This window comes from Rhodococcus sp. 06-470-2, assembly GCF_002258235.1.
Lineage (GTDB): Bacteria > Actinomycetota > Actinomycetes > Mycobacteriales > Mycobacteriaceae > Rhodococcoides.
This window is the reverse complement of sequence record NZ_NOYB01000022.1, coordinates 56,988-102,929: the sequence shown is the minus strand read 5'-3', so window position 1 is coordinate 102,929 and position 45,942 is coordinate 56,988. Positions and strand designations below refer to the sequence as shown.

The 45,942-nt window shown below is 64.7% G+C and carries 39 protein-coding genes and 3 pseudogenes (1 of these 42 cut by a window edge); 16 read left to right on the top strand and 26 right to left on the bottom strand.

Annotation, left to right across the window (positions count from 1 at the left end; genetic code table 11):
• Positions 1-98 precede the first annotated feature (98 nt).
• Positions 99-302, top strand: a pseudogene (locus tag CH276_RS12610) (IS3 family transposase); the annotation flags it as partial.
• A 211-nt stretch (positions 303-513) separates the two neighbouring features.
• On the opposite strand, the gene CH276_RS12605 reads toward CH276_RS12610, so the two are convergent.
• Entirely contained in the window at positions 514-1,689 is a 1,176-nt protein-coding gene (locus tag CH276_RS12605; protein ID WP_094629852.1) for a tyrosine-type recombinase/integrase, read from the bottom strand.
• Between the two features lie 1,495 nt (positions 1,690-3,184).
• On the opposite strand from CH276_RS12605, the gene CH276_RS12600 reads away from it, so the two are divergent.
• The 3 genes from CH276_RS12600 (at position 3,185) to CH276_RS28480 (ending at position 6,586) form a co-directional block, all read left to right on the top strand.
• Positions 3,185-3,988, top strand: coding sequence for a ParA family protein (locus CH276_RS12600; RefSeq protein WP_032407517.1), 804 nt, complete (start codon positions 3,185-3,187; stop codon positions 3,986-3,988).
• Between the two features lie 722 nt (positions 3,989-4,710).
• Positions 4,711-6,390, top strand: coding sequence for a Mu transposase C-terminal domain-containing protein (locus tag CH276_RS12590; protein ID WP_094629857.1), 1,680 nt, complete (start codon positions 4,711-4,713; stop codon positions 6,388-6,390).
• A 4-nt stretch (positions 6,391-6,394) separates the two neighbouring features.
• Entirely contained in the window at positions 6,395-6,586 is a 192-nt protein-coding gene (locus tag CH276_RS28480) for a hypothetical protein (RefSeq protein ID WP_032407491.1), read from the top strand.
• Here CH276_RS28480 and CH276_RS28475 read toward each other — a convergent pair.
• A pseudogene (locus CH276_RS28475) lies at positions 6,556-6,696 on the bottom strand (hypothetical protein); the annotation flags it as partial. The gene CH276_RS28480 and the pseudogene CH276_RS28475 sit on opposite strands and share 31 nt — an antisense overlap.
• Positions 6,697-7,205: 509 nt before the next feature.
• On the opposite strand from CH276_RS28475, the gene CH276_RS12580 reads away from it, so the two are divergent.
• Positions 7,206-8,372, top strand: coding sequence for a site-specific integrase (locus CH276_RS12580; RefSeq protein WP_008720452.1), 1,167 nt, complete (start codon positions 7,206-7,208; stop codon positions 8,370-8,372).
• 158 nt (positions 8,373-8,530) lie between these two features.
• Here the strand turns inward: CH276_RS12580 and CH276_RS28980 are convergent, their stop codons facing one another.
• Positions 8,531-8,908: a hypothetical protein gene (locus CH276_RS28980; RefSeq protein ID WP_230593320.1), complete on the bottom strand. Its 378-nt coding sequence runs from the start codon at positions 8,906-8,908 to the stop codon at positions 8,531-8,533.
• A 12-nt stretch (positions 8,909-8,920) separates the two neighbouring features.
• Here CH276_RS28980 and CH276_RS28975 point away from each other — a divergent pair, with 12 nt between their 5' ends.
• A complete protein-coding gene (locus CH276_RS28975) occupies positions 8,921-9,445 on the top strand; it encodes a hypothetical protein (protein WP_230593321.1) in 525 nt (174 codons plus the stop codon).
• A 276-nt stretch (positions 9,446-9,721) separates the two neighbouring features.
• A pseudogene (locus CH276_RS12565) lies at positions 9,722-10,070 on the top strand (divalent metal cation transporter).
• A 428-nt stretch (positions 10,071-10,498) separates the two neighbouring features.
• Here CH276_RS12565 and CH276_RS12560 read toward each other — a convergent pair.
• The 9 genes from CH276_RS12560 to CH276_RS12520 all read right to left on the bottom strand — a co-directional run bounded on the left by CH276_RS12560 (position 10,499) and on the right by CH276_RS12520 (position 21,330).
• Positions 10,499-11,545: an ABC transporter ATP-binding protein gene (locus CH276_RS12560; RefSeq protein ID WP_008720455.1), complete on the bottom strand. Its 1,047-nt coding sequence runs from the start codon at positions 11,543-11,545 to the stop codon at positions 10,499-10,501.
• On the bottom strand, positions 11,542-13,056 hold the full coding sequence (locus CH276_RS12555; RefSeq protein WP_080733225.1) for an ABC transporter permease: 1,515 nt from the start codon (positions 13,054-13,056) through the stop codon (positions 11,542-11,544). The genes CH276_RS12560 and CH276_RS12555 overlap by 4 nt, the downstream gene beginning before the upstream one ends.
• A 71-nt stretch (positions 13,057-13,127) precedes the next feature.
• Positions 13,128-14,156, bottom strand: coding sequence for an iron ABC transporter substrate-binding protein (locus CH276_RS12550; protein ID WP_008720459.1), 1,029 nt, complete (start codon positions 14,154-14,156; stop codon positions 13,128-13,130).
• Complete coding sequence (locus CH276_RS12545) at positions 14,153-16,762, bottom strand: AMP-binding protein (protein ID WP_237606109.1); 2,610 nt, start codon at positions 16,760-16,762, stop codon at positions 14,153-14,155. Before CH276_RS12545 ends, CH276_RS12550 begins: the two co-directional genes overlap by 4 nt.
• Positions 16,763-17,101: 339 nt before the next feature.
• Positions 17,102-17,704 carry a cadmium resistance transporter gene (locus CH276_RS12540; RefSeq protein ID WP_008720461.1) on the bottom strand — a complete coding sequence of 201 codons (603 nt, stop codon included), beginning with the start codon at positions 17,702-17,704 and terminating at the stop codon, positions 17,102-17,104.
• A gap of 94 nt (positions 17,705-17,798) precedes the next feature.
• Positions 17,799-18,344, bottom strand: a complete 546-nt coding sequence (locus CH276_RS12535) for a signal peptidase II (protein ID WP_008720462.1) — start codon at positions 18,342-18,344, stop codon at positions 17,799-17,801.
• On the bottom strand, positions 18,341-20,296 hold the full coding sequence (locus tag CH276_RS12530; protein ID WP_008720463.1) for a heavy metal translocating P-type ATPase: 1,956 nt from the start codon (positions 20,294-20,296) through the stop codon (positions 18,341-18,343). Before CH276_RS12530 ends, CH276_RS12535 begins: the two co-directional genes overlap by 4 nt.
• Positions 20,293-20,673, bottom strand: coding sequence for an ArsR/SmtB family transcription factor (locus tag CH276_RS12525; RefSeq protein WP_008720464.1), 381 nt, complete (start codon positions 20,671-20,673; stop codon positions 20,293-20,295). Before CH276_RS12525 ends, CH276_RS12530 begins: the two co-directional genes overlap by 4 nt.
• 297 nt (positions 20,674-20,970) lie before the next feature.
• Positions 20,971-21,330, bottom strand: a complete 360-nt coding sequence (locus CH276_RS12520) for a MerR family transcriptional regulator (protein WP_008720465.1) — start codon at positions 21,328-21,330, stop codon at positions 20,971-20,973.
• Positions 21,331-21,758: 428 nt separating this feature from the next.
• Between CH276_RS12520 and CH276_RS12515 the strand changes: the two genes are divergently transcribed.
• Together CH276_RS12515 and CH276_RS12510 are read left to right on the top strand one after the other, a co-directional pair.
• Positions 21,759-22,136 carry a BlaI/MecI/CopY family transcriptional regulator gene (locus CH276_RS12515; RefSeq protein WP_008720466.1) on the top strand — a complete coding sequence of 126 codons (378 nt, stop codon included), beginning with the start codon at positions 21,759-21,761 and terminating at the stop codon, positions 22,134-22,136.
• Positions 22,133-23,089: a M56 family metallopeptidase gene (locus CH276_RS12510; RefSeq protein ID WP_008720467.1), complete on the top strand. Its 957-nt coding sequence runs from the start codon at positions 22,133-22,135 to the stop codon at positions 23,087-23,089. The genes CH276_RS12515 and CH276_RS12510 overlap by 4 nt, the downstream gene beginning before the upstream one ends.
• Before the next feature lie 494 nt (positions 23,090-23,583).
• Here CH276_RS12510 and CH276_RS12500 read toward each other — a convergent pair whose 3' ends face one another.
• The 3 genes from CH276_RS12500 to CH276_RS12485 all read right to left on the bottom strand — a co-directional run bounded on the left by CH276_RS12500 (position 23,584) and on the right by CH276_RS12485 (position 26,748).
• Positions 23,584-23,880 (bottom strand): hypothetical protein, encoded by a 297-nt coding sequence (locus tag CH276_RS12500; protein WP_008720468.1) that lies wholly within the window; start codon positions 23,878-23,880, stop codon positions 23,584-23,586.
• Between the two features lie 978 nt (positions 23,881-24,858).
• On the bottom strand, positions 24,859-25,584 hold the full coding sequence (locus tag CH276_RS12490) for a YoaK family protein (protein ID WP_008720488.1): 726 nt from the start codon (positions 25,582-25,584) through the stop codon (positions 24,859-24,861).
• Positions 25,585-26,436: 852 nt separating this feature from the next.
• Entirely contained in the window at positions 26,437-26,748 is a 312-nt protein-coding gene (locus CH276_RS12485) for a DUF4229 domain-containing protein (protein WP_008720486.1), read from the bottom strand.
• Positions 26,749-26,828: 80 nt separating this feature from the next.
• Between CH276_RS12485 and CH276_RS12480 the strand changes: the two genes are divergently transcribed.
• From CH276_RS12480 to CH276_RS12470, 3 genes are all read left to right on the top strand, one after another.
• Entirely contained in the window at positions 26,829-27,620 is a 792-nt protein-coding gene (locus tag CH276_RS12480; RefSeq protein ID WP_032373348.1) for a DUF3105 domain-containing protein, read from the top strand.
• Entirely contained in the window at positions 27,617-28,375 is a 759-nt protein-coding gene (locus CH276_RS12475; protein WP_008720482.1) for a DUF305 domain-containing protein, read from the top strand. Before CH276_RS12480 ends, CH276_RS12475 begins: the two co-directional genes overlap by 4 nt.
• 239 nt (positions 28,376-28,614) lie before the next feature.
• Positions 28,615-29,736: a M23 family metallopeptidase gene (locus CH276_RS12470; RefSeq protein WP_230558228.1), complete on the top strand. Its 1,122-nt coding sequence runs from the start codon at positions 28,615-28,617 to the stop codon at positions 29,734-29,736.
• Positions 29,737-29,820: 84 nt separating this feature from the next.
• Here the strand turns inward: CH276_RS12470 and CH276_RS12465 are convergent, their stop codons facing one another.
• The 7 genes from CH276_RS12465 to CH276_RS12435 form a co-directional block, all read right to left on the bottom strand.
• Positions 29,821-30,777: a cytochrome c oxidase assembly protein gene (locus CH276_RS12465; protein ID WP_008720478.1), complete on the bottom strand. Its 957-nt coding sequence runs from the start codon at positions 30,775-30,777 to the stop codon at positions 29,821-29,823.
• Positions 30,778-30,787: 10 nt separating this feature from the next.
• Positions 30,788-31,381 (bottom strand): copper resistance CopC family protein, encoded by a 594-nt coding sequence (locus CH276_RS12460; RefSeq protein ID WP_008720475.1) that lies wholly within the window; start codon positions 31,379-31,381, stop codon positions 30,788-30,790.
• Between the two features lie 91 nt (positions 31,382-31,472).
• Positions 31,473-33,245 carry an aa3-type cytochrome oxidase subunit I gene (gene ctaD / locus CH276_RS12455; RefSeq protein WP_072692203.1) on the bottom strand — a complete coding sequence of 591 codons (1,773 nt, stop codon included), beginning with the start codon at positions 33,243-33,245 and terminating at the stop codon, positions 31,473-31,475.
• A gap of 85 nt (positions 33,246-33,330) precedes the next feature.
• Positions 33,331-34,287 (bottom strand): M56 family metallopeptidase, encoded by a 957-nt coding sequence (locus tag CH276_RS12450; RefSeq protein WP_008720986.1) that lies wholly within the window; start codon positions 34,285-34,287, stop codon positions 33,331-33,333.
• The gene (locus CH276_RS12445) at positions 34,284-34,637 is read right to left on the bottom strand and encodes a BlaI/MecI/CopY family transcriptional regulator (RefSeq protein ID WP_027494220.1); all 354 of its coding nucleotides are present in this window, start codon (positions 34,635-34,637) and stop codon (positions 34,284-34,286) included. The genes CH276_RS12450 and CH276_RS12445 overlap by 4 nt, the downstream gene beginning before the upstream one ends.
• A 25-nt stretch (positions 34,638-34,662) precedes the next feature.
• The gene (locus CH276_RS12440) at positions 34,663-35,457 is read right to left on the bottom strand and encodes a M23 family metallopeptidase (RefSeq protein ID WP_080733228.1); all 795 of its coding nucleotides are present in this window, start codon (positions 35,455-35,457) and stop codon (positions 34,663-34,665) included.
• A 536-nt stretch (positions 35,458-35,993) separates the two neighbouring features.
• Positions 35,994-38,033 (bottom strand): cytochrome c oxidase assembly protein, encoded by a 2,040-nt coding sequence (locus CH276_RS12435; RefSeq protein WP_094629851.1) that lies wholly within the window; start codon positions 38,031-38,033, stop codon positions 35,994-35,996.
• Positions 38,034-38,271: 238 nt separating this feature from the next.
• Here CH276_RS12435 and CH276_RS12430 point away from each other — a divergent pair, with 238 nt between their 5' ends.
• Positions 38,272-39,195, top strand: a complete 924-nt coding sequence (locus CH276_RS12430) for a cation diffusion facilitator family transporter (RefSeq protein WP_032370892.1) — start codon at positions 38,272-38,274, stop codon at positions 39,193-39,195.
• Between the two features lie 182 nt (positions 39,196-39,377).
• Here the strand turns inward: CH276_RS12430 and CH276_RS12425 are convergent, their stop codons facing one another.
• On the bottom strand, positions 39,378-39,791 hold the full coding sequence (locus tag CH276_RS12425) for a Rieske (2Fe-2S) protein (RefSeq protein WP_057479439.1): 414 nt from the start codon (positions 39,789-39,791) through the stop codon (positions 39,378-39,380).
• A gap of 205 nt (positions 39,792-39,996) precedes the next feature.
• Positions 39,997-40,512: a signal peptidase II gene (lspA, locus tag CH276_RS12420; protein WP_052054828.1), complete on the bottom strand. Its 516-nt coding sequence runs from the start codon at positions 40,510-40,512 to the stop codon at positions 39,997-39,999.
• Between the two features lie 319 nt (positions 40,513-40,831).
• Here lspA and lnt point away from each other — a divergent pair, with 319 nt between their 5' ends.
• Genes lnt through ccsB form a run of 3 tightly spaced genes read left to right on the top strand, consistent with a single transcriptional unit; the run spans position 40,832 to position 44,931 of the window.
• Positions 40,832-42,304: an apolipoprotein N-acyltransferase gene (gene lnt, locus CH276_RS12415; protein ID WP_254924067.1), complete on the top strand. Its 1,473-nt coding sequence runs from the start codon at positions 40,832-40,834 to the stop codon at positions 42,302-42,304.
• Between the two features lie 34 nt (positions 42,305-42,338).
• Positions 42,339-43,964 (top strand): cytochrome c biogenesis protein ResB, encoded by a 1,626-nt coding sequence (resB, locus tag CH276_RS12410; RefSeq protein WP_254924066.1) that lies wholly within the window; start codon positions 42,339-42,341, stop codon positions 43,962-43,964.
• A 4-nt stretch (positions 43,965-43,968) separates the two neighbouring features.
• Complete coding sequence (ccsB, locus tag CH276_RS12405) at positions 43,969-44,931, top strand: c-type cytochrome biogenesis protein CcsB (protein ID WP_094629849.1); 963 nt, start codon at positions 43,969-43,971, stop codon at positions 44,929-44,931.
• A gap of 9 nt (positions 44,932-44,940) precedes the next feature.
• Here the strand turns inward: ccsB and CH276_RS12400 are convergent, their stop codons facing one another.
• Complete coding sequence (locus CH276_RS12400) at positions 44,941-45,282, bottom strand: DUF3703 domain-containing protein (RefSeq protein ID WP_254924065.1); 342 nt, start codon at positions 45,280-45,282, stop codon at positions 44,941-44,943.
• A 6-nt stretch (positions 45,283-45,288) separates the two neighbouring features.
• On the bottom strand, positions 45,289-45,942 hold the final stretch of the coding sequence (locus CH276_RS12395) for a heavy metal translocating P-type ATPase (protein ID WP_094629847.1). Its footprint extends 1,551 nt past the window's final position; 654 of the gene's 2,205 nt are visible here — the last part of the coding sequence; its start codon lies off the right edge, out of view; the stop codon is at positions 45,289-45,291.

Genomic DNA, 45,942 nt, shown 5'->3' with positions numbered 1-45,942 from the left:
CGAAGGGTGGCCCTTGTCGTGGGCGAGTTACGACAGGACTCGCCGAGCACCTACATATGAGGTTGTACGGGGACCATCACGTGAGGGTGTACACCGATAACAATGCTGCGATGGAGTCATTCTTCGCGCTTCTGCAGAAGAACGTGCTCGATCGACAACGTTGGTCCACGCGAGAGCAGTTACGGCTGGCGATCGTCACCTGGATCGAACGGACCTACCATCGCAAGCGTCGCCAACGCCGGCTCGGCAAACTCACCCCAACCGAGTTTGAGACAATCAATCAGTCCGCACACGCGGCCTGATTCACTCAACCCAACGAGTCAACCGAACTCGGGGCAGTCCCTTCCTCATCATCCGGGACATCGTCTCGCATGCAGCTGGATCGTCAGCTCCGAAACTACATCCTCTGCGTCGGTAGATGCGCGAAACGCAGTCAGCGGACAGTGCGGAGGTTTTTGCTGCTGAAGGCGTTCAAGAATGCAAGCTGCAGTGAGCGATCAAAACCAGCGGTGACTACAGGCCGATGTCAGAGACGGCATTCCCTAGGAGGGGTGCGTGTTCGCGGCGGTACACCTCGACCGAGTCGAGACTGGCGTGGCCGGTCTGTCGGGCGATAGCCGATCCGTCTGCGCCGTTGCGGTTGCCTTGGGTGACGAAACCGGCGCGGAGCGAGTGGCCTCCGAGCTTAGCGAGAGCCGTGGAGTCATATCCGGCATGCTCGGCGCGGCGGCGGATGGTTTGGTGGATTGCCGCCCCGGATAGCGCGGTGGAACCGAGATTGCCGTTCTTGGCGACTGCACGAAGCAGGGGCACCCGTGCGGCGGTGCGGGGCACCCCCCCACGGCACACGTGACCGTCGAATGGATCCCGCTTCCGGAGAAGCCGGATCACTGAAGGCCGGCCGCCGGCATCGAAGGCGGCGATCACCTGCGCCCACCGGACGTACGCGCAGGGCGGGCAGGTCTGGTGGGACTCCGTGTAGGGCAGGGCTTTCACCGCTCCCCTGCCCTCCTGATCGGTCTTCGATTTCCGCAGCCGGATGTGGAGTCCGTCGTGCCGGTGCACGGTGACGTCTCCGCAAAGCAGCTCGGAGAGTTCGCTGCGGCGGTAGGCACCGGCGAACCCGAGTAGCAAAATCGCCGAATCGCGGCGTTCCAAGACCTCATCGGCCCAGCCTCGGCACCGGTTCCGCGCCGTCTCGACGAGGAGTTTGATGTCGTCGACCAATAGAGGGTCTCGCGGGGTGCGTGGTCGGTCCCCTGCGGCCGCGTATTCCCGCCGGATCCCCGACAGGGTTGCAGTGACAAGTTCGTGCGCGGAGGGCGATAGATGTCCGGTAATGCGGTGTTGGTGGTTGATCGCCGCGATCCAGGTACCGAACGTGGCGACGGCATAGGCCCGCTCCCCTGCTTCGTTGCGGGTATCGGCGGCGTCGACCAGGTACGCGGCGACAGTGACCGGGTGCGCCGGTAGCGTCACGTGACCATTCGTCTCGCACCAGCTTGTGAAGCGTCTCCACGCGGCCGCGTAGGTTTTGCGCGTTCCCTCGGAGCGGGAGGACTGTACGGCGCTCGCGATCCGCTTCGCGACGGCGGGCGGGATCTCCGGCTCGACAGCCATCGGCCTTCCCGTGCCCGAAATGCCTGCGGAAGGGTTCACCGCATGTGGTTGGCCCGGTCGGAAGTCCATATGCGCAGCCTAACCCAGGTCGCCAACGTCCCTGCGGAGCGAAACTGTGCTGAGCTGCTGTTTTTTGTCGAGACGACGCGGAAAATGCAATTTACGTGGGTCAGATCCATTGAACTATGGGTGACAACGAAGGCGGGATGAATGTCCCTGCTAATCAACTTGAAAGAGCCGCCGTAATAGACCCCAGTTTGATCCGGCCCGGGGCTGCACCAGGCGATCTTGGCGGTCGTTGCTCCCCCCGGTAGTTACAACGATCGTCCGTTTCGCGTCTGCTTTTTGGGGCTTCGAACTGTGGGATTCCCTCGTGGCCGTGGGGCCCGCCGTTACTGCGGTATTCCACCGAATCATTGGTTGAGTTCGGGCGCAGTCGTGGTTCCGACCGTTCCTGCGACTTAGACAGGGAACAGCCTCGCGGTGCGGCGCTGTGTTTTGGGTGTCGGTAAGACGCACGTTGCCCACCTTGAGAATGGTGGCGGCGGCGCTTGTGGACGCAGCCAACCGTCAAGTCCCCATCCTCGACACTGAACTCGCCGCAGGCTGAGTCGGTTGCAGCCGACGAGTCGCGCGACACCCCATAGGTCACCATCTTGTGAGACGACCGTCCAACCTGTTGTGATGGATGCCAACGCTAGTGATGATAGCTATCTATGCTAGCAACGCTAGAGGTTCTGACGCCGGGCATGATTTCGCCTGGGTTGAACAAAGCGCCCAGTCCGTACGTGATCACAGCTCGCGATTGTTCGGTTTGCGATGTTGCTGCCTGGCGCAGTCCGTCGCAGTTTTATCGCCTCTCAGTTCAATCCGCCGAACCGTGGGTCCGGCGGATTGAACTGACGCATTGTGGAGCAAGGTGTTGCAAGGCTCTGCAACGCCAGCCCTGTACAGACACTCTTGGGCTTCGGCATACGCGAGTGCTAGGCCATCTAGCATTGCTATTTATCCTGCTGAGGGCCGTTGCACGCGAGATTCGCCTGCGCGCAGACGGGCAGTTAACCGGGTTCGCTCCGTTCGCGTTCTGTTGAGCAGTAATTGAAGAGGTATGGGTGCAATGATAGCTAGCGTAGCTAGCAAAGAATGCAAAGCGAGCGGAGCGTCGGAACGTAGGCTAACGTAGCTGGCATAGCTAGCAAAACAACGCTAGATAGGCGTGATGCACTAGATGCGATTGCTACACACGCGGTGCTAGCGAGGCAAGTGAGAGTTGCTTGTCTAGCACGGTAATCTTGCGTAACTAAATGCGCTTGGCTAGATACGCAAGGCGCTGCAGCGCGGCGTGCAAGCAGTGCGAGACGGGCGAAGCGAGCTACGCAAGCGAGCAAAGCACTCGTCGCAAGGTTCGCTCCGCGTGTTAACGCAGCACACGAAGCAATTGGCTATAGCGTAGCGAGCCAGAAGGCTTGCAGGGCATACGTCCAGGGTGCGAGCCAACGCAGTTTTCCTCGGAGAAAAGTTCGTTGGCCTTGATCCTCAAACAGAGAAAGGAACGCGAATCCCAATGTCGACGTCGTCGAAGCAACCCAGGAAGTTCGCGATATGCAACCAGAAGGGTGGGGTTGGGAAGACAGCGACAACACTCGGATTGGCGAGTGCATTGGCAGACAAGGGCAAACACGTCCTCGTCATCGATATGGATCCTCAGGCCAACGCGACGACCGGTCTGGGAGTCGACGTTGATGACGACATGCGAACTACCTTCGACCTGATGTCGGTCACTGGCGAGGGTGCAGCAGCGGATGCGGTAGTAGCAACCGAATGGGATCGGGTCGACCTGATCGCGGCGACTCAGAGCCTCGCCAATCTTGAGGCTGACGGTGCAAACGACTTGATCTTTCGGTTGGATATCGCGCTTGAGGGTGTCGATCTGTCGCCTTACAGTGCAGTTTTCATCGACTGCCCGCCGTCGCTTGGAAAGTTACTTTTCGCGGTCCTCTGCGCCTGCGACTCAGTCATCGCGGTCACCGAACCCACCATCGACAGCGTGCGAGCGATTACCAAGGTTGAGGAAACCATCACCAACGTCAAGCGGCGTGCGAACCCTCGTCTCGAGCTCGAGAAGATCGTCTTGTCTAAGAAACGAAGGACCTCGGAGCATCAGTATCGCGAGGACGAGTTGCGTGCTGCATACGGCGAATTGGTTGCAAGAGCGGGGATCCCGGAGCTGGCGGCGCGCCAAGACGCTCATAGCAGCCACACTCCCATCCATTCTTACAAGGGAGGCCGGGCGATAGACCTGCAAGTCGCCTACGACGCCCTGCTGAAAGAACTGTCTATCGACCTCCTAGGAGAGCCTGCCGCATGAACGCACAACGCGAACCCGCCATCCGCCGCCATCCGGCTGCAGACCTCCCTTCGCGACCGACCGCTTCACCCCGGCGCGTTGGGCTCGAAGCACAGCAAGAATCAACCGGGTCGCCGAGCGTCGACGTTCCGACCAGTGCTGGCGGTATCAGGCCGACAAACGAGCCCACTCTTCCGGCAACGAACGAACCGTTGGCTCAGCACAATGCGCGGCCGGCGGCAGGACCAGGCGGAGAAAAATTTACTGAGCAGCACAATGTGCGGATACGGAGTTCTACCAAGCTTCGTTTGAACAGAGCCGTCGACAGGCTGCGGTACGAGACAGGGGACCGATCAATCAGTATTGCTTCCTTGACCGACGCAGCGCTCTGTGAGTACCTCGACAAGCGGGGCATCTAGACCGTTGAATGAGGATCCCCGCTTGCTGTGCTAGCTAGCGTTGCTAGCACAGCCCTTTTTGTGACCCATAAGTATTCAGTCACGTACATGTGCGCGATGGCAGACCTAAGGCGGGACCGAGATTTCAGGCACCCCCACCGAGGCTCGGCGTCCTTTTTGACGATCGTCTATCGAGACACCCCGCGGCCGAATCGTGTCAGTTTCAGAAGACGGCGGCACTTTTTGCTGGCGATTTGTGGGTGAGTGCAGTGGTCTTCTGACATTCTGATGTCAGAAGTGCGCTGCACGATCGCGTTCGGCTCTCGGTGACAGGGGAGGCTTGTGGTGGACCCGGGCAAGCTCGACGTCGTGGAGACCGGTGTGCTGACGGCGTCGGGGGAGCGGTGGGCGCAGGCAGAGACCCGATTCGCTGTCTTGGCTCCCTTGCTGGAGATGCATCCGGTGCGTTTGGCAGCGGTCGATGATGCGGCCGAACGACTGGGGTTGTCGCGGCGTCGGGTCTATGCGTTGCTTGGCAAACTCAGGGACGGGACAGGTACGGTCACCGATCTTCTGACGAAGGTCTCGCCGGGTGGGCGTGGCCGCAGCCGAGTAGCGGCTGAGGTCGAAGAGGTGATCGGCGATCATCTCACCCGATATTTTCTTCACCGCCAGAAGCTGAGTGTCGCTGCGCTGCATCGACGTATCGCGTTGGCGTGTCACCGCGCGGGTCTGCCAGTGCCGGCCAGAAACACCGTCACCGCACGAATCGCCGCGCTCCATCCGGCATCGGTGGCCAGGTCACGCGGAGGACCCGATGCCGCCCGCCCACGTCAGTCCGCCGGCGACAGTCCACCGACAGTTGCGGGGATTCTCGATCAGGTCCAGATCGACCACACCGTCGTCGATCTGATGGTCGTCGACGAGTACGAGCGTCAACCGATCGGCCGCCCCTACCTGACGATCGCCATCGATGTCCTCAGCCGTTCCGTACTCGGGTTCGTCGTCACTTTGGAGCCGCCGTCGTCGATATCGGTCGGGTTGTGCCTGGGCCGCGTGTGCTGCGAGAAGCAGACATGGCTGGAGGCATGCGAGCTCGCGGAGCAGGTGCAGTGGCCGATGGCAGGGAAGCCGAAACAGTTGTATCTCGACAACGCCTCAGAGTTCAAAAGCGAAGCGCTGCGCCGCGGATGCGCCCAGCACGCCATCACACTCGAATACCGTCCTCCGGGCCGACCGCACTACGGCGGGATCGTCGAACGCATCATCGGAACGGCGATGACAGCGGTGCACGAGCTGCCTGGGACCACCTTCTCGAGCCCCGCGGACCGAGGAAGGTACGACTCGGACAAGCATGCGGCGTTGACATTGCGTGAGTTGGAGCGCTGGCTGGTCCTGGCCATAGCCTCGTATCACGGGAGTGTTCACACAGGGATCGGGAACACTCCGGCCGCCGTGTGGGCCGGCGCGGTTGCCGCAGCTGGTCATGCCCCTCGTGTTGTGCTCCGCGAAACCGCGTTCCTGGTGGACTTTCTTCCCGTCATCCGGCGACGTCTGACGCGCACGGGCTTCGTCCTCGATCACGTGCACTACTTCTCGAACGCGCTCAAACCGTGGGTTGCGCGGCGAGAGGACTTGGGACGGTTCGTGATACGACGTGACCCACGCGATTTGAGCAGAATCTGGGTCCTCGAACCAGACGGTGCCGGCTATGTCGAGGTGCCGTACCGGACGATGTCACATCCCGCGGTGACATTGTGGGAGCACAGAGTTGCTATCACTCGTCTCCGCGAACAAGGTCGGTCGAACGTCGATGAGAGCGCACTGTTTTCGATGATCGAGCAGATGCGCGAGGTCACCGACCGCTCGCAGAAAGCCACCCGCAAAGCCCGGCGCAACCGTGCCCGCCGCACGCATCTCACCGGCGCCGCGTCTGCACCGATCCCGGCGATCCACCCGCCGGTGGAGCCTCGAGCGGACGGCGGCACCGCAACGCCTGTCTTCAGCGACATCGAGGAATGGTGAGGCGATGACCGCATCGACAGGAAGCAGCGACGAACCCACCGAGTCGTCCAGCGAGGATTTGGGGCACCTTCGGGAGTCGGTTCGTCCGCTCGCCGCACTCGACGACGCGGACCGGATCCGGTTGATCCTGATGGTGTACAGCAGGCCGGTCACGGCCGCGATCAGCAGAAACGGTCCGACCAGGATGCCGGCATAAAAGTGCAACCGCAGCACGAACGGCCTGATCTGTGGCCACAACGGGATCTTCGTCACCGAAGGCGGGGTGTCACCGGGCGCAGGCGGTCGATCGATTTCACTGGTGGACATCTGCGTGTTTCGGTTCCTTCTCCTCGGGCTGCACTGGGCGCTCAGCCGGTCCTACTCGTGCAGTAGTCGGGCCAGCGGTCCCGGAAGTTCCCGATAATTCCGAGCCGCGTACTCGAGAACTATTCGGGTGTCACGCCCCGACTAGGTCCTCGTAGGGCTGCGACCCCGCCACGAGCTGCCGGTGTAGGTGTCAAAGTGAAGGAGATTCGACGGGTTTCCCGTCCAAAGAGCTACTGCTCAGTGGAACGACCTGATCTCGTGGCCGGACAAGTCCTCGACGGCTACGCTTGCGACCCGTCCCAGGGATACTCAACTGTCGAGCAATTCGAACAGACCGGTGCGGCCGTGTACGGAGCAAACTTCTGCTCCTCAACCGACGCTCAGAGCACCGAGAAGTGGTACTGCAGGCCGTCGTACGCCCATTTTCCCGCACCATCCCCGGCGAAACACCAGGTGAGCGTGTTTTGAAATCAAAAAGCCTGTCGGAGGTGCGCACTACAGTTCTTGCCATGGCAGAACGGCAGCTCGGTGAGGTCCTGGACGCAGATTCAGTTGCCCTGGTGAGTGGTGCGGTGGTGTTTCCGGACCTGTCGGCCGAGGTGGCTGCGCGTATCGAACGGTCGATGGCGTCGGCGCGGTCTGCCGCAACCCGCCGCGCCTACGATTCGGCGTGGCGGCGATTCGAGACCTGGTGCACTGCCGCCGGGCACATCTCGTTGCCGGCGCACCCTGCGACCGTGGCTGCGTATCTCGTTGACGCGGCGGACTCGCTGACCGTCGACGGAGTCCGGGCGTATGCACCGTCGACCTTCGGCAAATGGGTCGCTGCGATCACCGACCGTCACCGCGGGCTCGGCCACGACACCCCGTGTGGCCACGAGATGGTGCGCGCCACCCTCGCCGGTATCCGCCGAGACTACGCCGCCGCGGGGGAGCGCCCCCGCAATCCCCGCGCCCCACTCCTGACGTCCGATATCACTGCCATCGTTGACGTAGCACGTGCCGGTGTCACCGGCTGGGCCAGTGAAGTGCTCGAACGCCGCGACACCGCACTACTGCTGATGGGGTACTCCGGGGCATTTCGGCGCAGCGAACTCGTGGACCTCGAATGTCGTGATGTGCGCCGCGATCGCCTCGACGGTGCGCATGTCCGCCTGCGGCACTCGAAGACCGACCAGGACGGAACCGGAACGGTGAAGGCGCTGCCGTTCACCGACCGGCACGAATCATGCCCGGTCTGCGCGTGGGTTCGCTGGCTGCAGATCGTTGCTGCATTCGATACCGGTGGCAGAACCGCGATCATTCGTTTGCTTTCCCGCGCAGCGAAGTTCGACTCCCATCTCTGCCACAGCACCCTGCCCACCGCTGACACGCGGTCGGCGCTGTTCCGGTCGATCCGCAAGAACGGCAACCTATCCCAGACCGCACTGTCGGGTGCGGCAGTGCACGCCGCGATCCGCCGCCGCGCCGGCCGCGCCGGCTACGACGCAGACCTTCTCGCCCAGCTGGGCGGACATTCACTGCGTGCCGGATTCGTCACTCAAGCGTTCCGTAACGGTGCCGACGCACACGCGATCATGCGACAGACCGGACACAGAAGCCCGGGAATGGTCGAAATCTATGCCCGCGAGAACGCGCCTCTGGTCGGCAACGCCGTGAACGATCTCGGCTTGTGACCCTCATGCACGGCACCGACACCTCGACGAGCGGCGACAACACCGACCTTGTCCGAACAACTCCAGTATCGAACGACACTGTCCCGGAACGGGGTCGACACACGTGGTCGCTGTTCGCGGACTGGTGCACCGCTCATGATCAGTCGGCGTTGCCGGTCTCACCGGAGTTGTTCGTTCGGTTCCTCCGAGCCAACCCTGCCGCGCCGGCAACGCAACGTCGTCGCATCGCCGTCATCGACGCTGTTCATCGAGACCGCGCCCTGCCCCCGCCGGGTCGCGGTCAGAGCGTGCGAGCGGCTCTGGACGCGCTGCGTGCAGCGCGTTTGCGCGACACCGCAACTCGGATCGGCGGCATCGTCACGCGCCTCCCCGGAACAGGGTGGCCGGCGGCGTTGTTCGCTCGCCGAGATGCACTGGTCCTCACTCTTGCCGCGGCCGGGCTGCCATACACCGAGATCGCGGCACTGCGAATAAGAGATGTCGCCGTCGAACCCGAATTCGATGCCCTCACAATCGAAACGGGCACCGGTGTACATGCCGTCACTTCGTTGGAGCTCGTGAGGGCGGGCGCATCACCGAGAAAGGTGTACAGGCGCTGGTACGAGGTCCTGGCCCACGGCGAGCGGCACCCCAGCACACGCATGCTCGCCGACGCCATCGAGCACGTCGACGGAACCGAACTCGCCGACTCCGTTACTCATCTCGACCCAGGCAGCGAACGGCCGTTGTTGACCACGATCGACCGGTGGGGCCATACCCCGCTGGTCGCAACCCCTCTCACCTCCCGGGGAATAGCCGATATCGTTCGAGCACACCTCGGGGGACGCGCTCCCACGCACATACCGCCCCCCGTCCGAGAGACGAACCCAAAGCGTGTCTTTACGCTCGAGCCTGCATCGGCGGTCTCGCTCGACCCTGGTTACTACGAACGCGGCACACTCGCACGAAGGCACTCCCACGCGCTCCTCGACGACGTCGATTCGGTTCTTGCCGATGTCGAAAACCGCGCAGACCGACTGCTCAGGGAACTTCTCGAGTTCTTAGATGCGGAAATGCCGGAGTGCGAGCAATAGTCTTCAGCGCGCGACGATCCCAGGTGTCACCCCGCAGGAGCGACCCCTGTTGTGAGTGAGTCAGCGAACATTGCACCGAACGACGACCGGGTCTGTGTCGAAAGTTCGCACGCGGGCTTCACGGTCTCTTGGTACGGGGTGGTCGTGTCGCTGGACCTCGTCTCGCGGTGCGCTTCCGATCCACTGCATCGATGTCTGCGTTGATGGTTCGGCGACGTTTCCTGAGGGTCAGTGCCGACAGCGGCAAGCGCGGTGAGAAGTACCAACACGAAGGGGATGTCGAGACTGGTCAGTGCGTCGATGGTCACGATCGCTCCTGCAGCGACACACACGAAAAGCAGGCGTGCACCGTCCACGCAAGCGCATCCCGATCGTGTGCGGCGGCTGGTTCCGGCACTGGCGATCCTCGCCGCTGGGGTTGACCCCAGTCGCGCTCTCGTCGTCTCGCAGGTCGTGTTGTCCTTCGGTATTCCGATCGCGCTGATTCCGTTGGTGCGGTTCACCTCTGACCGCATGTTGATGGGCAGCGATGTCAAATTACCGGATCACTCGATATGCAGCCCGGTTCATCGCGGGAATCGTCGTCGCACTCAGCATTGCACTGATCCATCTAACCGTCGTCTGATTGTGCGCGGGTGAACGTCTCCTGCTTGCCTCTGTGTTCCAGGACCGATTACCGCTCGCGATGGTGGTGGTGTGCGTGGGAAATCGGAATCAGTGGGTTCTTCCGCCGCTCAGGGGGAGTCCGTCCTCGAAAGAAAGAAGACTTAGTGCGGGCCACCAGATTTGCAAGCAACGCAATCGATGCCCCCAGTTTGGATGACGACGAAGCCGCCCACCACCTTCAAGACATCAACCCGCGTGCGGATCGTAGACGGCGGTGACAGTCGATGCCGGCCGGCCCGTTCCATGCTTGGGGTCGAGACGTGATTGCCTCCGGGGCGTTGCCTCAGTCTGGATGGTGCAAGTCTGCCCACTAACTACGCACATTGTTCGGCATCGATCGCATGATCGAGCAGGACGCGAGAGGCTGCCTCACACTGAGTAGCTCTCTCACAGGTCGTACACTACGGCGTCGCCGATGACGCGGATGGCGACCCTGTCGCCGGGCGTCAGAGCCGTGGCGCCGAAGCGGCGCACGGTGACCCGCTGGGCCATAGCGGTGTCCGCGGTGTCGAGGCGGATCCCGAGCAGCATCTCCGACCCGAAGTACTCCACGTCGACGACGGCCCCCGATGCACCCGCGCCGTCGGTGGTCACCTCGATTTGCTCCGGCCGCAACATGATTCGGGCTGCACCTTCGATGGCGTTCGGGGAAGGGGCGACGGCGACGTCGCCGAGGGCGCAGCGGGCACGGCCGTTCTCGATGTGGGCCGTCAAGATCACGGCGTCACCGATGAATTCCGCGGTGGTGACGTCCACAGGGCGGGAATAGATTTCACGAGGTGTACCGATCTGTGCGAGCCTGCCCGAGCTCATCACCGCAACCCGGTCGGCGAACGACAGGGCCTCGGGTTGATCGTGGGTGACGAGGATGGTGGTGATCCCAGCCTTGGCGAGGACGTCGGCGACGATCCGTCGAGTGTTCGCCCGCAAGCCGGCATCGAGTGCCGAGAACGGTTCGTCGAGCAGCATCAATTCAGGTTCACGCGCCAGCGCCCGCGCGAGCGCGACCCGTTGCTGCTGGCCGCCGGAGAGCTGGTCGGGTCGACGTGAGGCGTAGGACGAATCCAGCGACACCATCTCGAGCAGTTCGGTGATCTTCGAGACGGTGCGGGCACGGCGTGGCAGGCCGAACCCGATGTTCGCGCCGACCGTGGCGTGTGGGAACAGTGCCCCGTCCTGGGCGACGTACCCCACCGACCTTCGGTGCGCAGGCGTCCAGCCGGATCCCGCGACGACCTTCCCGGTCAGTGCGACAGTGCCTGCGTCGGGTTTGTCGAAACCCGCGATCAGACGCAGCAGCGTCGTCTTACCGCAACCGGACGGTCCGACGATGGCTGTGGTCGACCCGGCATCGACAGCGAACTCAACACGACGTAGCACCGTCACAGGACCGAACGACTTGTCCAGCCCATCCACCTCCACCGCGTATGTCATAGTCCTGCCGCCTTTTTCGACTGGGAGAAGAGAACGTAGGTCATGGGCAGAGACAGCACGATCATGATCAACGCGTACGGAGCAGCCCCCGAGTAGTCGATCTCGCTGCTCAGCGACCAGAACTGCATCGACAGAGTGCGGGTTCCGGTCGGTGCCAGCAGCAATGTCGCGGTCAACTCGTTCACGATCCCCAAGAACACCAACGCACCGCCCGCTGCGGTGGCCGGCGCAGCCAATCTGAGAGTCACCCGAAAGAAACTCGACAGCGGTGACAGACCCAGCGACCGAGCCGCCTCGTCCAACCCGACGGGCGCCTGCGCGAGCCCCGCCCGCAGGTTGACCAATGCGCGTGGCAGGAAGAGCAATGCGTAGGCCGCGATCACGACGACAACTGTTTGATACAGCGGATTTGCGTACCGAATGGCGACGGTGACGAACGCCAACGCAACCACGATGCCGGGCAACGAACTCGAGATGTAGGTACCGCCCTCGAGGACACGGCTGAACCGTCCGCGGTGGCGAATCGAGATCCACGCGACCGGGAACGCGAGTGCACACGTCATGACCGCACCGGCAATTCCGAACCCGAGCGTCTGCAGCAGCGCGGACGAGATTTCGTCCCACTCCCACACCGCGCTGCCGCCGACGACAAGCCACCGCAGAACACTGGCGATCGGGACTCCGAGAGACAGTGCGATCAACATCCCCAGGAAGACGAGCGCGATCGGCGAATACTGCCAACCGAGTTCTGCAGGCACGGCCGGGCGGGCTGCACCCGAGCCGATGCGGGCATACCTGGCACTGCCACGCACAACCGCTTCGATCACCAACAATGTGAGGCACAGCAATACCAGCACCCCGGCGAGCATGGTCGCCGCCGCTCCGTTGAACGTCGATTGATACTGCTCGAAAATCGCTGTAGTGAATGTGTCGAAGCGGATGAAGACGAAGGCACCGTATTCGGCGAGTAGGTGCAACGCGACCAGAAGCGCGCCGCCGGCGATTGCCAGCCGCAGCTGCGGCACCACGACGCGAAAGAACACTGCCCACGGTCCGATTCCGAGTCCTCGCGCCGATTCCTCGACCGCGGGGTCGAGCCTGCGTAGCGTCGCGGCCACGGGAATGTAGACGAGAGGAAAATACGAGAGCGTTGCGATCAGAACGCCGCCGCGCAGCCCGCCGAGGGAAGGGATCGCCGTCACCCACGAGTAGCCGTTCACGAACGCCGGGACAGCCAGCGGCGCGGCAAGCAATACCGCCCACACCTTCGCTCCGAATACTCGTGTGCGCTCGACCAACCAAGCAGCCGCGACGCCGATTGCGACACAGATGGGCACCGTGATCACTACCAACATCACGGTGTTGGCCAACAATTCGCGGACCCGCGATCGGAACAGCAGCGCCGACGCGGTGGCCCAGCCGGTGTCCACGCTCTCCACGATCACGTACCCGAGCGGGATGAGCGAGATCGCCACGACAATCACTGCGGTGACAGCCAGAGGCAAGGGCATACGCGACCGGCCTGCTGGGCACCGCAGCGTGTGGGCCGGCCCCCGTTGTTCTCGACCGTTCGTCGTTGGAATCAGAGCAAACCGGCTTCGGTCATGAGCTCGGTGACCTTCGGGCTGTTGAGCTTCGCCGGGTCCACCTGCGGGGCCTGCAGTTCGGTCAAGGGGACCAGATCCGCGTTGGCCGCCACTTCGCTGCCCACCGAGTACTCGAACGACATCCCGTCCCGCAGAACTTCCTGACCCTTCGGTCCGGTGACGAACGCCAGGAACTGCTGCGCTGCATCCTGTTTCGCGCTGGACTGCAGGACGCCGCCGCCGGAGACGCTGACAAATGCGCCGGGGTCTTCGTTCTTGAAGTAGTGCAGGGCGACGTTACTGCTGTTCTCTCCGGTCTTGGCCTGATCGCCGAACCAGTAGTAGTGGTAGATCACGCCGCCCGGGATTTCTCCGGCGTTGACGGCTTTCATCACCGTGCCGTTACCGTTGTAGGCGCGGACGTTGTTCTTCATCCCCTCCAACCAGGTGCGTGTAGCGTCCTCGCCTTTCAACTCGAGCAGCGCACTGACGATGGCTTGGAAATCGGCTCCCGACGGCGATGCTGCCCAGCGGTCCTTCCAGGCGGGGTCCTGCAGGTCCAGGAGTGAGGCCGGGAGCTGATCGGGGGTCAGCATGTCCGTGTTGTAGGCGAACACGGTCGAGCGGGCGGCGATACCCGTCCACTTGCCGTTCGACGGGCGGTATTGGCTCGGAACCTGGGCCAGCACGGCCTGGTCGACGTCGGTGAACAGACCCGCGTTCTCGACGAGCGTCATCGCCGGAGAGTTCTCCGTGAGGAACACATCCGCTGGCGATCGGTCACCCTCCGCTACGAGTTGGTTGCCGAGTTCGGTATCGCTCCCTTGGCGCAGGTCGACCTCGATGCCGGTCTCCGAGGTGAACGCGTCGGCCCATTCTTTCGTCAGCGACTCGTGTTGGGCGTTGTAGACGGTGATCCGGTTGTCCCCGCCCGGGTCGGACTCAGCGCTCGAACACCCCGACACCGTCAACAGTGCCGCGGTCGCCAGTGCGAGGCCCGCCATCAGTTCGATCCGCTTGCTCATCGTCCGTCCTTCGCATTTACCGGACCACCTCCGGTCGTCCCCGCCGCCATGGTACTTAGAGGATTGGCAAACCTAATGCCCGGCCCTGTCCCGCTCCACGGTAGACGGGCGAGCACGAAGGTCGCGGCCTGCCAGTAGACAACCCCCACGACGATCGACAGGGCGAATGCTGTCCAGGGATGGTCGTCGCGCAGCGGTAGATAGACCTGAAAATGGGTCAGGTAGATGTAGAGTGACGCGCTTGCCAACACCCCCGCAACCCGGCCCACAACTGCGGGACATGGGACGGATGTGAGCCACACCAGCAGGCAAAGTCCGACAATCACGATGACTTCTCGCTGGATGTCGCCGAAGAAGAACCCGGGAATCGATAGCACGATTGCCGCGGTGACCCCCACTCGATGCCACACGGTCTGCGCCCGGGCGGCGGCCCAGCCGAGGGCGAACAACCAGAAGACAACCGCCGCGGTCAGAATGCGATTGCGGCTGTCGTCGATCTCGATCAATCCGTAACGGGTAACCAGGCCCAATGCCACCAACCCCATAGGAAACCAGAACGGGTGACTGCGTTCGAGACGTGCGACCGCCGGAACATAGAGCACAGCGGCGGCTACGAGGACGATGTACACAATCGCCTCGACGAACCAGTATCGCCATTCGACAGACCAACCGTCCGGGCCGAAGATTCCGTTGAGCAGCAATGCACTGGTGATGCGGTAGTCCCCGGTCAGAGCGATGATGGCCCCGATCCACACCATGCTGGGGATGGCGATCCGAGCGACGCTGCGCACAGCATTGCGTGCGCGGGCGGTGCGATCGACCGCGCCGAGGTGGAAGCGGGCGAAGTTGTAGCCGGCGATTCCGAGAAGCACGTGCGCCCCGCCGAGCACCGAAAACAGGTGTATGTGCGAGCCGGTGATCAGCACGATCGCAAGGGCGCGCAGCACAACGTTGGTCTCCACCCGTCGCCAGCCGCGGCGCAGGTGCGGTGCCTGAACGAAGTCCACGACTCGGGTGTTGTGCCAGTCCGCCGGGAGGTGACCGAGCAGCTCCTCCAGCCGAATGGACATCCGCACATACGACAAAGAGTCACCGCCCAAGCTCACGAACGTGCTGTCGTCGTCGACCCTTGCGTGATGCAGGACCTCGGCATACATCGCTTTGACATCGGTGGTCTCGGGCTTTGTCGTCGTCGAGGTGGGCTGAACAGGGCCGGGCTTGCCTGCGAATTCCGCGACCGCTCGCGCATCGGGTTTGCCGGTGGAGGTGCGCGGCAGCTCATCGACGACACACACCCGAACTGCTGTTGCGGGAAGGCCGCTGAACTGTGCTGTCAAGCGTCGCACGTCGGCGACGTCAGCGTTCTCCGCGACGACGACGAGTTCGTCCGTGCCGTCGGTGCAGCACACGGTCAATCCCAGGTGTGCGAGCGCGGACTCGACGCGGTGCAGATCGATACGTAGACCGAACACTTTCGCGAAACGGCTGCGTCGGCCGACCACTTCGTACAGTCCATCGGCCGTTCGCCGGGCCAGGTCGCCTGTTCGCAGCTCGCCGGCGAGCGTGTCACCCAGGCGCAAGTCGCCGGGGTCGTGTGCGTAGCCGAGCATGACGTTCGGCCCCGAATAGACGAGCTCACCCGTCCCGTCCGGGGCATCCGCGACCGGATCGAGCCGAAAGGACCCGTCGGGAATCGGCCGTCCGATGGAATGCGGATGAGCGGCGGCAAGATCCGGTGGCAGATACGCCATTCGGGCGGTCGCCTCCGTTTGCCCGTACATGACGAACAAGTCCCATCCCTGGCGTCGGCCCAGCTCGGCATACGTGCGGACGCGATCGGGCGACAGCTTTCCGCCGGCCTGCGTGACGTACCGCAGGTCGTGAAGATTCAGCTGTTCGAACCCGATACGGTCGAGCAGATCGAAGGTGTACGGCACACCCGCGAAGGTGGAGGCGCGGTGGGTGCGCGCAAGGTCCCACAGTCGAGTATCTGTGACCGAAGAGTTGGTCAGAATCAAGGCGGCACCGCGCAGGAGGTGGCTGTGGACGACCGAAAGCCCATAGCAGTAGTGCATGGGTAGCGTGGTCACGGCACGGTCGGTGGGGCGGATGCCCAGGTATTCGGCAATCGACTCGGCGTTGGCCTGCACGTTGTCGTGCGAGAGACGGACGAGTTTGGGTGATCCGGTCGAACCCGAGGTGCTCAGCAGCAACGCGAGATCAGGGTGCAGCTCATGTCTGGATTGTCGATCGAGTTCTTCGACGACTGTGTTGCCGTCGAGGGTGCGCACCACCACATCGGGCCGATATGTGTCGATGAGCCCGTCGAGATGGTCGGGATTGTCGTCCGAGGCCAGCAGTACGGGGTGTCCTGCACGCAGCGCCGCGAGGTAGGTGACGACGACCTCGACCTTGTTGGTGCCGGCGATCAGTACCAGACGACGGCCACGTCCAAGTCTGGCCGCCTGCCGGTCGATGCGCTCGTCCAGGTCGCGGTAGGTGATCGTCTCGTTCACCGATATCAGACCCGGTGCGTCACCGAATCTGCCCAAATCGTGCGCTAAGCGCACACTGGGGCGTTTCGGGCGGTTGAAGTCTCTGGGCACCGAGCGAGTCTATAAGGGCTGCCGAACCTAACCTTCCGGCGACGAATACGACTCCGCGCCCGCGCGGACGAGCGTGGCTCGTCTGTCCACACACCGCTCGGACACAGATGATCGGGGTCAGCGACGCCTACTCGGCGGTCGATTCGGCAAGTCCGGTCCGATTGTCGCACCGTGGTCGATCTGATGATCGCCGACGGATCGACCGAGTATCGATGCGCCGCCCTTTGCTCACCCTCACGCTTCGATCGATGGCATGGAGGTGACGCCACCGGGCGGTGGCGGGAACCGATCTGAGTCGGGCCGTAGCGGTTCCGCAGGCTGCGCGCGAGCGGGTGTCGGTCATGACGCGGCGGCGATCAGCCGGGCGAGAACTCCGGATTCGAGGAGGATGAAGAGACCCAAGCCGATGAACACCGCTGGGACGAGCCAGTGCTCGACCCGTTCGAGAGTGTCGACGACCTTCCTGCGAGTGCCCAGCAGCCTGCCGGCGTAGCACCAGATCCCGACGCAGATCAGGAACACGGCGATGGTGACTGCGGTCTGTGGTGGACCGAGCGTCCGAAAGACCGGGGTGTAGACGGCGATGTTGTCGGCACCGTTGGCGATGGTGATGGCAGCAACGCCTGCCATTCCGGTGGCAGCGACCGGGGGTTCGTCCTCGTCGTCGCTGCGCAGCCAGCGGATCAGCGTCCAGAGCCCCAGCGACAGGGGCAGCACACCGAGTAGCCCGACCCATTCTTGCGGCACGATCACCAGTCCCAGAGCGGCGACGACGCTGGTCGCGACGAGGGTGATCAGGCCGAGGTACTGGCCGGTGACGATCTGCCACGCCCGCGGCCTACCCTGGCTGGCGGAGGCGACGAACAGCACCGTCAGCACGACGATGTCGTCGATGTTGGTGCCGGCGAACATCGCCACTGCCGCGGCGATGGTGGTGATCACTGCCGCACCGGGCGTCGGTGAGGATGTAACCGGACGCCCCCGGTGCCGCACGCGACCGTCATGGAGGTCGATCGGATTCGAGGTCGGGGAGCAGTCATACGGATCGTTGCTCCGTGCCCGTGGGATCGACGCGGGTTCGGCCCTCCCGGAGCGACGCGAGGACGACCAGGACTACGCCGCATGTGAGGTAGGTGTCGGCGAGGTTGAAGGTGGGCCACCATCCGGTGTGGAAGTAGTCCGTCACGCGGCCGTCGGCAGCGCGGTCGATGACGTTGGCGGCCGCTCCGGCGACGACCGCCGACAGCCCCACCGTCCCGGTCAGTGAGCCGACGGGGACGGTGCGCCACGCGTACACGGCGATGGCGAGAGTGATGATGGCGGTGACCGCGATGATGACCCCTGGCGGCAGCCCGTTCCCGACGCTGAAGGCGACACCGCTGTTGTAGGCAAGCCTGAGTTGCAGCAACCCCAGTTCGATGACGCGGCCGTCGGAGAGTGCGCGGCGGGCGACGGGGTCGGCCGCGAGTGCCGCCGCGACGAGGACGGCGACGACGATCGCCAGGGTCCACCGGGATCGAGTCGCCGAGCGTCCCCCGGTCGAGACACCCGGCATCGGGCCCGAAGTGGGGTCTGGGCTCATGTCCAGGCCTCGGCTGCTGCCGGGGCAGGTGCGGGCACCGCTGCGGCGGACAGGGGGTGGGTGCGGCCGGCGCGGACTCCGTTGGCGATGACCACGATCTCGGCGAGTTCGTGCACCAGCACCACCGCGGCCAGGCCGAGGATTCCGAACAGGGCGAGCGGCATCAGCACGGTGATGATCGCCAGCGACAGCCCGACGTTCTGCAGCATGATGCGTCGGGATCGGCGCGCGTGGGCCAGGGCGTGCGGCAGGTGCCGCAGGTCCTCACCCATCAGGGCGACGTCGGCGGTCTCGATGGCCACGTCGGTGCCCATGGCGCCCATGGCGATACCGAGGTCGGCGGTGGCCAGTGCGGGGGCGTCGTTGACGCCGTCGCCGACCATCGCGGTCGACCGGCGGCCCTTCAGGTCGCCGATGATGCGTGCTTTGTCCTCCGGTCGCAGATCCGCGTGGACCTCCTCGATGCCGACGTCGGCGGCCAGTGCGCGGGCGGTGCGTTCGTTGTCCCCGGTGAGCATCGCGACGTGGTACCCGTCGCGGCGGAGACCGGCGACGACTTCCGCGGCTTCGGGTCGCAGTTCGTCGCGGACCGCTATCGCGCCGAGGGTGCGGCCGTCCTGTTCGACGAGGACGGCGGTGGCTCCGGCGTGCTGCATCCGTTCCACGTCCGCGGCCAGCGGGCCGGGGTCGATCCACCCTGGTCGGCCGAGGCGGACGTCGTCGCCGCAGAGGCGGCCGGTGAGGCCGGCTCCGGTGACTGCGACGACGTCGTCGGCGGGTGTGTGGTCGTCGACGGCGGCGAGGATCGCCGCGGCCAGGGGGTGCTCGCTGCGCACTTCCAGCGCTGCGGCCACGGCGAGGACCTGTTCGCGGGTCGCACCGTCCGCGGTGGCGACGTCGATGACGACCGGCTTGTTGCGGGTCAGGGTGCCGGTCTTGTCGAGCGCGATCACGCGGATGCGGCCCAGCGCCTCAAGAGCTGAGCCTCCCTTGACCAGGACGCCGAGTTTGCTGGCGGCGCCGATCGCCGCGACGACGGTGACCGGGACGGCGATGGCCAGTGCGCACGGTGAGGCGGCGACGAGGACGACCAGTGCGCGTTCGATCCATACCCGTGGTTCGCCGAGCAGGCTGCCCACGGCGGCGATGAGGGCGGCGGCGACCATGATTGCCGGCACCAGGGGCCTGGCGATCGTGTCGGCCAACCGCTGAGCCTCACCCTTGCGGGACTGCTCGGCCTCGACGATCCGGACGATCTTGGCCAGCGAGTTGTCCTCGGCACGTGCGGAGACCTCCACCTCGAGAACGCCGGTTCCGTTGATCGCCCCGGCATACACGTCGTCGCCGGGCCCGGCCTCGACGGGCACCGATTCGCCGGTGATCGCCGAGGTGTCGAGCGCGGTGGTGCCGCGGCGGATGGTGCCGTCGGTGGCGATGCGCTCGCCGGGCTTGACGATCATCATCTCCCCGAGCATCAACTCGGTCGGCGACACCGCCTGCTCGAGGCCGTCTCGTCGGACTGTGGCGGTGTCGGGAACCAGGGACAACAGTGCCCGTAGACCTCGCCGTGTGCGGGCGACCGCGTACTCCTCGAGGCCCTCGCTGATCGCGAACAAGAACGCGAGCATCGCGGCCTCGCCGACCTCACCAAGGATCACGGCACCGACCGCCGCGATGGTCATCAGGGTGCCGACACCGATCTTGCCGCGCGCGAGCCGCCGAAGGGTCGACGGGACGAAGGTGTAGCCGGCGACGATCAACGCGAGTGATTCGAGCACCAGGGTCAGCCGATCAGGGCCGCCGATCCAGTCAATGATCAGCCCTGCCGCCAGCAGTGCACCGGCCACCGCGGCAGCTCGGATCTCGGTGATCTGCCACAGCTTGTCGGGTTCGTGCTCCTCGTCGCCGTCCAGGCGGGGTTCGTCGTGGCCGCAGCCGCATGCGTCGCTCATCCGGTCACCGCCGACCCGGCGGGCGCGGTGCCGTAAACCGGGCAGAGTGCCACCGCGTTCCCCGTGACGGCGAGGAGGGTCTCGGCCGAAGCGAGCAGGTCCAACAGTTCCGGCCGGACGAGGGAGTAGAACACCTGCCGGCCCTGGGGGCGACCGACGACCAATCCGCAGTCCCGCAGGCACGCCATGTGCGCCGATACCGTCGACTGTGCCAGCCCCAGCTCGCTCACCAGGTCCGCTACACGCACCTCCCTGCTGGCGAGACGGCGAACGATAGCCAACCGTGTCGCATCGGAAAGGCTGTGGAACAACGACACTGCCGCATCGAAAGTCGACGTGGAACCGCCGGGCAGGCGGCCATCCTTATTGATCGTCATGCAACGATGATAGCATCTAAGCCCGGTATGATCGCTATGCGTGAATGCTCGGCCCCGGTCTCGTCGGCACGAGTCCGATCCTCGTCGTGCCGTACTGAGACAGGACGACGGCACGACGAAGAACACCTCCGTGGTGTGGGACCCGGTCACCGGACCTGCGGACGCACGCGACAAACCGCAGTTGCTCCGTACGGCGCGGTCGAGATCGCCGACTTCCCGATCGCGGTGGCACCTGCTACGAAGGCGCTTTCGATTCCCTACTCGCCGAATCCGTCCGAGACGGCGAGGAGGCCGAGGTCAACCAGCTGCATTGCGGGTCGAACGGCGCGCCGACGCGTCGGGAGTGTCGTCGAGACGATCGAACGCACCGGTCATTGCGGCATGCAGCTCGGTGAGCTGCGCGATCGACTCCTCCTCCCGGGTGATGTGCTCGCGCAGTGTTGGCCGCAGCCCGGTCTTCACAGCGGCGCAGGAGTCGTTCTCCCATGCGCGCAGCATCGTCTTGATCTGTGGCAGCGTCAGTTTCGAGCTTTTCGCGGCGGTGATGAACGCCAACCGTTGCTGTGCTCGTTTGTCGTAGACGCGGTACCCGTTCGGGGCTCGGTCCGCCGGCAGCAGCCCCTCGCTTTCGTGGAAGCGCAGCGTCGTCGCCGGCACCCCGTCGCCGAGGAGAGTTACGAGATCAGATCAGCAGGGCTTCGGCAAGCCTGGTCTTCGTCCGTACGCAATCGTCAAAGACTGCGCTCGCCCTGTCGATTCGTTCTGTACGACGCCGCGCGAGAGGCTCGCCCGGCAAGCTTCCCCCGACTTTCGGGAAGTCGGGGGAAGTATCCTATCGCAGGTCGTCAGCCGGTCAGCAACACATCATTGCGGCGCACATGTCCCCACACATGCCGGTGGCCATCATGATCTGGCAATCCCACCACGTCTGCAGGTTGGTCATCAGTTCGGTCATCGGAATCTCCCTCAATTCTGGTCCCGAGGAGACGGGACATCACGACCATATACTGAGTACGTACATAGATAGTAGATGTCGTGTTACCGACGACCCTAGGATCAGGAGACGACAGGGCAGGAGGCGATAGGTGCGGGTGAACGGATTCGGTGAACTCGAGGCGGTAGTGATGGATCGCCTGTGGGCCCGCGGTGCGCGAAGCACCGTGCGGGAGTTGTTCGACGAATTGGCCGAGCAGCGGGTGATTGCCTACACCACGGTGATGTCGACGATGGACAACCTGCACCGTAAGGGCTGGTTGGAGCGCACCCGTAGGGGCAAGGCGTTCGACTACTGGCCGACGTTGTCTCGCGAGGAGCACAGTGCCCGGCTGATGCGTCACGCGTTCGCTGCGGGCGGCAAGTCGGACCTGGTGCTCACCCATTTCGTCGAGCAGATGAGCGACGAAGAGTCGGAGCGTGTGCGAAGAGCGTTGCGCAGACTGACCGACCCCGGCCAGTCGCGATGACTCTGACTCTGTGCCTGCTGCTCTACGGGCTCGTGGTCTCGGTAGCCGGTCCGCCTGTGCTCGCGCGACTGACCCGCCGGGGCATCGCTCCGCAGCTCGGGATAGCTGCCTGGAGTGCAGCAATGGCGGTGGTGATCCTGACCTGGACCGGCGCGGCGATCATGCTCGTCACCGAAGCGGTGCATTGGAACAGAGACGCTCACTGGGTGTCAGCGTGCGTCGTCGAGGTGCTCCGGTCGATCGACGGCCGTGCCGCAGCACTGCTTCAGGGAACACTGATAGCAGTCTCCGCGGTCGCTGCGGCGGCGCTTCCGTTGGTGGTGTGGAGGGCTGGGCGGGGCATGCTGCGGATGCGAACGCACACGCTTCGCCACGCCCGGACGGCGAGGGTGATCGGCCAACGCCTGCCCGGTACCGACGCGGTGGTCGTCGACACCGCGGATCGGCTCGCCTACTGCGTTGCTGGCCGTCCGAAGACCATCGTGATCACTACTGGTGCCCTGGATGCACTCGTCCCGGATCAGTTAGGCGCCGTCTTGGCGCACGAACGTGCTCACCTAATCGGTCGCCATCACCTGCTGCTCGCCTCTGTTCGCGGACTCGCCGCGGCAGCTCCATGGATGCGGTTGTTCCGCGACGGGGCGACCGAGATCGCCCTGCTGCTCGAGATGTGCGCGGACGACAGCGCTGCCCGCTCCCATGGTCGGCGGGCGCTACTCGGTGGTCTGCTCGCCCTCACTGGTTCGTCCGTCGCTCCCGCGGGTGCCCTCGGCGCGAGCGGAGGCGACGTGCTCGCTCGTGCTCATCGCCTCACCGTCGCTGTGTCCACCCCCGTGCACGCGCGGGCCCGCACCCAACTGTCCTTGATCGTCCTCTCGATCACCGCGAGTCCGATCGTGTTCGGTGCCCTCGCCGCTGCGGGTGTGATCATGTGTGGTCCGATGGGCTCTTGAGTGGTCCTGCCAAGAGCGGGTCGATCGGTCAGTGGTGACGGCAGTCGCCGCGCCGAGCCAATTTCAATCGTGCGCCCTCGTCCGTCGAGCGACGGGTAGAACTGTCCCTCGGGTGCGGGGGCGTCGTTATGCAAGGCGATCAGGTTGCCGTCGGTGTCGACGGTTGCGAACTGCGTCGATCCCTGGTCCGTCGAGACGGGACGGCCCGCATCTGCGGGATGAAGAACGCCCGCACGGGACATCTCGTCGGATCGACGACCGCCGGATTCAGCGACGTCCGCGACTCCGCACTCAAAAAGGGATGCGGGCCCCCGAGCACGGCTGTATCACCTTCATTGTTCGGTGTCACCGAAGGCATTAACAGCACGCCGAACACCGTCAGTGCTTTCAGCAAACCGGCCGCCGGAGCTGTGCCCCGTCGACCATGCCGATCAGCTGACTGTATGTCACCGACGATACCAATGAGTACCCCCTGGGGTATCCCGATTCGGGTGTCAGCCGAGGATGGCTTCCCGGAGCTGAGCCATGCTCGGCGCACCCGCCGGCCCGTCACCTGTCATGTACACACGGCAGGCCAGACCGACTGCGGCGGATGTGTCGCCCATGACGTCGACGCCGTCGACGAGAACGGTCGGAGAGCCACGAAAACGCACCTGTTCGGCCATGTCCACCGTGTCCACGCGTTGATAGACGAGCACGGCGTCCGAGTGTTCCGCGGCGAGGAGCTGCAACCGTTCAGCAGTGACCGTCCAGTTCGGGCAACCGTCGAAATACTGCAGGGTGATCTCCATCCACCCACGGTATATCCGTGCTGAAGTTGGCAGCGCACAGGTCGTAGAATTCGATTACGCGGAAGGAGACGGAGTGCCGAACTTCTCCCGTCACTCTCGACGGAAAGGGCTTGCTCATGAATCTGTCCAGTGAGAGTGACGGCACCTCGGCCTGTTCCTGCTGTGGTCGCGATTTCCCGACCGTGAAGTTGCACTCCCTGGCAGGGGGAGCTGCCTATATCTGCCGACGTTGCGGACTGTGGGTTGCGATCCGTCGACGCTAGAGAGAACAGCGTGGGTGTACCGCTCTTCAGTAGGCTGCCTGCACCGATACGTCGTCTCGGCCATGGCGTACCGCCGTACGCAACCGGCGCGCGTCGCCCGTGCGGCTCGATCCGGCCCGTACCAAAGCCCGGGTCGGCGGCGTCCACCGCCGCGACCTTTCGCGGCCATGTCGCGCAGATTCTGCGATTGGTTCCCGTCGACCACGTGAAGAGGCTGTTGCTGCGCCTCGTCCAGCGTCACTCGTACACAGATCGGGTTGTCGGACATGTGCAATGCGTTCACCGACTCGTCGATCGACCCACCGAGCGCGATGGCCAACGCGTAGCGATGCGGGCGAACCACCCGCGGTTGTCCACAGCGGGAGACCCAGAATCTGCCGTATCCGTCGTCGGCAATGGCTCCGATCCGGATCGCACACGGGGACCGATGCGGCCGTGCACGACGTAGCTGCGAAACCGAGCTCGCTCGTCGGCGTCGCCGACTATTGACGGTTTCGGCACCGACCTCCCAACCCACCTAGCAACTACCGGCATCGCTGACGCCTTGGCGAAGAGATCAGGGCCAAGCGAGAGATGGTGTGTATCGAACATCCTCTCCACACGCTCAAACCGATTGATTCACGTTGCGACAGTGTTTCTGTTGGTCGAGTCCGCCGGTGGAGCAGAACGATCTCGGGAGCGCGGACCCGTAGGTTTTCGCTGGCCGGGAATAGACCTATCCCCATAGGGATCGTCGCTCGGTGTGAGTGAAGGTGAAGATGCTTGCAAGCAGGCTGATGGCTGCGGTAACCAGGAGTACTTGAGGTCCGGTGATCGCGGCACCGATCAGAGCCCCGGCTGCGCCTCCGGCTGCGAAGGACCCGAGAAGCATTGCATAGCAAAGCCAGTCGAGGTAAGTACCGCCGCCCAGTAGGTGTCTTTCGATCCCTTGGCCCAGTTTGACGACGGTGCCGGTGACGTAGCTCAGGGGGATGTAGGTTTCTTCTCGTTTCGTGAATGCTGTGTTGAGCGCGCCGAGAGCGAACGCAACCAACAGAATGGGATAGAAATTTACGTCGTCGGACGCCCAGCCGGATATCCCGATATCGATGAGCCCTGCCGCGGCGAGGGCGATGGTCGTGACAACTGTTGCTCCGTGTGGGTGATTGGACCAGTATCGGCGGCGGCAGATCGACGCGATCACCACTCCCGCCAGAAAGGCACCCATCAAAGCCAGCGCCGCCCACGGCGATGCGCCGGGTGCAACGGGCTTACCTTCCGGACTGCCGAAATGCCCGATGACGGCGCGTTCGGTGTTGCCGGTCATGAACGTCACGAAATACCCCGCCGAATGCAGAAATGCGACAGCACCCACCATTCCGGCCAGCGCGGACAGTATCCACGACAGTCGCGCCTCCGCGCCGACGGCTGTTTCGCGGCTGAGTGCCACAGAAGATGTCATGCAACCAAGTCTCCCGGCCGTGTACGGAGCCGCAAGTCGATGAGGTGCAGCTCACTCGGCGGTTCTTCGGTGTTCGTATTCCCTTCGGAAGCAATCGAACTCCCACCTGCACCTCGTCTGCCGACCTCGGTGACAAGCCCACCCAGCGGTGTAATTTGCGTGCTCAAGTAGCACGTACTCGCGGCCCATCCGCGCGTGGTCAGTTCCATCCCTGTGGATCGGTGGGCGGCACAGTGTCCGGATATCAGCCGATGAGTCGGAAGGCTTCCGTCCCGCCGAGATGTGGGAACGCTGGCGTACTGTCCTGCGGTTCTATCGCTACCCCTCGACGCTACTACTCACCGAGCACGTACCGGGGGAGACTTTTCCCGGTATGTGCAGGTGGCCGGTGCGTCCAGGCCCCGTCGCCGTTCCGATCGACCGGTGGGGTCGTGCCGTTTCCCGCCGACCCGATGCCCCAGGTAGCGGTCGGGGCGGTCATCGCTGCTCACCGCTCCGGGCGACTGCCCCGGCGCGATCCACGCCCGCCCCTGTCGTGGCGACGCGGTCGTGGCGAGCGGGAAACTGACGTCACCGGCACACCACCGCACCCGGTGTCAGCTGCACCAGGCTCGGACTACTAGCTAATCGGTGTCGATGCCCGCCGCCGTGCCCACGCCGCTCTGGCCGATGTGCCTGACCTCGTCGATGATCTCGAGTATCGGATCGAGACTCTGATGCACCGCACCCTGGAACTACTAGACATCGAGCCGGACGCCGAAGCGTCCGTCGAATGGGTCGGCGAACAGTGACCGACACGGACGATCCGCCAACGCCAACGCCAACGCCAACGCCGAAGTCCGTGCGCCGACGTCACGGTTTGTCGGTGCCGGGTCGTCCCGCCGCGGGGCCTCGCTTCTTGATCGAGCGCGTGCGATCGACTGCTTCGATGTCCGCATTGATGGTTCGGCGGAGCTTCCTCAGGGTCAGTGCCGACAGCGGCAGGCTTGCTGCAAGTGCGCCAAGCAGTACCAACACGAAGGAAATGTCAAGGCTCGTCAGTGCGTCGACGGCCAAAAGCACTCCTGCGGCGACACACACGAAGAGCAGGCGTGCACCGTTGTAGGCCAGCACATGAAGGGCAAGCTGCCCGCGAGCAGTTGAGGGTGCGCGGAACACCGGCATCGGCCGTCCTGTCGTGCGTAGGGGCTTCCTGGGACCTTGATTCAAATACTATGGTGCATAGTATTTGATGGAGGAGCAATATGAACAGCAGCAGAAACCCCGCCCGAGGCCGACGGAGCTCGACTCGGCGATCACGCCCAGCCGGAGTGCCCGGGGGCGTGCGCGCTCCCTGGGCGGTGATAGGCGCGGGTGTCGTCATCGTCGTGCTCGTCGGTGCGATCGGATACAACCTGGCCCCCCGCGTCCTCGAACGCAATCAGGCCGAGCGGTTCGCGCCGACCGCCGACGACCCGGACCCCTCCCGCGGCATCGACGGCGTCGTCGAGGTCGAGTATCCGGCCGCGCGGCACGTCGAACCAGCTCAGAGAGTTGCCTACGATCAGAGTCCGCCGTTCGGCGGCCCTCACGACCAGACCTGGGCGACGTGTACCGGAGTGGTGTACCCCGTCCCGCTACGCAGCGAGAACGCGGTTCATTCGCTCGAACACGGGGCGGTGTGGGTGACGTACGACCCGAACCGGGTCTCCTCCGACGAGGTCGGTTCACTCGCCGGGCGGGTCGAGGGCGAGCCCTACACGATGATGTCGCCCTACCCGGGCCTGACGGCACCGATCACGCTGCAGTCGTGGGGCCATCGACTCGAGCTCGACAATGCCTCCGACCGGCGCATCACTCAGTTCGTCGCTGCTCTGCGACAGAACCCCTCGACCCACCCCGAGAGCGGAGCCAGTTGCTCGACCATTCCCGGCGCGTTCGATCCCGACAACCCGCCGCCGTTCGACGCCAGCGAGCCAGGACCGGACGCGGTGCCCCTCGAGGAAGACCCGGCCCTCGACAGTGCGCCAGCGCCGATGGGGGAGGGGAGTCGATGACCGTGCACGGCCAGGCCGACGATGCCCAGATCGACGATGCACAGAACGACAGTGCACAGAATGACGCCGCGGAAACGGGACCCAGATCCAGGCCCAGGGCACTGCTCATCGGCTTGGCGGTGACAGCTCTCGTCCTGTCCGGCGTCCTCATCGGCGTACTGCTCACACCGGACAGCGCACGAGTGGCCGTACCGGCATCGAATTCGGTGGATGTGGGTTTCGCGCAGGACATGTCGGTCCATCACAACCAGGCGATCGAGATGTCGGCGATGGCGTTGGGACGCTCGACGGATCCGGTCATCCGGACCCTCGCCTTCGACGTGTTGACCTCGCAGCAGAGCCAAGTCGGCACGATGCAAGGCTGGTTGACACTGTGGGACAGGCCATATCTGCCCGACGGCCCGACGATGACGTGGATGACCGGGGCCAGCTCGACAGGGGGTCACCCGATGGACATGAGCGCGTCCGCGAACGACAGCGGACAGGACGCGACGTCGATGCCCGGCATGGCCAGTACCGCCGAGCTGACGGCACTTCGCCGGATGAACGCCGAAGAATTCGACGGCCGGTATCTACAACTGCTCCGCCGCCACCATCGTGGGGGAATCCCGATGGCAGAGCAGGGAGCAGCGAACGCGACAGTTCCCGCTGTCGCCGCGCTCGCGGGCTCGATCGCCTCCGCGCAAACCGCCGAGGTCGGTCAGATCGATGTCCTGCTGAGCGCACACGGGGTCTCACCGTTGCCGGAGAGCTGACGCCGATATCTAAATACTATGTTGCATAGTAATAACGATTGGGATGACCCCCATGACCGGCATCGGCACGCATGAAAAGGCGTCGAATCGTCGAGTTACTGTGCAAAGCACTCACTTTCGACGCCGAATCGATAGGCGAAACAGCGACGAATGCAGTCGAGAGTGTGACAGAAGGGGCTTGTGGTGTCGATGGGATCACGCAACACTGACCCACGGCCGACACGGCATCCACTGCGATCGTGACCGGCATTCAACGAGAAGGGTGGGGTGACCACGTGAACAACGCGGGAAAGACGACGCCGAGCGGCGGGCGACGTCGCGCATGCCGAGGTGCGCGGACATACGTGATCGTCGGTGCCGCACTCGGTGCGGTGTTCCTGCACGCCCCGGTAGCCGAAGCGAATCCGGGTCAACCGGCCGTGGAGTCCGGGGACGAGGTCGAAGGTCAGCAGACCGCCGACGCCGTCAGCCGGTTGATCCGCCTGGCCGATCGGGCCGCGACAATCGGTACCGATCCGATCGCGGTGGCAGACCTCGCAGCCTTCGCATCCTCGACGTGGGCCGCCGCCCAGGCCGGCGGCGTCATCGCGGACACCGCCGGCCCGGTGTCCGCGTCGGCAGGATGCATCGTCGACGCCATCGCCCGTGGAGTCTCGAATGCCCCGGCGCAGTCCCTGTCCTGCCTGGCCCCGTTGGCGACTCTCGACCCACTCCTGGCCCTTCGTATCGCCGCATCGCTCCAGGTCGACGCCCTCGACCCCGCAGTCCCGCATGACGGCGACCGAGGTGGGGAACAGGATCCGGTGACGGGCAACACCGGCCGCGATTCGCCCGTGCCCGGCACCACCGACACCCCTCCCGCATCCGAGACGACCGCACCCGAAGATTCTGTTCCTGATGCAGCACAGCAGCGCGGTTCCACGTCCGGTGGCTCGGCCACCTCCCGAGGTACTGCGTCTGCTGTCGCACCCAGCAGCGGACTGGTCACCTCGAATTTCGGCACCCGAAGCGGGACACAACACGGCGGTGTCGACATCGCCGACTCACTGGGCTCACCGATCGTCGCCGCGGCCGATGGAACGGTCATCAGCGCCGGGCCCGCACAGGGCTTCGGGCTGTGGGTTCGGATCAGACACGACGATGGATCGATCACCACCTACGGGCACAACAACGGAAATTCGGTCACGGTGGGTCAGCGCGTCCGTAAGGGCGATCGGATTGCAGAGGTCGGGAACCGCGGTAACTCGACGGGTCCGCATCTGCATTTCGAGGCGACTTCTCCCGCGGGACAGAAGGTCGATCCGCAAGCCTGGCTCGGTGAGCGTGGAGCCAGAATCGGGGTGGGCACACGTGCGCGATGAATGCGCCCGATCAGGCCCTTGCCAGTAAGCGCGATCAGGCGATGAGCTCGCGGCAGTCCCCGAGCGCGGGACGGCCGCGACAGCTCAGGTCCGTTGACTGGTCTCGCTACCGATCTTTTTCAGAAAGTCGTTGTAGGCGTTGAGTTCGCTGTACCCGTCTTCTTCGGCGTGCCGGTCCGCGGCAGCCGATTCCTCCTTTTCGTCCCGGTTCCACCGAATGCAGAAGATGAGCACCACCAGCAGGGCCACCGGCTCACCGTAGGACCACGCAAGCGCCCCGGCGAGCTTCTGATCGGATACCGGATCGACACCCCACTGCGGGGGAGGGGAGGCGAACGTGGCGAGCATGGGGGTGCTCGACATCATCAGGATGACACCGAAGAACACATGCAACGGCATCTCGACGAACAGGTCGAACAACCGGCCCAGATTGCTCTGCCGAACGGGGAGGGGGCCGACGGCGAGCACAGGGATGATGAACAGCAGCCCGCTGGCGAAGAAGAAGATCTCCATCGATACGTGCCCGATGACTGTGATGGCGAGAACATCGAAGATCGACGACAGATACAGCCCGTAATAGCTGAAGAGGAACAACGGGATCGTCAGACCTGGATGTAGTGCGATGCGCCCGGCGCGGCTACGCAACCCCGTCAGCGCCGCGATCAGTACCCACCGCCCGGCTCCGTGATGAGCGGTGGCACGCAACAGAAGTCGTCCGGGCGAACCCACCACCAACAACGGTGGGATGGTCATCGACAACGTCAGATGCTGGAACATGAAGACGCTGAACAGGCTGTATCCGTAGCGTTCGACCTGCAGTCCGGTCACCAGGACCAGCGCCGCGCAGCCGAGCAGAAAACTCGCACTCCGCCACCGTGACCATGCGATACCCCGGCCGCGGATCCGGTAGAGCCCCCAGCAGTACAGTCCGGCCATGACGATGCCGGCGATCGGCAGGATCGGGAGCGGCGGAAGATCGAAGCTCAGCAACGCTGCCAGGGTCGGCGGGCCTTCCGGGGGAGTTACGGCGGCGATGTTCATCGGGCCCCTGTCATTGCTTGTCCTTGCCTCGGATCACCAACGTCAGGGCGATGGCAGCGAGACCGAGGACAGTCAGGCCCACGATGGAGAGCAGCATCATGGTGTTCTGTTTCGGTGGCCGGTCCTCGCTGGCGGACGGGTTGTTCGGATCGTAGGCCTGCGTCGGCGTGGTCGAGGGAGCCGGCGAGGTCGCACCGCCCTGCGATTGCTGTGCAGCAGCGTCCGGGCGGGTGGCGGTCTCCGCGACGTCGACCGAAAAGCCGTACGACCCGGTGATCGGGTGCCCGTCCGCGGAGGTGACGCGGTAGCCGACGGTGTACTGCCCGTTGGGTAGGCCGTCCTCGAGCAGGACCGATACGTCGGGGCCCTCGACCGTGGCCGTACCCTGCGTCCACTGAGTATCGCCAGGACCTACCACGCTGATGGTCGCGAACGATTCGTTGATGTCCTGATTGAACTTGAGGCCGACGCCGATCGGTGCGAACTCGAGCGTCACATCGGCCGGGGGGTCGGAGCTGACGAGTTCACTGTGCGCCGATGCCGGGGCCGCGGAGAACAGTGCTGTGCCGCACATGAGCACGGCGACCAGCATCCATCGTTTCACGTTCGGTTCTCCTCTGGTCGTACTGATTCTCCTTACTACTATGCGCACTAGTAGTAAGGGGGTGTGAGCCTACGGGGGTCGGTCGACCGTGTTACTTGTCGACGTCCGGCCGTTTCGATACGTCCGGTCCGGCAATCGCTTCGGTGATCACTTCCGAGGGCGCGATCGAATCCGAGTGCGGGCCACCGACGTGCTGCTCGGCGCGGATGCGTTCGACCATGTGCGGATAGTGCAGCTCGAACGCCGGCCGCTCGGAGCGGATCCGGGGCATCTCGATGAAATTGTGCCGCGGGGGTGGGCAACTGGTCGCCCACTCGAGGGAGTTACCGAAGCCCCAGGGGTCGTCGACGGTGACCACTTCGCCGTAGCGGTAGCTCTTGAACACGTTCCAGATGAACGGCAGCGTCGAGGCCCCGAGGACGAACGATCCCACGGTCGAGATCTGGTTGAGGGTGGTGAATCCGTCGGACGGGAGGTAGTCGGCGTAGCGGCGCGGCATTCCTTGGGCGCCGAGCCAGTGCTGGACGAGGAAGGTGGCGTGGAAGCCGAGGAACGTCAGCCAGAAGTGCCACTTGCCCAGTCGTTCGTCGAGCATGCGGCCGGTCATCTTGGGGAACCAGAAGTAGATGCCGGCGTAGGTCGCGAACACGACCGTTCCGAACACGACGTAGTGGAAGTGCGCGACGACGAAGTAGGTGTCGGTGACGTTGAAGTCGATGGGCGGGCTCGCCAGGAGCACTCCGGACAGTCCACCGAAGACGAACGTGATCAGGAATCCGATGGAGAAGAGCATGGGGGATTCGAGGGTGACCTGGCCGCGCCACATGGTGCCGATCCAGTTGAAGATCTTCACCCCGGTCGGCACGGCGATGAGGAAGGTCATGAACGAGAAGAACGGCAGCAGCACGGCACCGGTGGCGTACATGTGGTGCGCCCACACCGCGATGGACAGGGCGGCGATGCCGACGGTGGCGTAGATCAACCCCTTGTACCCGAAGATGGGTTTGCGGGAGAAGACCGGGAAGATCTCCGAGACGATTCCGAAGAACGGTAGCGCGATGATGTAGACCTCGGGGTGTCCGAAGAACCAGAACAGGTGCTGCCAGAGCAACGCTCCGCCGTTGGCGGGATCGAAGATGTGGGTGCCGAGTTTACGGTCGGCGAGCAGGCCCATCAGTGCTGCGGTCAGCAGTGGGAACGCCAGCAGGATCAAGATCGAGGTCACCAGGATGTTCCAGGTGAAGATCGGTAGCCGGAACATCGTCATTCCCGGTGCGCGCAGGCACACCACGGTGGTGACCATGTTGACCCCGCCCAGGATGGTGCCCAGGCCGGCGACGAGCAGGCCCACGATCCACAGGTCGGATCCGATACCGGGGGAGTAGACGGCGCTGCTCAACGGGGTGTACGCGGTCCAGCCGAAGTCTGCGGCACCGCCGGGGCTGATGAAACCTGCGGTGGTGACCAGTGCGCCGAACAGGTACAGCCAGTAGGAGAAGGCATTGAGCCGGGGGAAGGCGACATCGGGTGCGCCGATCTGCAGCGGCAGGATGTAGTTGCCGAAGCCGAAGACGATCGGGGTGGCGTAGAGCAGCAGCATGATCGTGCCGTGCATGGTGAAGAGCTGGTTGTACTGCTCGTTGGAGAGGAACTGCATTCCCGGGACCGCGAGCTCGGAGCGCATGATCAACGCCATCAGGCCACCGACGAGAAAGAACCCGAACGAGGTCACCAAGTACATCAGTCCGATGACCTTCGGATCGGTGGTGGTGACCATCGTGTGCAGGAACGACCCCTTGCGGGCCCCGCGGGGTGGATAGGGGCGAACCGCCGGCGCAGCCGGAGGAGATGTCAACGCCGTCATGGAACCACCTTCGTGTCGCACGCGAATTACAGGACGCGTCCGCCAGCGTAACCCAAATACTATGCAGCATAGTATTTGGGGTTGTTCAGATCAGCAGGACCGCGCACGCTGCGGCGGAGACCGCGCTGAGCGAGACGACGGCCAACACGGCCGGCACGACGAGGGGCAGCACGGCGGCGGCAGCATAAGCGCCCGCTCGGGTTCGGCTCGGTGTTTGCGCGCTCGTGTCGAGGTGATGCAACCGCTCGGTGGTCGAGTCCCCGATCAGGCCCAGTGCCCACAGTGGCCGCGCAGAATGCGCCTGCGAGACCGTCGACAATGCCGAACGTACAGTGTCGGCGCTGGTGACTGCGGCCGCGGACCGGTCGGCTGCGACCTCGACCAGGACCCGTACCGCCGCGGGTGCCGCGGCGAAGAGGGGAACGCGAGGAAGCGCTTTGGCCAGGATCTCGCAGATGTTGACGATGCGGTGATGGCGCCCGCGCAGGTGGGCACGTTCGTGTGCGATCACTGCTCGCTGTTGTTCGGGATCGAGATGGGCGAGCAGGCCTTCGGTGGCCACGACGTAGCCGGGGCGACCGTCGATGCTGTAGGCCAGCGGGAGTGGGTGGTCGAGCCACATGATCGGTTCGGGTCCGGGGTCCGTGCGCGCCACGACGGCGATGACATCGCGGTGATAGTCGCGGACTTTGGACCGCGCTCGAAGCTGACGGCGAGTCGAGCGCAGGACGCGCGCCGATGCCGACGCCGCGAGGACGACCGATGCCCCGGCGACCGCTTCCCCGATCCACGGCTGGGCCGCGTGTTGCAGCGAGCCCAGGCAGCGGACGGCGAGTTCGACCATGCCCTCGGCCGGCGCATGGCCGGGCCAGAGCAACACCGCCACCGCGGATCCCACGAGAAACAGCACCCCGGCGATGCTGCCGATCCAAGCGGTCAAGGCGAGAGAGGGGCCGACGGTGCGGGTGAGTGAGGTCAGCAGCGGCGGCATGGCAACGGCCACCAGGGTCGCGGCGAGGAGTAATGCCAGTGCGACGATCACCGGTTCGCGTCCGGCAGGTTCCCCCGCAGGGCGTCCAGTTCGTCGTCGGTGACGGTTTTCGCGAAATGCATCAGCACGGCGGCCGAGTCGGTGCTGGTGTCGAGGATTTCGCGCAGCGCTTGCGAGGTGGCCTCGGCCCGAGATTGCACGGGCGAGTAGAGATAGGCGCGTGACTGCTTGGTCCGCTCGACCCACCCCTTCTCGTGGAGATGGGTCACGACGGTCAGGATCGTGGTGTAGGCGGGGTTTCTGTCGGCCATGCGTTCACGCAGGTCGTGGACCGACTGCGGTCGATCACATTGCCAGAGCACGTTCATCACCTCCGCTTCGAGATCACCGAGCCTTTTCATCGCCAGTTCTTCTTTCCTCGTCGTGTCAGGTGATATCGACTCCGCGTGCCGACAGCCACGCCGTCGGGTCGGACTTGGCACCGTCGGGTTGCCACACTTCGTAATGCAGGTGGGGTCCGGTGGATTGGCCTCGGTTGCCTACCGTAGCAATGAGCTCGCCGGCTTTCACGCGTTGACCGGCGGTGACGAGCGCCTGGTCTATGTGGCCGTACACCCCGATCGTGCCGTCGTCCTGACGAATACGCACCCACAGGCCGAACCCTTGCGCCGGCCCTGCTTCGATGACCTCACCGTCGGTCACCGATACGATCGGCGTCCCGATCGTATTGGCGATGTCGAGTCCGTAATGCGTTGTCCCCCAACGCGGCCCAGAACTGGAGGTCAATGTGCCCGACACCGGCACCACCGAGAGCGGGCGCCGCGCCTCGGCATCGCGTGCGGCGCGCTCCGCCGCCCGAACTCCCCCCTCGGCGAGTTGCTCGGTCATGCGCTGCGCGAGCCGGCCGACATCGAGATCGGGCATTTGCAACACCTGCGGGGGTGAGGCGACGACCGGGCTCGGCGGCAGGACGCCGGCGGGAGGGCTATCGATACTCGCAGCGCTGAGCGCCACACTGTCCTGCGACCCGGTGTTCGGAGACGTCGCTGCCGCGGACAGAAAGGCACCGACCGCGACCGACGCAGCGATGGCGCGGCCACCCGGCTTCGGCACCCGGCGGCGATGAAGTCCGCGGCGAGCACGTCGCGACACGGCCTGCACTACATCGCGGCCACCGTCGCCGTGTGTCGTCTCGTCCGGACCGGCCACGTGCACCCACATCGACGCGGCAGTGTCCGCGGCCGCGGTGTCCCAGGCGGCGCTGACCGCGTGAGCGGGTACATCCGGTGCGGGCGTCTGCGCCGAAGGCGTGTGCTCGTCCTGCGACCGATTGTCGGAGTACACGGTCTCGGCGGGCGACTCGGTCACGAAACGCGAGGGTGCGAACCCGGCGTGTCGATGACGGGGGTGATCGATGAGCGCCGTCGGCCTGTTGCCGACGGGCATCGAGACCGCGACGCCGGGTGCCGGCGCTGCGTAGTCGTCGTCGATCGGATCGGGTGTGCGGTGTCGGGCCAAGATCACAATCCTTGGTGGCTACGAGGCCGTGGCCTCGCTCGAGATAACGAAATGGTGACGGTCAGGCCACAGGTTACTACTATCGAGCATAGTTTTTCCATCCCACTCGACCCGGATTCGTCCGTACCGCTGGTCACGGTCCTCGGAGGACATCCCGCCGGGCTACGACATCCCGCCGGGCTACGACATCCCGCCGGGCTACGACATCCGCACCGGAACAGGGCTGGGCGTTTCGGGTATCAGGGGTGATCGCGCCGAGAGGACAGGCCACCGAGCATGGTGTTGTACGCCTCGAGTTCGGTATCACCTTGATCGTCGATTCGGCGGTCTCGTTGCCGTGCCGCGCTCTCGTCGGCCGCCGACCACCGGACCGCGGCGAGAACCGCGGCAGCGAGCAACGGCAACTCGCCGATGCCCCACGCAAGAGTGCCGCCGCGCCGCTGGTCGGCCAGCAGGTCTGCGTTCCAGTCCAGACGCAGTCCGCTGTAGAAGCTCGCTCCGAGCGCGGTCTCGAGATCGATCGTCACGACGAGGAAGAATGCGAACCCGGCCAATGCGGTGATACTCGCGAGCAACTTCGTCAGTCCCGCGATCGGTCTCGGTACCGGGTCTTCGCCGACCGTGCCCCAGAACATCACCATCCCGACGGTCAGGAACCAGCCCTTCATCACCATGTGTGCCACATGCGAGTCGGCGACGGTGTCGAACAGTCCGCCGGGGTAGAGCAGGTAGAAGCTGCTCAGGAACACCGTGGTGCTGACCCACGGGTGGATCGCGATCCGGGCTGCTCGGCTGTGCCATGCAGCCCGGAGCCATTCGCGCGAGCCCGGTGCGTCGGCTGCCGGCGCGGTCGGCAGGACCGAGGCGAACAAGGTGGCCGGTCGGCCGAGGACCAACAGCAACGGCACGGCGATGGCGACCGCGGTCAGTCCCGCCATGTGCACGCTGAACATCGCCGGGCTGTAGAGCCCGACCCCGGACGAGGTCGCCACGAGCAGCACCGCAGTGCCCATCAACCAGCTCGCTGTCCACCGCCTCTGCCATGGCAGGCCTGCCCGCCGGCGGCGCCGCACGGCCACCAGGTACAGGACGGCCGCGATCACCGCAGCGGAGCCGAACACCAGGTCGAAACGCCACTCGAACGCCAACCGCGCAGCGGTGGGCGGGCCGTCCAACACGTAGCCCAAGGCTTCTTCGTGCGCCTGAGGTAGCGAGGCGTCCTGCGGCGGGGGCGGGGGAGTGCGACCGAGTGCAACCGCCAGGCCCACTGTGGTGACGAGAACGAGGGTCTCGATCATCGACAACGTGATCAGGGATCTGCGGTTCTCGGGATCGTGGGCCAGAGCGCCGACCGTTCGTCGTCGCTGTATCCACCCGAGGGTCCCCACGATCGCCAGGGCTGCGATCTTCGCCAGTATCAGAGCGCCGTACGTCGAATCCCACAGCGACGTCACGGGTACTCGCACGGCAGCGTTGACCACTCCGGAGACCGCCATGATCACGAACGCAACCAGAGCGAGCGTCGAGTAGCGGCGGGTCGCGACGGCAAGGTGTCCACCCCCGCGCAGCGCATGAGCGAGAAGTGCGAGGAGTCCGCCAACCCACAGAGCGGCGGCGAGGATGTGCAGGATCAACGAGTTCGTCGCGATGTCGTGATTGCCGCCGGTCGAGGAGTGGCCGGTGACCGCGCGCGGGATCAACGCGAGCATCGACAGGGCGAACAAGGCGGGGGTCCACCGATGCCGCAACACTGCCGCGCATGCTGCGGCGGTGATCGCCGCGACCGCAGAGGTGATGGCCCATGCAGTGGAGGCCTCGACATCGCCGATCGCACCGAGGAACTGCACGGGTTGCGCCGCAACGGATCCGACAGGTTGACCCGACGCGTCCGAGAGTGTCAGCGGCACCAACGCCGCCGCGCACACCGCCCACACTGCGGAGGCCTTCGCCGCGGTGCGGACGGCGATGTACCCGTCGATGGCGAGCACACCCGACATTTGGGGAGGAACGAGGAACGCTGCGAGAAGCAACGACCCCACCGCCACGACCGCGGCTACCTCTCCGAGCGCGGTCAGCGCCGGAATACCGTAGGTCGTGATCGGTCCCGGATCGGGAAGCCCGAGCAGAATCAGCGCCTGCGACGTCGACAACGCCGCGAGCGCAGCGGCCACCACTGCCGCGATCGCGGCCCACAGCAGCATCACCTGCGAACCGGAGCGTCGATTCACCGGACCGCGGGTCGAGAGTGCGGCTTCGGTGGCCATGTCGTCGGTGGCCATGACGCGGCACCCCTTACGTGGATGATGTGTGGCGGGAAAACTGTCGGCCGGCAATATCGGCACGGCTGCGCGACCAAGTCGCGCAACCGAGATCGAACTACTACGAATCATAGTTCTGCGCCGACGCAGTGCGGCCGCGCGGGCAGCAGCTTCCAGCGAACACGACACTTGCATATATGCGCATATCGCAATATGTTGTGTTCCTGCTATCGAACCACGCCGAGAAGGGGTACCCACGATGGGACACGGACATGGCCACGGGATAGAGCCGGGATCGCCGGCGAGCGCATCCGGTAAGCACCTCGGGCGACTGTGGATCGCTGTCGGTCTCGGGGCGGTTACGTTGGTGACGCAGGTGGTAGTGGGTCTGTCCACCTCGTCGCTGGCGTTGTTGTCCGATTCCGCACACGTGTTCACCGACGTGTTCGGGGTCTTGATGGCGATCGTGGCGATCACACTCGCACAGCGGCAGTCTCGCAAGACCGGCCGCACGTTCGGACTGTATCGAGCCGAAGTGTTCGCGGCTCTGTTCAATGCAGTGCTGCTCTTCGGTGTCGCTGGGTGGATTCTCTACGAAGCCGCGCAACGCATCACGAACCCACCGGAGGTGCCCGGGATTCCGGTCATGTTGGTGGCACTGCTCGGTCTGGCCATGAACCTCATCGCGTTCCTCCTTCTGCGTAGTGGTGCGAAAGAGAGCCTCAATGTTCGGGGTGCGTATCTGGAGGTGATGGCGGACATGCTCGGCTCGATCGGAGTGCTCGTCAGCGGACTGGTCACCGTCGTGTTCGGGTGGCGGTACGCCGACCCGGTCATCGCGGTCGCCATCGGGTTGTTCGTTTTGCCGCGTGCATTCACTCTGGGGCGTCATGCCGTACGAATTCTGCTGCAACACGCTCCGTCGGGCATCGATGTCGCCGCCGTGGAAAAGGCCCTGACCGGTGTCGACGATGTCGAAGAGGTACACGATCTGCACATCTGGACACTGACGTCGGGGATGGAGGTCGCTTCGGCGCATCTGACGGTCGCCCCGGAGGCCGAGACACCCCGGGTGCTCGCTGCAGCGCAGCAGGTTCTCCGCGACGAGTTCGGTCTCGAACACGCCACTGTGCAGGTCGAACCCCAGGAAGGCGAAGGCCGTTGCCGAGAGGTCAATTGGTAGGCAGGTCTCGACCCGGTGCGAGATCGGCACGCCGTGCTGTCGTCGACACGGCAGCGATGTACCGGAACCGGCACCAGTCGGGTGGGGGCACAGAGTGGGTCCTCGATTGCCGCACATCGGCCCGGTCGACACCGTTCACCCCGAACCCGTCCACCTCGCATGTTCGGCCGCCCGGTGATGGATCAGTCGACTGTGAGGGTATCTACGGTTCTGGTCACGGCGCGGTTCGGCAGTGGCTCGGTAGCGGGGCTGCGCACGACCACCCCGTCGGTGATCGAGAAGGCACTGTTGTGGCAGGGGCACTCGATCGTGCCGTTGCGGACTCGGTTCACTGTGCACCCTTGGTGAGAACAGATAGCCGAGAAGGCCCGGAAGGTACCGGGTTCCGGTTGGGTGACGACGACCTGCCGGTCGGCGAGCACGATTCCACCGCCGACAGGAACATCGTTCACCGACAAGGTGATGGGACCGTCGGAAGCGGTGTCCTCACCGGACGGGGCTTCGCCGACGCTGCATCCGGCGGCAGCCAGGCACGCTGTAGCGCAGCTCGTAGCGAGAAAAATACGGCGCGGTAGCGCCGGGATGTTGTCGCTCATGCAGCAGGTTCCCCTCGGTGCGCCTCGGTGCGCCTCGGTGAGCGAGAGGCGACGATCGCTTGTCGGTGGTTGTGGTCGAATATGTTTCGAGCCGTTCCGGTGTCGATCACTCTCACTGTTCGAGCGAATCAGCAAGATTGTCCTGTCGCGAATGTGTCTGCACTGCAGGGCATTCGATTCGAGCACCGAGGTATCTCATGCAAGTTCACGATTCGGCGCTGTCGGGCACTGCGGGCCGAGGGGTAATCTTTGTGGCCTCTCGCGTGAACAGTGCCGCCCCGATCATCAGCACCACCCCGCAGGTGATGTAGATGTCGGCGAGGTTGAATGTCGGCCACCAACCGGTGTGAAAGTAATCGGTGACCGCGCCGTCGAGGAGCCGGTCGAGGACATTCGAGAGTGCACCGGCGAGGACCAACGACAGCGCTGCCGTGGTGACCGGACCCGCGTGAGGCGCGGTACGCCACCCGTAGATCGCCAACCCGGTGGTGATCGACGCCGTCACGGCGACGACGACCCACACGGGCAGAGAATCACCCAGGCTGAACGCCATTCCGCGATTGAAGGCCAGTCGCAGCTCGAGTATCCGCAGCGGAATCGTCGAGCCGGGCAACGCCGCCTGCGCCCAGTAGTCGACCAGTAGAGCGGCAGCGACCAGAGCCAGGACAAGGGCGGTTGCGGCGGCGCGGAGCCGAGCGGCTGCGATGGGGGAGCGGGTCACTGGTCCTCGTTCTCGGGTGTACACCGTGCGTACGTCCGGGTGCACCGCAGACGGTGCAGGTGACCCCGGATTTGCCAACACTTGAAATACTATGCACCATAGTAGTTGATGAATACCGTCGATTTCTCCGCCACCCGATGCGTCGTGTCGCCGTGAGGGCGGCGGCACCCTCGTCATGAGGGCGATGCCCGATGCCGAACCCGGGCCCGGACCGTCCTGCGTCGACCGAGGTCGAGTGTGGCGGCTGTATCGGACAAGTCGAGGTGAAGGGCCCCGAACCTGGGCACGTCTGACCGCAGCGGCAACTTCGGGGCTGGCGATGTACGCCACGTTCCCGCCCCTAGATCTGTGGTTTCTCGCTCCGGTAGCAATTGCAATGCTGCTGTTGGCTGTGCGCGGGCGAGGGGCGCGTGCGGGGGCCGGCTACGGCTTCGTTGCCGGCTCGGCGTTCTTCGTGCCTCTGCTGCCGTGGGTGGGGGAGTACGTCGGATCGGTGCCGTGGCTGGCGCTGGCCGTCGTTCAAGCCCTCTTCGTGGCGATGTTCGGCGCAGTAGCGGATCGGATGTCGCGACTGCCGTGGGGGCCGGTCTGGGTGGCGAGCGCCTGGGTGGCGATGGAAGCGGCACGATCTAGGATCCCGTTCGGCGGATTCCCCTGGGGCCGCATCGCATTCGGTCAATCCGACGGGCCGCTGCTGCCTCTGGCTGCGTTGATCGGCGCACCGGGGTTGTCGTTCGTCGTGGTGCTGATCGGGTCCGCTCTGGCCGGCGCTGTTGCCTCCGATCGCATCACCCGCAGAACTGCAGCAGCGTCGTGCATCGGTGCGGCCACTGCTGTAGGGGCGCTCACGATGGTGGCCCCACTGTTCGCTCCGCCGCAGCAGGACACGGTCACCGTCGCCTTGGTGCAAGGCAACGTCCCGCGGCTCGGTCTCGACTTCAACGCCCAACGACGAGCGGTGCTCGACAACCACGTTCAGCGCACCATCGAGCTCGCCGACGACATCGACTCCGGCCGCGTACGCGCACCCGATCTGGTCATCTGGCCGGAGAACTCCTCCGACATCGATCCCCTGCGCAACCCCGATGCCGCCGCACGTATCGCCGCCGCGGCCCGCGCCGTCGGTGTGCCCATTCTCGTCGGCACGGTTCTCCGCCGAGACGACGGCACCACGAGCAACACCTCGATCGTGTGGGATCCGGTCACCGGGCCCGGGCAGAGGCACGACAAGCGGCAACTGGTGCCGTTCGGGGAGTACCTGCCGATGCGCACGATCGTCACCGCACTCTCTCCCTATGCCGCCCAGGCAGGAAACTTCACCCCGGGCCAGGGCAACGGCGTCCTCGACCTCGCCGGAGTGCCCGTGGCGGTGGCCACCTGCTACGAGGTCGCCTTCGACTCGTTGCTCACCGACTCCGTGCGCGCCGGTGCCCAGCTGATCGCAGTGCCCACCAACAACGCCACTTTCGGTCGGACGAACATGACCTATCAACAACTCGCCATGTCGCGGGTACGAGCGGTCGAACACGGGCGCAGCGTCGTCGTGTCGGCCACCAGCGGCGTCAGCGCCGTCATCGATGCACGCGGGGAGGTCGTCGGGCGCACGGAGCTGTTCACCCCCGCAGCTGTCGTCACCGAGGTGTCACTGAGCACCACCCTCACCCCGGCGACGATCACCGGCAGCGTTCCGGAATGGATTGCCGCCACCGGCGCTGGTGCAGCACTGGCGTTCTCGCTGCTGCGCCGACCACGCTCCATCACACCGAACCCCGCAAACTACTATGTCGCGTAGTATTTAGATGGTGGTCGGTGAAGGGCGTGCGGAGATGACGATCGACGAACACCCCCGTGCGCACTCGCCGGGACTGGTGCGCAGAACAGTGGCGATGCTGCGCAACCGGTGGCGACAACTGACGTCGATGCGGACAGCGTTGGTGCTGCTGTTCCTCCTCGCCGCCGCAGCTGTCCCCGGCGCTTTGCTGCCGCAGCGCAATCTCAATACCCAGGCCGTCGATTCTTTCATTGCCGCGCGTCCGGTTCTCGGGCCGGTGATGGACACGCTGGAATTGTTCGACGTGTTCGCGAGTTCCTGGTTCACCGCGATCTACGTCCTGTTGTTCGTCTCGCTGATCGGCTGTCTGACTCCCCGGTTGATCGAGCACGGCAAAGCTCTTCGCGCACAACCTGTTCGAGTACCGCGAAACCTCACTCGACTACCGTTGCATCATTCGGGCACCCTCGCCGGTGACCCCGAGAAGGTGATCGCCGACATCGCGCGGCACTTGAAAGGGTGGCGTACCGCCGTTCGACCCGAGCCCGATGGGGCACTGACTCTCTCGGCGGAGAAGGGCTACACCCGCGAGGCCGGGAACCTGCTGTTTCACTTCTCGCTGATCGGTCTGCTCGCCGCTATCGCGATCGGCAAACTGTTCGGCTACGAAGGCTCGGTCATCGTCATCGCCGACAACGGGCCCGGTTTCTGCAACACCTCGCCCGCGATCTACGACTCCTTTCGCGCCGGTAACAGCACCGACGGCACCGGACTCGAGCCGTTCTGTATCCGGGTCAGAGATTTCACCGCCGACTACCTCGAGAACGGTCAGGCCGAGATGTTCACCTCGAACATCTCCTACCAGAGCGCCGACGACATCGCCGCCGACACCTGGCGCGAGTATCAACTCAAAGTCAACGAACCCCTCCGGCTCGGCGACGAACGCATCTACCTCACCGGACACGGCTACGCCCCCGAGTTCACCGTCACCTTCCCCGACGGCCAGACCCGCACCGAAGCCCTGCAGTTCCGCCCCGACGACGCCACCACGTTCCTCAGCAGCGGCGCGCTGCGATTCGACCCACCCGGGGGGACCTACGCCACCGCCGCCGAACGCCGCCGAGGGCAGATCGCCATCGAAGGACTCTTCGCGCCCACCGCGCAATTCAACGGAAATCTGCTCTCCTCCCGCTTCCCGGAATTGGTCGATCCCGCTGTGGCAGTGGACATCTACAAGGGCGACACCGGTCTCGACACCGGCATCCCGCAGTCGATCTTCTCCCTGGACCAGGAGATGATCAACCAGGGCCGGCTGGTGAAACAAGACCGGGTCAACCTGCGGCCCGGAGAATCGACAACCCTCTCCGACGGCACTCTCGTCCGGTTCGACGGTGCCAAGGAATTCGCGAATCTCCAGGTCGGATACGACCCCGCGCAGCGGTGGGTCCTCGTGTTCGCGGTCACGATGATGACCGGACTGCTGGTGTCCCTGGTCATCACACGCCGCCGCGTCTGGTTCCGGGCCCACCTTGGCGAACACGGTCTCTCGCGAGTGGACATGGGCGGCCTGGCTCGCACCGATCACGCCGGCTGGGGACCCGAATTCCAGACCCTCCGGTCACAGATCTGGCCGCAGGCAACTTCGAGCGACTCCGAGACCCACGACAGAGAAACGGTGTAACACCATGCCGATCGACGACACCCTCGCCCGTTGGAGCGACATCAGCTTCGAGACCGCCTTCGTGGTCTATCTCCTCGCAGCAATCGCATTCCTCGGTCAGCTCGCGACGACCCGTAGCGCGGAGCTGCACAATATGGAGCGACTGCGCACGCGGGTGATCGCAGCGACATCGTCGACGCCCGGTCGCATTCCCGACGCACCCCGGCGGGTTCCGTCCGAACGCATGGGCCGTACCGGACTCGGGCTGGTGATGGTGGCGCTGACGTTGCATGTCGGGTCGATCGTTCTTCGCGGGATCGCCGCCGGCCGCCCGCCGTGGGGCAACATGTACGAATTCGTCTCGGTCACCTGCGCGGCCGGTGTACTGGCTGCACTGGTGGTGCTGCGCTCCAAGCAACTGCGCACCCTGTGGTTGTTCGTCCTGGTGCCGACGTTGATTCTCCTGTTCGTCGCCGGCACCGTGCTGTACGCCAACGCAGCACCGGTGGTACCGGCACTGCAGTCGTACTGGCTGCCGGTGCACGTCTCGATCGTCTCGCTCGGCAGCGGGGTGTTCTTGATCTCCGGGGTTGCGAGCGCGCTGTTCCTGATCCGCATGAAGCATCCCGAGGCCTCGGGTAGTCGAGCCAGCCGGATCGTCGCCCGTCTGCCCTCCGCTCAGACTCTGGACATCGTGGCGTACAAGACCACGATCTTCGCATTTCCGCTCTTCGGCGTCGGCGTCATCCTCGGTGCCATTTGGGCCGAAGCCGCATGGGGCCGATTCTGGGGCTGGGACCCGAAAGAAACGGTCTCCTTCATCACCTGGATCGTGTACGCCTCCTACCTGCACGCCCGCGCCACCAGCGGATGGCGCAACACCCGCGCAGCATGGATCAACATCGCCGGATTCGTGGCGATGCTGTTCAACCTGTTCATCATCAACATGGTCGTCTCCGGGCTGCACTCCTACGCAGGCCTGAACTGATGACTCCCGCTACGTGCCCCCCAGCGCGTCCGCAAGGTCCTGCGGAATGGGCATCGGCGACATCAGTCCCGCCTCGACCCGGCCGGTGTTACCGGCCGGGTATCGCCCCGACCACGATCCTGGAGCAGCGACCACGATCCGAATCAACTGGCCCCAGGATTCGCGCCGATCGTGTTCTGTCACCGCAGCTTTCAACATCGCGGCGTGGTTGCGAGTATGCAACCACGGATAGGGCTGCGAGAGGATGTGTGCTCGTTCGAGGTGGTACCAGCGCACCTCTGTTGTCGATGCCCCTGCTGCTGCGGTCATTTCGATCTTGTAGAGCCTGCGTGCAGTTCGATCACCGCTCACAGGTCTCTACCTCTTTCCGCGGAAGAGTTCGCCGTACGCGGGGGTCGATGTGCAGCAGGTACATCCATCCGAGCACCCGGAGCTGCCATCGTCTGCTCCGATCGCCGACGGTGACGTTGCGGTGGTGGAGGCCAGTAGGTTCCCAGATGCAGGTGCGGTGTTCCTCGGCGTCGGAGCCGGAGCGCAGCAGGCATCCTCGAAGGCCGCTGCGGGTGCGATCGTGACGTTGAGGGCACCGGACGCCGCGGGCGGTGGCACGAACCCGTCCAAGGGCGTGGTGCGGGCGGCGCGAATCGCATTGGCTATGACCAGGACTTCGGCGAGTTCGTGGACGAGCACCACGGTGGCCAAGCCCAGGACACCGGTAGCAGCCAGTGGGACGAGCACGCCGATGATGGCAATCGACAAGGCGATGTTCTCGATCATGATGCGCCGGGCGCGTCGAGCGTGGGCCAGCACCTGCGGTAGATGCCGGAGGTCTTCCCCCATGAGGGCAACATCGGCGGTCTCGATGGCAACGTCAGTTCCCATCGCGCCCATGGCGATACCGACATCTGCGGTCGCCAAGGCGGGAGCGTCGTTGATGCCGTCGCCGACCATCGCAATCTTGCGTCCGGCCGCGATGTCGGTCAGCAGGGCCGCTTTGTCCTCGGGCAGTAG

Excerpts from the sequence above, each read along its gene's own strand:
- CH276_RS12605 (WP_094629852.1), bottom strand. The coding sequence starts at position 1,689 with ATGGACTTCCGACCGGGCCAACCACATGCGGTGAACCCTTCCGCAGGC.
- CH276_RS12600 (WP_032407517.1), top strand. The coding sequence starts at position 3,185 with ATGTCGACGTCGTCGAAGCAACCCAGGAAGTTCGCGATATGCAACCAG.
- CH276_RS28480 (WP_032407491.1), top strand. The coding sequence starts at position 6,395 with ATGACCGCATCGACAGGAAGCAGCGACGAACCCACCGAGTCGTCCAGC.
- CH276_RS12580 (WP_008720452.1), top strand. The coding sequence starts at position 7,206 with ATGGCAGAACGGCAGCTCGGTGAGGTCCTGGACGCAGATTCAGTTGCC.
- CH276_RS28980 (WP_230593320.1), bottom strand. The coding sequence starts at position 8,908 with ATGTACACCGGTGCCCGTTTCGATTGTGAGGGCATCGAATTCGGGTTC.
- CH276_RS12560 (WP_008720455.1), bottom strand. The coding sequence starts at position 11,545 with ATGACATACGCGGTGGAGGTGGATGGGCTGGACAAGTCGTTCGGTCCT.
- CH276_RS12555 (WP_080733225.1), bottom strand. The coding sequence starts at position 13,056 with ATGCCCTTGCCTCTGGCTGTCACCGCAGTGATTGTCGTGGCGATCTCG.
- CH276_RS12550 (WP_008720459.1), bottom strand. The coding sequence starts at position 14,156 with ATGAGCAAGCGGATCGAACTGATGGCGGGCCTCGCACTGGCGACCGCG.
- CH276_RS12535 (WP_008720462.1), bottom strand. The coding sequence starts at position 18,344 with ATGAGCCCAGACCCCACTTCGGGCCCGATGCCGGGTGTCTCGACCGGG.
- CH276_RS12530 (WP_008720463.1), bottom strand. The coding sequence starts at position 20,296 with ATGAGCGACGCATGCGGCTGCGGCCACGACGAACCCCGCCTGGACGGC.
- CH276_RS12525 (WP_008720464.1), bottom strand. The coding sequence starts at position 20,673 with ATGACGATCAATAAGGATGGCCGCCTGCCCGGCGGTTCCACGTCGACT.
- CH276_RS12510 (WP_008720467.1), top strand. The coding sequence starts at position 22,133 with ATGACTCTGACTCTGTGCCTGCTGCTCTACGGGCTCGTGGTCTCGGTA.
- CH276_RS12500 (WP_008720468.1), bottom strand. The coding sequence starts at position 23,880 with ATGGAGATCACCCTGCAGTATTTCGACGGTTGCCCGAACTGGACGGTC.
- CH276_RS12490 (WP_008720488.1), bottom strand. The coding sequence starts at position 25,584 with ATGACATCTTCTGTGGCACTCAGCCGCGAAACAGCCGTCGGCGCGGAG.
- CH276_RS12485 (WP_008720486.1), bottom strand. The coding sequence starts at position 26,748 with ATGCCGGTGTTCCGCGCACCCTCAACTGCTCGCGGGCAGCTTGCCCTT.
- CH276_RS12480 (WP_032373348.1), top strand. The coding sequence starts at position 26,829 with ATGAACAGCAGCAGAAACCCCGCCCGAGGCCGACGGAGCTCGACTCGG.
- CH276_RS12475 (WP_008720482.1), top strand. The coding sequence starts at position 27,617 with ATGACCGTGCACGGCCAGGCCGACGATGCCCAGATCGACGATGCACAG.
- CH276_RS12465 (WP_008720478.1), bottom strand. The coding sequence starts at position 30,777 with ATGAACATCGCCGCCGTAACTCCCCCGGAAGGCCCGCCGACCCTGGCA.
- ctaD (WP_072692203.1), bottom strand. The coding sequence starts at position 33,245 with ATGACGGCGTTGACATCTCCTCCGGCTGCGCCGGCGGTTCGCCCCTAT.
- CH276_RS12445 (WP_027494220.1), bottom strand. The coding sequence starts at position 34,637 with ATGAAAAGGCTCGGTGATCTCGAAGCGGAGGTGATGAACGTGCTCTGG.
- CH276_RS12440 (WP_080733228.1), bottom strand. The coding sequence starts at position 35,457 with ATGTGGGTGCACGTGGCCGGTCCGGACGAGACGACACACGGCGACGGT.
- CH276_RS12435 (WP_094629851.1), bottom strand. The coding sequence starts at position 38,033 with ATGGCCACCGACGACATGGCCACCGAAGCCGCACTCTCGACCCGCGGT.
- CH276_RS12430 (WP_032370892.1), top strand. The coding sequence starts at position 38,272 with ATGGGACACGGACATGGCCACGGGATAGAGCCGGGATCGCCGGCGAGC.
- CH276_RS12425 (WP_057479439.1), bottom strand. The coding sequence starts at position 39,791 with ATGAGCGACAACATCCCGGCGCTACCGCGCCGTATTTTTCTCGCTACG.
- lnt (WP_254924067.1), top strand. The coding sequence starts at position 40,832 with ATGTACGCCACGTTCCCGCCCCTAGATCTGTGGTTTCTCGCTCCGGTA.
- resB (WP_254924066.1), top strand. The coding sequence starts at position 42,339 with ATGACGATCGACGAACACCCCCGTGCGCACTCGCCGGGACTGGTGCGC.
- ccsB (WP_094629849.1), top strand. The coding sequence starts at position 43,969 with ATGCCGATCGACGACACCCTCGCCCGTTGGAGCGACATCAGCTTCGAG.